General features: G+C 69.9%; 41 protein-coding genes and 3 pseudogenes (2 of these 44 only partly in view). 20 read left to right on the top strand and 24 right to left on the bottom strand.

Annotation, left to right across the window (positions count from 1 at the left end; translation table 11 throughout):
- The 4 genes in view from FE633_RS01045 to FE633_RS01060 are tightly spaced (at most 55 nt apart) and all read right to left on the bottom strand, a layout consistent with a single transcriptional unit that may run on beyond the window.
- Positions 1-482 carry the 5' portion of an SDR family NAD(P)-dependent oxidoreductase gene (locus tag FE633_RS01045; RefSeq protein ID WP_138043070.1) on the bottom strand. 289 nt of this gene lie to the left of the window's left edge, so only the first 482 of its 771 coding nucleotides appear in the window; it begins with the start codon at positions 480-482; its stop codon lies off the left edge, out of view.
- A 55-nt stretch (positions 483-537) separates the two neighbouring features.
- The gene (locus FE633_RS01050) at positions 538-1,542 is read right to left on the bottom strand and encodes a transketolase family protein (protein ID WP_138043071.1); all 1,005 of its coding nucleotides are present in this window, start codon (positions 1,540-1,542) and stop codon (positions 538-540) included.
- An 8-nt stretch (positions 1,543-1,550) separates the two neighbouring features.
- Positions 1,551-2,450 (bottom strand): transketolase, encoded by a 900-nt coding sequence (locus FE633_RS01055; protein ID WP_171059751.1) that lies wholly within the window; start codon positions 2,448-2,450, stop codon positions 1,551-1,553.
- Between the two features lie 22 nt (positions 2,451-2,472).
- On the bottom strand, positions 2,473-3,825 hold the full coding sequence (locus FE633_RS01060) for an MFS transporter (RefSeq protein ID WP_138043072.1): 1,353 nt from the start codon (positions 3,823-3,825) through the stop codon (positions 2,473-2,475).
- Positions 3,826-4,030: 205 nt separating this feature from the next.
- Here FE633_RS01060 and FE633_RS01065 point away from each other — a divergent pair, with 205 nt between their 5' ends.
- A complete protein-coding gene (locus FE633_RS01065) occupies positions 4,031-4,720 on the top strand; it encodes a GntR family transcriptional regulator (RefSeq protein WP_138043073.1) in 690 nt (229 codons plus the stop codon).
- 203 nt (positions 4,721-4,923) lie between these two features.
- Here the strand turns inward: FE633_RS01065 and FE633_RS01070 are convergent, their stop codons facing one another.
- The 4 genes from FE633_RS01070 to FE633_RS47685 form a co-directional block, all read right to left on the bottom strand.
- Positions 4,924-5,712 carry a cyclase family protein gene (locus FE633_RS01070; RefSeq protein WP_138043074.1) on the bottom strand — a complete coding sequence of 263 codons (789 nt, stop codon included), beginning with the start codon at positions 5,710-5,712 and terminating at the stop codon, positions 4,924-4,926.
- Positions 5,713-5,734: 22 nt separating this feature from the next.
- Positions 5,735-6,778, bottom strand: a complete 1,044-nt coding sequence (locus FE633_RS01075; protein WP_212747140.1) for a substrate-binding domain-containing protein — start codon at positions 6,776-6,778, stop codon at positions 5,735-5,737.
- Between the two features lie 80 nt (positions 6,779-6,858).
- Positions 6,859-7,884, bottom strand: coding sequence for an ABC transporter permease (locus FE633_RS01080; protein ID WP_212747141.1), 1,026 nt, complete (start codon positions 7,882-7,884; stop codon positions 6,859-6,861).
- A complete protein-coding gene (locus FE633_RS47685; RefSeq protein WP_138043076.1) occupies positions 7,881-9,407 on the bottom strand; it encodes an ATP-binding cassette domain-containing protein in 1,527 nt (508 codons plus the stop codon). Before FE633_RS47685 ends, FE633_RS01080 begins: the two co-directional genes overlap by 4 nt.
- Positions 9,408-9,687: 280 nt before the next feature.
- Between FE633_RS47685 and FE633_RS01090 the strand changes: the two genes are divergently transcribed.
- Positions 9,688-10,359, top strand: coding sequence for a GntR family transcriptional regulator (locus FE633_RS01090; RefSeq protein WP_171059752.1), 672 nt, complete (start codon positions 9,688-9,690; stop codon positions 10,357-10,359).
- 12 nt (positions 10,360-10,371) lie between these two features.
- Here the strand turns inward: FE633_RS01090 and FE633_RS01095 are convergent.
- A pseudogene (locus FE633_RS01095) lies at positions 10,372-10,707 on the bottom strand (FAD-dependent oxidoreductase); the annotation flags it as partial.
- A 271-nt stretch (positions 10,708-10,978) separates the two neighbouring features.
- Positions 10,979-11,425 (bottom strand): anthrone oxygenase family protein, encoded by a 447-nt coding sequence (locus tag FE633_RS01100; RefSeq protein WP_138043077.1) that lies wholly within the window; start codon positions 11,423-11,425, stop codon positions 10,979-10,981.
- A gap of 91 nt (positions 11,426-11,516) precedes the next feature.
- Here FE633_RS01100 and FE633_RS01105 point away from each other — a divergent pair, with 91 nt between their 5' ends.
- Positions 11,517-12,095 carry a TetR/AcrR family transcriptional regulator gene (locus FE633_RS01105; protein ID WP_138043078.1) on the top strand — a complete coding sequence of 193 codons (579 nt, stop codon included), beginning with the start codon at positions 11,517-11,519 and terminating at the stop codon, positions 12,093-12,095.
- Between the two features lie 662 nt (positions 12,096-12,757).
- On the opposite strand, the gene FE633_RS01115 is transcribed toward FE633_RS01105, so the two are convergent.
- A complete protein-coding gene (locus FE633_RS01115; protein WP_138043079.1) occupies positions 12,758-14,023 on the bottom strand; it encodes an alginate lyase family protein in 1,266 nt (421 codons plus the stop codon).
- Positions 14,024-14,384: 361 nt separating this feature from the next.
- Complete coding sequence (locus FE633_RS01120) at positions 14,385-15,332, bottom strand: methionyl-tRNA formyltransferase (protein WP_138043080.1); 948 nt, start codon at positions 15,330-15,332, stop codon at positions 14,385-14,387.
- Between the two features lie 178 nt (positions 15,333-15,510).
- On the opposite strand from FE633_RS01120, the gene FE633_RS01125 reads away from it, so the two are divergent.
- The 7 genes from FE633_RS01125 (at position 15,511) to FE633_RS01155 (ending at position 34,267) form a co-directional block, all read left to right on the top strand.
- Entirely contained in the window at positions 15,511-16,569 is a 1,059-nt protein-coding gene (locus FE633_RS01125; RefSeq protein WP_138043081.1) for a FecCD family ABC transporter permease, read from the top strand.
- Entirely contained in the window at positions 16,566-17,669 is a 1,104-nt protein-coding gene (locus FE633_RS01130) for a FecCD family ABC transporter permease (protein ID WP_138043082.1), read from the top strand. The genes FE633_RS01125 and FE633_RS01130 overlap by 4 nt, the downstream gene beginning before the upstream one ends.
- 38 nt (positions 17,670-17,707) lie before the next feature.
- On the top strand, positions 17,708-18,547 hold the full coding sequence (locus FE633_RS01135) for an ABC transporter ATP-binding protein (RefSeq protein WP_138043083.1): 840 nt from the start codon (positions 17,708-17,710) through the stop codon (positions 18,545-18,547).
- A gap of 112 nt (positions 18,548-18,659) precedes the next feature.
- Positions 18,660-19,715, top strand: a complete 1,056-nt coding sequence (locus FE633_RS01140) for an ABC transporter substrate-binding protein (protein ID WP_138043084.1) — start codon at positions 18,660-18,662, stop codon at positions 19,713-19,715.
- Positions 19,716-19,717: 2 nt separating this feature from the next.
- On the top strand, positions 19,718-21,505 hold the full coding sequence (locus FE633_RS01145) for an ABC transporter ATP-binding protein (protein ID WP_138043085.1): 1,788 nt from the start codon (positions 19,718-19,720) through the stop codon (positions 21,503-21,505).
- Positions 21,506-21,576: 71 nt separating this feature from the next.
- On the top strand, positions 21,577-32,580 hold the full coding sequence (locus FE633_RS01150; RefSeq protein WP_138043086.1) for a non-ribosomal peptide synthetase: 11,004 nt from the start codon (positions 21,577-21,579) through the stop codon (positions 32,578-32,580).
- Positions 32,567-34,267 carry an ABC transporter ATP-binding protein gene (locus tag FE633_RS01155; protein WP_138043087.1) on the top strand — a complete coding sequence of 567 codons (1,701 nt, stop codon included), beginning with the start codon at positions 32,567-32,569 and terminating at the stop codon, positions 34,265-34,267. The genes FE633_RS01150 and FE633_RS01155 overlap by 14 nt, the downstream gene beginning before the upstream one ends.
- A gap of 124 nt (positions 34,268-34,391) precedes the next feature.
- Here FE633_RS01155 and FE633_RS01160 read toward each other — a convergent pair whose 3' ends face one another.
- Positions 34,392-35,522 (bottom strand): alpha/beta hydrolase-fold protein, encoded by a 1,131-nt coding sequence (locus FE633_RS01160; RefSeq protein WP_138043088.1) that lies wholly within the window; start codon positions 35,520-35,522, stop codon positions 34,392-34,394.
- A gap of 209 nt (positions 35,523-35,731) precedes the next feature.
- On the opposite strand from FE633_RS01160, the gene FE633_RS01165 reads away from it, so the two are divergent.
- The 6 genes and pseudogenes from FE633_RS01165 to FE633_RS01190 all read left to right on the top strand — a co-directional run bounded on the left by FE633_RS01165 (position 35,732) and on the right by FE633_RS01190 (position 39,917).
- Positions 35,732-37,042, top strand: coding sequence for a lysine N(6)-hydroxylase/L-ornithine N(5)-oxygenase family protein (locus FE633_RS01165; protein ID WP_138043089.1), 1,311 nt, complete (start codon positions 35,732-35,734; stop codon positions 37,040-37,042).
- Positions 37,043-37,150: 108 nt separating this feature from the next.
- Complete coding sequence (locus tag FE633_RS01170) at positions 37,151-37,363, top strand: MbtH family protein (RefSeq protein ID WP_138043090.1); 213 nt, start codon at positions 37,151-37,153, stop codon at positions 37,361-37,363.
- A gap of 77 nt (positions 37,364-37,440) precedes the next feature.
- Positions 37,441-37,557, top strand: a pseudogene (locus FE633_RS01175) (ABC transporter ATP-binding protein); the annotation flags it as partial.
- A 34-nt stretch (positions 37,558-37,591) separates the two neighbouring features.
- Positions 37,592-39,169 (top strand): amidohydrolase, encoded by a 1,578-nt coding sequence (locus tag FE633_RS01180; protein WP_138043091.1) that lies wholly within the window; start codon positions 37,592-37,594, stop codon positions 39,167-39,169.
- Complete coding sequence (locus FE633_RS01185; protein WP_138043092.1) at positions 39,166-39,396, top strand: hypothetical protein; 231 nt, start codon at positions 39,166-39,168, stop codon at positions 39,394-39,396. The genes FE633_RS01180 and FE633_RS01185 overlap by 4 nt, the downstream gene beginning before the upstream one ends.
- Positions 39,387-39,917: a GNAT family N-acetyltransferase gene (locus FE633_RS01190; protein ID WP_138043093.1), complete on the top strand. Its 531-nt coding sequence runs from the start codon at positions 39,387-39,389 to the stop codon at positions 39,915-39,917. Before FE633_RS01185 ends, FE633_RS01190 begins: the two co-directional genes overlap by 10 nt.
- A 45-nt stretch (positions 39,918-39,962) precedes the next feature.
- Here FE633_RS01190 and argB read toward each other — a convergent pair whose 3' ends face one another.
- The 5 genes and pseudogenes from argB to FE633_RS01215 all read right to left on the bottom strand — a co-directional run bounded on the left by argB (position 39,963) and on the right by FE633_RS01215 (position 46,893).
- Positions 39,963-40,874, bottom strand: a complete 912-nt coding sequence (argB, locus tag FE633_RS01195; protein WP_425473129.1) for an acetylglutamate kinase — start codon at positions 40,872-40,874, stop codon at positions 39,963-39,965.
- Between the two features lie 8 nt (positions 40,875-40,882).
- Positions 40,883-41,005, bottom strand: a pseudogene (locus tag FE633_RS01200) (N-acetyl-gamma-glutamyl-phosphate reductase); the annotation flags it as partial.
- Between the two features lie 392 nt (positions 41,006-41,397).
- The gene (locus tag FE633_RS01205; RefSeq protein ID WP_138043094.1) at positions 41,398-43,224 is read right to left on the bottom strand and encodes an ABC transporter permease subunit; all 1,827 of its coding nucleotides are present in this window, start codon (positions 43,222-43,224) and stop codon (positions 41,398-41,400) included.
- A 6-nt stretch (positions 43,225-43,230) separates the two neighbouring features.
- Positions 43,231-44,754, bottom strand: a complete 1,524-nt coding sequence (locus FE633_RS01210) for an ABC transporter substrate-binding protein (protein ID WP_138043095.1) — start codon at positions 44,752-44,754, stop codon at positions 43,231-43,233.
- 189 nt (positions 44,755-44,943) lie between these two features.
- Positions 44,944-46,893 carry a right-handed parallel beta-helix repeat-containing protein gene (locus FE633_RS01215; protein WP_246113344.1) on the bottom strand — a complete coding sequence of 650 codons (1,950 nt, stop codon included), beginning with the start codon at positions 46,891-46,893 and terminating at the stop codon, positions 44,944-44,946.
- A gap of 195 nt (positions 46,894-47,088) precedes the next feature.
- Between FE633_RS01215 and FE633_RS46980 the strand changes: the two genes are divergently transcribed.
- The 3 genes from FE633_RS46980 to FE633_RS01225 are packed head-to-tail and all read left to right on the top strand — an operon-like array spanning position 47,089 to position 48,153.
- On the top strand, positions 47,089-47,250 hold the full coding sequence (locus tag FE633_RS46980) for a hypothetical protein (RefSeq protein WP_171059753.1): 162 nt from the start codon (positions 47,089-47,091) through the stop codon (positions 47,248-47,250).
- Positions 47,247-47,894, top strand: a complete 648-nt coding sequence (locus tag FE633_RS01220; RefSeq protein ID WP_138043096.1) for a response regulator — start codon at positions 47,247-47,249, stop codon at positions 47,892-47,894. Before FE633_RS46980 ends, FE633_RS01220 begins: the two co-directional genes overlap by 4 nt.
- A gap of 52 nt (positions 47,895-47,946) precedes the next feature.
- Complete coding sequence (locus FE633_RS01225; protein ID WP_138043097.1) at positions 47,947-48,153, top strand: hypothetical protein; 207 nt, start codon at positions 47,947-47,949, stop codon at positions 48,151-48,153.
- A 109-nt stretch (positions 48,154-48,262) separates the two neighbouring features.
- Here FE633_RS01225 and FE633_RS01230 read toward each other — a convergent pair whose 3' ends face one another.
- Positions 48,263-49,687: a cytochrome P450 gene (locus FE633_RS01230; protein WP_138043098.1), complete on the bottom strand. Its 1,425-nt coding sequence runs from the start codon at positions 49,685-49,687 to the stop codon at positions 48,263-48,265.
- A 366-nt stretch (positions 49,688-50,053) separates the two neighbouring features.
- Here FE633_RS01230 and FE633_RS01235 point away from each other — a divergent pair, with 366 nt between their 5' ends.
- Positions 50,054-51,853, top strand: a complete 1,800-nt coding sequence (locus FE633_RS01235) for a trypsin-like serine protease (protein WP_138043152.1) — start codon at positions 50,054-50,056, stop codon at positions 51,851-51,853.
- A 113-nt stretch (positions 51,854-51,966) separates the two neighbouring features.
- Here FE633_RS01235 and yjfF read toward each other — a convergent pair whose 3' ends face one another.
- From yjfF to FE633_RS01260, 5 genes are all read right to left on the bottom strand, one after another.
- Positions 51,967-52,989, bottom strand: a complete 1,023-nt coding sequence (gene yjfF, locus FE633_RS01240; protein ID WP_138043099.1) for a galactofuranose ABC transporter, permease protein YjfF — start codon at positions 52,987-52,989, stop codon at positions 51,967-51,969.
- Positions 52,989-54,098 carry an ABC transporter permease gene (locus FE633_RS01245; protein ID WP_138043100.1) on the bottom strand — a complete coding sequence of 370 codons (1,110 nt, stop codon included), beginning with the start codon at positions 54,096-54,098 and terminating at the stop codon, positions 52,989-52,991. Before FE633_RS01245 ends, yjfF begins: the two co-directional genes overlap by 1 nt.
- Positions 54,095-55,633 (bottom strand): sugar ABC transporter ATP-binding protein, encoded by a 1,539-nt coding sequence (locus FE633_RS01250; RefSeq protein WP_138043101.1) that lies wholly within the window; start codon positions 55,631-55,633, stop codon positions 54,095-54,097. Before FE633_RS01250 ends, FE633_RS01245 begins: the two co-directional genes overlap by 4 nt.
- A gap of 95 nt (positions 55,634-55,728) precedes the next feature.
- A complete protein-coding gene (locus tag FE633_RS01255; protein WP_138043102.1) occupies positions 55,729-56,736 on the bottom strand; it encodes an ABC transporter substrate-binding protein in 1,008 nt (335 codons plus the stop codon).
- 140 nt (positions 56,737-56,876) lie between these two features.
- On the bottom strand, positions 56,877-57,671 hold the 3' portion of the coding sequence (locus FE633_RS01260; protein ID WP_138043103.1) for a LacI family DNA-binding transcriptional regulator. It continues 252 nt past the right edge of the window; 795 of the gene's 1,047 nt are visible here — the last part of the coding sequence; the start codon falls outside the window, past its right edge — the gene reads right to left on this strand; the stop codon is at positions 56,877-56,879.

A 57,671-nucleotide genomic window follows, 5' to 3' on the forward strand; every position in this document is an offset into this window, starting at 1 on the left:
GCCACTCCCCCGAACACCCCGCCGCCACGCTCGGCGGAGACGGACGACAGGAAGACGATGCGGCCGAACCTCCGCTCGGCCATCCCGGCAGCCACGCGGTGGGTGACCAGGAAGCTCCCCCGGACGTTGACCTCGAAGATCCGGTCCCACTCCGTGGGCGAGACGTCGAGGAAGCGAGTCGGGGACGTGATCCCCGCGTTGTTCACGAGGGCGCCGATCGGCGGGAGTCCCGCTTCGACCTCCCCGATCGCGACGTCGACCGCGTCGGCGTCGGAGACGTCCGCCGCGAGGCCCAGGGCTTCCACTCCGTGCCGGGCGGCGACCTCCCGGGCGGCATCCTCGGCAGCCTCCTTGTCCACGTCGAGGACGGCTATGTGGTAGCCGGCGGCTGCCAGGGCGTGTGTGGTGGCGCGTCCGATGCCTCGCAGCGAGCCCGCGCCGGTGACGACGGCCGTGCGGGGGGTGTGTTGTTCGGTGACCATGCGGTTCTCCTGAGGAGTGGGAAAGGGGGGTGAGCCTGGGTGTCCTGCGCGGGGCTCAGAGTTCGCGGCGTACGCGCTCCTTGATCGCCGCGACGGAGAGGCCGTAACGATCGTGGAGCGTCGGCAGCGCCCCCGCGGCGAGGAACTCGTCCGGCAACCCGATCGGGACGATGCGTACCGCCTGCTGGGCGAAGGCCAGGCAGGACGCCACGGACTCGGCGAGACCTCCGACGACGCTGTGGTTCTCGAGCGTCACCACGAGGCGGCCCTTGGCGGTCTCCCTCAGCACCGTCTCGCGGTCGAACGGCTTGATCGTCGGCACATGGAGAACGGCGACGTCCACGTGGTCGTCTTCGAGTTCCTTGGCCGCGGTCAGGGCTCGTACCGTCATCAGGCCGGTGGAGATGAACAGGACGTCGCGTCCGCCGCGCAGTTCCGCGGCCTTTCCGAGTTCGAACCGGTAGTCGTACTCGTCCAGGACGGTGGGGACGGTTCCGCGCAGCAGCCGCATGTAGGTGGGGCCGGGGTGGGCGGCCAGTGCCGGGACGGCCTGTTCGATGTCGACCGAGTCTGCGGGGTCCACGATCGTCAGGCCGGGCATGCCGCGCAGGATGGCAAGGTCCTCGGTCGCCTGGTGGCTGGGGCCGTAGCCGGTGGTCAGACCGGGCAGCGCGCCGACGACGTTGACGCCCAGCTGCGGCTCGGCGATGTCGAGGCAGAGGAAGTCGTAGGCGCGGCGGGTGGCGAAGACGGAGTAGGTGGAGGCGAACGGGGTCAGGCCCACCTCGGCCAGTCCCGCGGCCGCGCCCAGCATCACCTGTTCCGCCATGCCCATCTGGAAGAAGCGGTCGGGGTGGGCCTCGCGGAAGACGTGCATGTCGGTGTACTTGGCCAGGTCCGCGGAGAGTCCGACCACGTCGGGGCGTTCGTCGGCGAGCCGGGCCAGTGCGTGTCCGAAGGGGGCCTTGGTGGTGCGCTGGCCCTCTTCGGCGATCGAGGCGATCATCGCGGAGGTGGTGAGCTTGCGCTTCGGGGCCTGGGTCGGCGCAGAGGTGTTCATCGAACGGGTCACTCTCCCTGGGTGAATGCGCGCGAGGATCCGGACCGCACCTGATGACGCTCCGTCAGCTGCTGGCGGGCGAGCTGCCATTCGTGCTCTTCGACGCGCATGAAGTGGGCCTTCTCCCGGGTCTCCAGCATCGGCACACCGCACCCGATCCGGGTGTCGCAGATGATCACGGCCGGTGATCCCCGGTGTTCTCGCAGCCTGTCGAATGCCCCGAGGAGCGCGTCGATGTCGTTGCCGTCCACGCGGATCGCGTTCCAGCCGAACGCCTCCCACTTGGCCGTGACCGGCTCGGTGCGCAGCACGCCCTTGGTCGGGCCGTCCGCCTGCAGGGCGTTGACGTCGACGATGGCTGTGACGTTGTCCAGACCGTGGTGAGCGCAAGCGAGCGCCGCCTCCCAGGTGGAGCCCTCGTCCAGTTCACCGTCCGAGAGCAGGTTGTACACGTGCGCGTCGCTGCCCTGGTGGCGCAGACCGAGCGCCATCCCGGCCGCGACGCCCAGGCCGTGTCCCAGGGAGCCGCCGGAGATCTCCATGCCGGGTGTGTAGGAGGCCATGCCCGACATGGGCAGACGCGAGTCGTCACTTCCGTAGGTGGCGAGTTCGGCGAGGTCCAGCACGCCGGCCTCGGCGAGCGCCGCGTACAGGGCGATGGCGTAGTGGCCGATCGACAGCAGGAACCTGTCGCGCTGCGGCCAGTCCGGCTCATTGGCACGGTGGTTGAGGACGTCCCTGTAGACGACGGCCAGGATGTCGGCCACGCCCAGCGCCTGTCCGATGTAGCCCTGGCCCTGGGTCTCCCCCATGTCCAGCGCGTGCATACGGATGCGGTAGGCGGAGTCCTTCAGGGCGCTGACGCGCTGGGTGGACGACACCACTGTTTCGGGCGCATGAGTGGGCATCACGTTGATCCTCATCTCTTGATCAGTGCGCGGTGGGCAGGGCGGGTTCGGCGGATGCGGTCACGGCTCGGTCCGCTTCCCGGCGCTCGTCCGGGCCCCACGTCTCGCGCGTCAACAGCGTTGCCACGAGGCCCAACAGCCCGTAGCAGGTGAAGAGAACCGCGGGCCCGGTCCAGCCGGTGGCGGAGTAGAGCGCGGTGGCGATCATGGGAGTGAATCCGGAGACCACCGCGGAGAGTTGGTAGGCCAGGGACGTTCCGGCGGTGCGGGTCTTGGTGGCGAACAGCTCGCAGAACCAGGCTCCCTGGACACCGGCCAGCGAGTTCTGGCAAACGGCATAGCTGATCACGAAGGCGATCAGGATGAGTGCCGCGGCTTCGGTGTTGACGAGCAGGAAGAGCGGGATGCCCCATGCGAGGCTCACCGCGCAGCCCAGCAGGTACACCGGGCGGCGACCGACCTGGTCCGACAGGCGTCCCCAGAGCGTGGTGGCGGCGATGCCGAGGGCCGCGGCGGTCACCAGGGCGGTGAGGCTGGTGGTGCCGGAGACGTCGGGGGCGTCGCCGTCGTCCAGGTAGGACAGGACGAAGGTCACCGAGACGGCGTACCCCGCGGTCTCCGTGATCCGCAGGCAGAAGGCCCGCAGGACGTTGCGCCAGTCGTCCCGGATCACCGCGAGCAGCGGGTTCTTGACCACCTCGCCGGACTCCTTGAGCGCCTCGAACTGCGGCGATTCGTCGATCTTGAGCCGGATGAAGATGCCCACGGCGATCAGCACGGCACTGAGCAGGAACGGAACACGCCAGGCCCAGGTGTCGTCCAGGGTGTGCCCGCTGACCAGGAAGGCGAGGTTGGCGAGCAGCAGACCGACCGGGAAGCCGGCCTGCGTGATGCCCGTGTACAGGCCGCGCCGTCGCCACGGGGCGTGCTCGAAGGTCATCAGGATGGCGCCGCCCCACTCGGCACCGAAGGCCAGCCCCTGGATCACGCGGACGACCACCAGCAGGATCGGCGCCCAGATCCCGACCATCTGATAGGTGGGCAGACAGCCGATCAGCACGGTCGCGACGCCCATCAGCAGCAGGGACCCGACCAGTACAGGTTTCCGGCCGACGCGGTCTCCGAGATGACCGGCGACGATGCCGCCCAGCGGCCGCGCCGCGAAGCCGATCCCGAGCGTCGCGAAGGACAGCAGGGTCGCCGACAGCGGATCGGAGTCGGGGAAGAACACGTCACCGAAGTAGAGGGCCGCGGCCGTGCCGAAGCCGATGAAGTCGTACGTCTCGATGGTCGCGCCGACGCCGCACCCGACGGCGACTCTCAGACGCTCCGGCGACCCGTGCGCCGCCTGCTCCGGCGCCTTGAACTCAGCCATGCCGATCCTCCTTGATCGTAGGCGGGCCAGCCGTCGGGGCTGCCTCTTGGCTGTCGACTGTTAACAGTCGAGAGTCGATGCTGAGCCCGGCGGTAAGACGTGTCAACCCGCACGACAGGGATCGGCGCAGAAAATGCCGACTGTCAACAGACGACCGCTGTTCGGGCTAATATGATCGCTCGTGGAGTCGAAGGAGGGTTCGACCTTGTCCGGTCAGGCGCTTTCCAGTCTCACCCGCTCGAAGACCCTCCGGGAGCGCGCGCTCGTGGCCCTGCGGACGGCCATCACCACCGGCCAGTACCGCCCCGGCGACCACCTCGGAGAAGTCGAAATCGCCGAGCACCTGTCGGTGAGCCGCGGCACGGTACGGGAAGCCCTGCGCCATCTCCAGCAGGAGGGGCTCGTCACCGCGGGAGCCCGCGGCATGCTGCGCGTATCCCACCTGACCCCGACCGAGGTGCGGGAACTCTTCCAGGTCCGGGAAGCACTGGAGGGGCTCGCAGTGGCGCAGATCATCGCGTCACCGCGCAGGCAGGAAGCGGCTGAAGCCCTGCGCCAGGCCTTGGAAAAGCTCCACGACGCCTTCGAATCGGACGCCGACCTGGCGGCGAAGGTCGAGGCTGATCTCGGCTTCCACCTCCTGCTGTGCGAGCTCTCCGGCAATTCGATACTCCTCAAGACCTGGCGGCAGCTCGAGGGACCGATGCGCGTGGTGATCATGAGCGCTGCCGGCGAACGCCGTGACGTAGCCATGTCCGCGACCTCCCACGCGCCCATCGCCGACGCGATCGCAAGCGGAGAGGCAGCGGCAGCCCAAGAGATCCTGCACGCACACATGGCCTCAGCCATCGAGCAGCTGGGCATCGAACACGAAGGCACCCGCGAAACCGCCTGACCTTCGACGACGACAGGACGTGGCAGTGCGGCTGTGCGTCCGGGGTCAGCCGTCGGCCCAGCACGCCCCGTCGGTCGGCGGCGGCTCCGGCGCGTGGACTTGCCTGCGGACGGGCGCCGCGACGTCGTCGATGTCCCGGCCGTGCGCAAGGTGGGCTCGGCGCACTCTTCCTTCGCTCGCTCCGGCCGGGTTGACATGGTCCGCTACCGGGCTGCAGGCAGCCAGCCGATCGCCCTGCCCGGGCCGCCGGACGACCGGGAGATTTTCAAGGGGAGGAACTGGAAGTAGGCGCCGGTGGCGGGGAGTTGGCCGAGATTGGCGAGCCCCTCGATGAACACGGCGCCACCGCCGAGGCCCTCGACGTGGACCGGGCCTCCGTCGTGCGCGGCTCCCATGCTGGGGGCGTCCGTACCGATGCAGCGCACCTCGCGGTCGAGCAGGTGGCGCATGCAGTCGACGTCCGGAGCCGGCCATCCGGGGGCTTGTTTCAGCACGGCGACGTCGTAGGCGTATCCGCGCCCGCCGTTGCGGCTGGTGTAGTGGCGGTCCCAGCCGGTGCGGAACAGGGCGATGTCGCCGGCTCGCAGCGTTCGGTGCTGCTTTTCCCAGGCCTCCACGTCATTTTTGGTGATGAAGGGGCTGGTGCCGGGTGCGGCGCCGCGATCTTCGACGGCCGTGACGTCGATGACTGCGGCGGCGCCGGAGAAGACCCTCACATCAACCATGTCACCGGTGATCGGGTCCGCTCCTGTGTGAGCGTGCTTCTGCAGGAAGTGGGCCGGGGCGTCGAAGTGGGTTCCGATGTGCTCGTCCAGCAGCAGAACCTCGGTGAAGTACGAGCCGCAGTGGCTGCGCAGCACGTGGTGACCCTCGTCCACGTCCTCGAACCAGTTCCAGATGTGCCGGAGAAAGGGAACGTGGGGCGGCCAGGTGGTGGGCAGTCGTTCGTCGAGGGTGAGGGTGAGGTCGACGAGATCGTGATCGGTGAACATGTCGGTCTCCGTATTCGGTTGGTCAGTTGTAAGGACCGGCCGACGGCGGGTAGGTCCGCCGCAACACCTTCTGGGCTTCGGGCGAGTTCAACGTCTCGGTGGTGACCAGGGGCTCGGCGAGCGGGACGTTCTTCTTCACCGGCTTGCCGAGCATGGCGTTGACGTTCTGGGTCACGGCCTGGATCCCCTGTCCGACGGCCTCCTGCAGGAACAGTCCCTGGATGGCGCCTTCTTTGAGCAGCGCGACGGTGGTGGGGCTGCCGTCGGCGGTCGCGAGGGCGATCTTGCCGACCGATCCGCGGGTCTTCAGCACCTTGGCCGCGCCCGTGCCGGCCGCGTCATACATGCCGTAGATGCCGGTGATGTCGGGGTGGGCGGTGAGCAGGTCGTTGGTCTGGGAGACCGCCTCGCTGACGGTCAGACTGTGGCTCTGCAGGATCTGTACCAGTTTGCAGCCGTCGCGGGCGAAGCTTTCCCGTGCTCCCCGCAGATATTTCTGAGCGTTCTCCCTGTCCTGTGGGAGCGACAGCATGCCGATCTTGTTGCCGCCGCGCTTCTTGGCCTGCTTGCAGATGAAGCCGCCCTCGTCGACGCCGGTGCGGTAGTTGTCCGCGGTGATCGCGGACGTGTAGTCGGTGGCGCCGGGCTGAGGGCCTATGCCGGCGAAGGAGATGGGCACCTTGGCGGCCTTGGCCGCCGCGAGGACCGGTGGGGTGCTGGTGGAGCTGACCGGACCGATGACGATCATGTCGGCTCCGGCGGCGATCGCGGTCTTGACGTTGGCCAGTTGCGCGCTGGGAGAGTTGTTGGCGTTGTACCGGGTGACCTTTATGCCGTGTTTGCGGGCCTCCTGCTGGACGCCGGAGTAGACCCATTGCCAGTAGGAGATGTCGAGTGAGGGTGCGAGGTAGGCGACCTTCATGCCCTTGACGGTCTTGGCCTGTCCAGGGGCGGCCGAGCTGCTGTCCTGGCAGCCCGCCACAGCCAGGGCCGTGGCCAGGACGGTTGCGGACAGGGCGGTCGATCTGCGGGCTCTCCGGTCTCTGCGGGAACGGGTTGAGCGCATGGGTTCGTCCTTTCTGAGGGTTTGCTGGTGGGGTGCTCGCCGATCCGCCGGTCTGCTGGTGGGGGCTTGCGACGGGCGGATCAGGCACCGCGGGTGCGGCTGCGGCGGGTGAGGCGCTCGGCGAGCACGGCGAGGAGGATGACCAGGCCGGTGATGGTGCCCTGGTAAAAGCTGTTGACCCCGAGCAGGTTCACCGCGTTCTGGATCACCACGACGAGTACTGCTCCAGTGAGGGCGCCGACCGCGGAGCCGACCCCGCCGAACAGGCTGGCGCCGCCGATGACGACGGCGGCGATGGCCTGGAGCTCCAGGCCGGTCCCGGCGGTGGATTCGGCGTTGGCCAGGTAGGAAACGGACAGGACGGCAGCGAACGCGGCCAGGAGCCCGGACGCGGTGTAGGCGGCCAGCTTGATGCTGCGCACTGGCACCCCGATGAGCCGTGCAGCGCGCTCGTTGCTGCCCACCGCGTACAGCCAGCGGCCCTGGGTGGTACCGGACAGCAGCAGTTGCAGGAGGACGACCAGCACGATCACGTACAGCAGGTAATTGGGTATCCCGAGGTAGTGGCCGGAGTTGAGGGAGCCGAAGCCGGCGGAGCTGACCGGCTGGGAGTTGCCGTTGGTGACCACGAAGGCGAGGCTGGCGGCCACCGAGTAGGTGACCAGGGTGACGATGAACGGAGCCAGTCCGAGCACGGCGACGCACACGCCGTTGAACAGGCCGAACAGGGCGCCGAGGCCGAGCGCCCCCAACACCGCGACGCCTGTGGGCGCGCCGTGGTTGAGCAGGGCGGCGGCGGCGATTCCGGTCAGGGAGAACACCGATCCGACGGACAGGTCGATCCCAGCGGTGGTGATGACCAGGAGTTGCCCCAGGGCGATGATGACCAGCGGGGCGGCGGTCTGGGCGATGTTGGTGATGTTGCCGCTGCTGATCGCGGCCGGTTGGACGGTGCTGAGCAGGAGTTCGACCAGGACACAGGCGGCGGCGATGACCAGCTCCACCCGGAACCGGGCGGCGGTCTGCAGCAGCCGTGGCCCGCCGTAGCGCAGAGACTGGCCCGGGCCGGGGCTGATGTCGTTCTTGTCGGTGTGGACGGTGGTCACTGAGGTCCTCCTTCTGCGGGGCCGGCGGGTCGAGGCCGCGCCCCGGCGGCCGGAGTGCTGCTCGCGTTCAGGGCGTCGACGATCCGCGTCTCGCTGAGCTGGGAGCCGGAGAGGGTCGCGGTGACACGGGCGCCTGCGAGCACATGCACCCGATGGCATCGGGCGGCCAACTCCTCGGGGTCGGAGGACCACCACAAGGCACCGCCACCGGCGGCGGCGACCTCGTCGACGGCCTGGAAGATGTCCACCTTGGCGTGGATGTCGACGCCCCGGGTGGGATCGTCGAGCAGCAGCAGCCGTACCCCCAGCGGGGCCCAGCGGGCGAACAGCACCTTCTGCTGGTTGCCGCCACTGAGTGCCCCGGGCGGGGCTGCGAGGTCGGACAGTTTGATGGCGAACTGGTCGACCAGCTGCCGGGCGGTGGCCACGTCCGGGCGGGCGATCAGGCGACGCCGGGCCACTCGCTGGGGGCCGAGGAGATGCTCGAGCACGCTGAGGTTGCCCAGCACACCGTCGCGGGCCCGATCGCCCGAGACGTAGCCGGCGCCCGCGCGCAACGCGCGCTGAGGCGACCAGCGGGCGGTGGACCGGCCCAGGACCCGCATCGTCTGCCCGGGCGGGTGAGGGCGGTCACCCCACGCCCGCAGCAGCAGGTCGCTGGCAGCACTGGGATCGAGAGAGGTGACACCGACGACTTCGCCGGGGTCGACCCGCAGTGGCGCTTCGGAGTCCAGCAACTCGAGAAGAGGCGGCTCACCGACCGCCGGGTCGGCCTTGGGCACCGGCCGGTCGAGTGCCCGGACGGCGTCCCCGACCATGGACGCCAGCAGGGCCCGGTCGTCGATGTCGGTCAACGGCACCCGATCCACCACGGTGCGTCCGTCGCGTAGCACGGTGGCCACGTCGGCCACCTCGCGGATCTCCCGAAAGCGGTGACTGACCAGCACCACTCCCACCCCACTGGCAGTCAGCCCGCGCAGCACGGTGAACAGTTGCTCCGCCTGCGGCCGGTTCAGCGAGGCAGTGGGCTCGTCCAGCAGCAGCAGTCGTGATCCCTGCGCCAGCCCGCGGGCGATCTCCACCAGCTGTTGGCGGTCCAGCGGAAGATCGCCGGTTCGGGCCTCCAGGTCGATGGCGGCATCCTGGCCCAGGGACGCCAGAGCAGCCCCGGCCGCGGCCCGCGCTCGGCGTCGGCGCCCCCGTCCCCGGCCGGCGAGCAGCAGTTCGTGTGTGGCGATGTTCTCCAGAACCGACAGGTGCGGCAGCAGCGACAGCTCCTGATGGACGATGGCCACCGGCGGGTGGTCACGGGAGTCCTCGACTGCCACGTTCAGTTCACCGGCGTCCGCGCTCTCGACGCCGGCCACGATGGCCAGGAGTGTCGATTTGCCGGCCCCGTTGGCGCCGAGCAGCGCGTGTACCTCGCCGGCCCCGACGGTCAGGTCGACACCGTCGAGCGCGCGGGTGGACCCGAAGGCTTTGGTGAGGCCGCGAACGGCCAGGAGCGGAGTGGCGGCGGTCATGGCTGTTACCTCGATTCGAGGCGTTTCGATGGCACGTCGCTGTGTGAGTCGCTGTTTCGCCGGTGGCCGCTTACCGACGGTGTACTCACGCGCCGCGTGACGCAGCGCGTGCGACGTGTGACCGAAAGACGACTGGCGGCTGGGCTGAAAATGCGTGTTTCAACTGCGTGACGGCCGTGTCGCAGGTCATAGTGGGCGAGTTGACTGCCGAGTGTCAACAGTCATCAGATGATTGTTGTCGGTTATCATGCCGGTGGACTGAGTAGGGGTGGTGACCGCCATGGCCGCAGAAGCCCTGTCCAGCTTGGATCGCAGTACCTTGCGGGAACGGGCCCTGCACGCCCTGCGGACCGCGATCCTCGCCGGGCAGTATCAGCCTGGTGAGCATCTGGGAGAAGTCGAGCTGGCCAGCCGGCTCGGCATCAGCCGGGGCACGGTCCGAGAGGCGCTGCGGCACCTGCAGCAGGAGGGGCTGCTGGTTCCCGCCGCCCGGGGCATGCTCCAGGTGCACCGGCTCTCGCCGACCGAGGTGCACGAGCTGTACGAGGTGCGGGCCGCCCTCGAGAGCCTGGCCGTCGCCGGTGTGATCGCCTCCGCCGGACGCCAGGCCGCGGTCGAGGAACTGCGGCGGGGGCTGATCCGGCTCGATCAGGCGGGCGACTTCACCGCCCAGGTGGAGGCCGATCTTGGCTTCCACCTTCTGCTGTGCGAGCTGTCCGGCAACTCCATACTGGTCAGGACGTGGCGACACCTGGAGGGCCCGATCCGGGTGACCGTGATGAGCGCTGGCAACGAGCAACGCCGCCTGCCCATGTCCGCCGCTCGGCACAAACCGATCGTCGACGCCATCGAACGCGGCGACGAAGCCGGCGCGCTGGATGTGCTGCGGGGGCACATGGCTCTCGCCAGCTCCCAGTTGGCCAGCCCCGACGACCGAACCTCAGCAAGCTGAAGCCCTGCGGTCGGCGACGTGGCTGCCGAGCGCGTAGACAAGCGTGCCGTAGCCGAGCTCGCCGTCGCCGCCGGCGTCGGCCACGGCGACGATCTGACGCTCGGGGTCGACGGCGGTGACACGGGCCAGGCGCAGCCGTATCCCCGTGCCCGCGAAGACGTCGGCGAGCTTGCGAGCCTCGATCTCCTGGCCGGCCGCGAGCTGGTGCAGTCGCAGCCGCTCGACGAAGTCCGGCTCAGCGTTGACCACGGTGATCTCGGTGTCCGCCGGGGACAGCCGGCGGGCCAGGTTCCCGGCCACGTAGACCCCGGCATAGCCGGCGCCGAGAACGACGATGCGGTGCTTCATGAGTTGCTCCTGTCGGTTCGCCTGCTCGGTGAGTTGAGCGGAACGGCGCCCCGATTGCTGACAGGAACCGACACCTGCGTATCCGCTGCCGATCAGACCTCACCCGAACCAGAGCCGAGAGCCGCGCAGGTGATCGAGGGGCGTAGCTTGTCGGGATCGCAGGTGTGGACTCTCAGCGGCAGTTGCATGCCCGGACGTCGGGATTTCGGTGGCCCGCTGCCGCCCGGGGAGTGGGGATTGTGCGTCACCGGCGCCGCGCCGGCCCGCGGGCTCAGGTGAGGGCGGCCGCCAGGCAGGTGAAGGCGGCGATGATGACGGCGACGCGGACGTAGTGCCAGCGGTCCCAGCGCTTCATCTGCTCCTTCCAGTCGGCCGGCCGGCTGCCGGCGGTCCACGTCTTGACCCGGTTGTTGATCGGGACGAGCACCAGGATCGACATGAGCACGCTGACGATCAGCAGCGCGGCGGCGGTCACGACGAGGCCGGTGCCATCGTCGTCCCATCCGGCGACGGCCCAGACCCCGACGAGGACGAGCGAGCCGATGTACCAGAACGGCATCACGGCGCCGCCCAGTCGGGCCCCGTGGACGCGGCCGCGCAGGCCGTTGTCGCCGGGGAGTGCGTTGAGGATCGGGTTGCTGAAGAAGGGGACGGAGGACTCTACCCCCACCATCACGCCGACGACCACGATGGTGACGACCTCGAGCGCATTGAGCATGATGACCTCTCCGGGAATCTAGCGTTGCTAGCTGATGATGCAACGCTATATCTGCTGACGCTCGATTGTCTAGCGGTGCTAGGATCGAATCATGTCGGTACAGGAACGCAAGCAGCGCGAACGGGTCAGCCGCGAGCGCCTCATCGTGGCCACGGCCCGCGAACTCGCCGAGCAGCAGGGCTGGGACGCGGTCACCACCCGGCGGCTCGCCGAACGCATCGAATACAGCCAGCCCGTCCTCTACAGCCACTTCCGCGGCAAGCGCGAGATCATCGGCGCCGTCGCTCTGCAGGGCGCTTCCGAGATGGCCGTGGCGATGCGGGCCGCGACCGCCGCCGCCGACGGCCCCCGCGCCCGGGTCGCCGCCCTCGCCCGTGCATACCTCGCCTTCGCCGAACGCCATCCGGCGGTCTACGACGCCCTGTTCCAGCTCGACGGCGGCCTGGCGTACGCGCAGGAGGACACCCCCGAACCGTTGAAGGACGGCTTCGCCGCGATGCTGGAGTGCCTCAGCGAGGTCGCCGGGGACGGCGTGCACCCGGGGCTGTTCACCGAGACGTTCTGGGCGTCCCTGCACGGACTGGCCACCCTGACCCGAGCGGGACGGCTCCCGCCGGAGGACACCGAGCGCAGGACGGAGCTGCTGGTGGACCGGCTCACCATGCTCTGACGCACCGTCCCGGATGGCACACAGCCGGGGTCCTCGGGCCCCGCTGCCTGCCTGCGGCATCGCTTCCGGTCACTCGCGCCCACACGGCGCAGCCGCAGATCGCCGGGCCCCGTACCCCCGACGGGGCACCCGCCCCGGAAGCTGCGGTACTCATTGATCACGACTCGGTACGCGCCCTCGTAGTTCGATGTTCTTGGACGCTGAGGAACGGCAGAGAAGCGCCGGCCAGCCGAGCAGCCGGGCGAAGACCAGGTAGAGCAGACGTAGCGACACAGTCCGAGATCCTTCACGGCGCGTGGTGCTCTATCCATCGCTGCTGGTCACCGGGCCAGGCCGAGTTCTGGAACCCGACAAGGGCTCGCCCAACGCGCAACGTCCGTCAACTGCCAATGACTGCTCCCTCCGGCGCGCAACGGCCGTCCAAGGCTTCAAACCGAGATCGACCGCATTGCTGGGGGTCAAGGGGTCGCAGCTTCCAATCCTGTCGTCCCGACTTGCGAAGCAGCAGGTCAGAGGTCATTTCGAGTTGATTCGAGGTGACCTCTTGATCGTTGTCGCGGGACTGTCTTCCGGTACGTCGGTCGCCCGGTGACGCCCGGTGATGCCCGGAGAGCACCGCCGCGCGACCGACGTACCCGTTCACCTGTCACCGACGCGGTCGCTCACCCCGCGATCGAGTCCAACTGCTCGGCCGCGGGCCTGAGCTCCCAGAGGTCACCGCCGGGCGGCGGCTCCAACCGGGCCGCCACCGCCCGCGCTTCGGGGTCCCCGGCGTCCGCCGCCGCGTGCACCACGTCGGTGGCTGCGTACCGGCGGAACTCCAGGTCCGGATGTGGCCACGGCGCGGCTCCGGAGGCGGCAGGCAGCAGGTAGTCGACTGCCTTGAACAGGCTCTGCCCGTTGGGCCCCTCGTAGGACCACAGGTTCACTCCCACATGCCGTCCGACGGCGGCCAAACGTGTGTACGCGACCAGGGCGAACGTCGAGTAGTGCCAGCTCCGCGTCCGGGTGAGCTCCTGCGGCTGGCTGCCGTCCGCGGCGATCTGCGGGTCGATGCGCTTGGCGCGGGCGTCGAGGACGACCCGGCGCGTCAGCGCCTTGTCACCGGTCGCATGGGCGAGGGCGGCGAGTTGCATGTCGTAGAAGGTGCCGTGGTTGTTCTTCGCGGCGCCTTCCTCCTTGCCGAAGGCGCTGTTCACCAGCCAGTCGCGGAAGTCGATGTTCCACGCGTGCATCGCGGAGCGGTCCTGACGGGTCCAGCCCGGGGCCCCCGTGTCGAGGATCGCGATCGCGTCGAGGACGCTGGTGAAGGACTGCGAGAAGTCGATGATGCCGATCGCCCGGCCGTCGTACTTGCAAGGGATGAACTGGGCGTGGTTCAGGTGGGGGTTCATCCGGGTGGCCGGGTCGAGGAACCAGGTGCGCAGCACCGATGCGGCCTTCTCCGCGTACTTCCGCTCGCCGGTGTAGTACCAGGCGAGGGAGAGGTCGTACGTGGAGTCGAAGACCTTCTCCACGTCCTGACGGTCGGTTCCGGTGTCCACCTCCGGATTGCGCTCGCCGTCGCGTTGGACGTACGGGCAGCCCCAGGGGTTGTCGGTGGTCCTGGGCTGCGAGGGCCACCAGTACGGGGCCTGGCTGAGGTAGTCGTGGACGTCACCGCCGGGCGCGGGCCGCGGCTTGTCGACGACCGTCCAGGGGCCCTTGTCGAGCCAGGTGTCGGCGCGTGTCGTCAACTGCTTGAGCGTACGTCGCAGTCGGTGATCGCCGCGGTCGAGCCGGAGCTTCGTCTGCTGGAGCCGCACGCCGTCGAGGACAGTGGTCTTCGGGACCCTCGGCACCGGGTGGGCCGAGGCGGTGGGGAGGACGACCGCCGTGAAGGTGGCCACCGCCACCAGCAGGGCGGCTAAACGAGGTCTTGCACTCATCGATCTCTCCAATCATCTATGTGAACGGAGTTCATGAGAAAGACCGCGTGAGCGTAGGGGGCAGCTGATTGACGTTGCAATGGACCTGACAGGATTCATGGACGCATTGCTTGGTCACATAGATGGCCGACCGGCGCACGGAGGCATGCAGTAGCGGCCGGCAAGCGACAGCACATCCGGTCGGCGTCCAGGAGCGCGCAGCGCGAGAAGGGGCGGGCCGCACGCGGGCACGAAGACGATCGCCGCCGCGCGGACCGGTGGTCCGTACGGCGGCGATGTCCTGTCGGCCCCCGGGACCGTACCGGGGCCTACAGGCATGGCGAGCACGCTCGGCGGCGAGCGCGGTGGTGGGGCCCGCGCGTCAGGGGCGGGTGGTCAGATAACCGCCCATGGAGGAGAAGTACTCCGTCGCGGCCAACTCCCGGCCGTCCTCGGTCCGTACGCGCGTGATGGCCAGGCCGTGGTTGCCGCCGGTGCGGGCGTCGGCTCCGGCGACGATCACCACGCCGTCGCCCTCGCGATAGAAGATGCGGCCGGGAGTGCCGCCGTACCGGCCCTGGGACACGACCGCCGCCAGGACTTCGAGGCGCTTGCCCTTGTGGAAGGTGTATGTGCTGGGGTACGGCTCGGACTGGGCGCGGACCAGGCGTTCGAGGTCCTCCGCCGGCCAGGCCCAGTCGATACGGCTGTCCTCGATGGACCGCTTGTGGAAGAAGCTCGCCTGCGACCGGTCCTGCTGGGTGAACTCCGTCTGCCCGGCGGCGATGAGGCCGAGCGCGCCGATCGTGACCGGGGCGATGAGGTCGACGGTCTTGTGGAAGAGGTCGGTGGCGGTGTCCGTCGGTCCGACCGGAACCGCCTCTTGCCGGACGATGTCGCCGGCGTCGAGTTCGTCGTTCATCATGTGCGCGGTGACGCCCACTTCGGGCTCCCCGTTGATCAAAGCCCAGATCAGCGGGGAGAAGCCGGCGTACTTCGGCAGCAGCGAGTCGTGGACGTTCAGCGTGCCGCGGCGCGGCAGGTCGAAGATGCGCGGGGGGATCCACGTCCGCCAGTTGTTCGCCACGATGATGTCCGGGTCGGCCTCCTTGAGACGCTCGAACAGCTCGTCGTCGTCAGGGCGGTTGCGGATCAGCACCGGGACGCCGTGCTCTTCGGCGAGGTCGGCGACGGAGTCGCTCCAGATCTTCTCGTACGCGTGGTCGCTCTTGGGGTGCGTCACGACCAGTGCCACGTCGTGTTCGGAGTCCAGGAGGGCTTGCAGGGTGCGGTGCCCCCAGGTCTGGTAACCGAACATGACGACCCGCATGGGGTTCCTCCTCAGGGCAGGGATTGACCGGGGAAAGTAAAGCAAGGCTTACCTTAGTTTGCAACGGGCGCATATGGTGCCCCAGTTGGCGGGTTCACCTGGCGCCTGCTGTCCAGTCGCCCTGTCGACAGCTTGTCGGGTTTAGCTTAGGCTCACCTAAGGGATAACGTACGTCGACATGGTCACGACTGCAGTTGAGCGCCCCGCGCCCAGGGGCACAACAGAGGCCCGTCGGCGGCGGGTTGTGGGTTTGGGCATGCTTGTGGCGGTCCTCGTGACCGCGGGGGCGCTGTCGTTGGCCGTCGGTGCGCGCGCGTTGAGTCCCGCCGAGGTGTGGCACGGGTTGTTCGCGGTGCCGGACTCCGACCAGCAACTCACCGAGATCCGGCTCATCGTGCAGACCGTGCGGGTGCCCCGGACGGTGCTCGCGATCGTGGCAGGCATCGCCCTCGGAGTCGGCGGGGCTCTGATCCAGGGGTACACGCGCAACCCGATCGCCGACACGGGCCTGCTGGGGGTGAACTCCGGCGCCTCGTTCGCCGTGGTGTCGGTGGTCGCCCTGTTCGGATTCTCCAACCCGTTCCAGTACGTCTGGTTCGCCTTCCTGGGGGCGGCGGTCGCCGGTGTCGTCGTGTTCGGGTTGGCGAGCATCGGCCGGGGAGCCGGCAACCCGTTGACACTCGCACTGGCCGGGCAGGGGATCACGGTGTTCCTCGCGGCGATGACCACGGCGGTCGCGCTGTCGGACAAGGCATCGCTGAACGCGCTGCGGTTCTGGAACGCGGGCTCCGTGGCCGGTGTCGGATTCGACGTCATCTGGCCGGTGGCCGCGTTCGTCGCGGCCGGGTTGGTGTTGGCACTGACCACGCTGCCCGCCATCAACCTGCTCAACCTGGGTGACGACGTGGCGCGGGGGCTGGGTGTGAACATCGCGCTGAGCCGGACCATCGGCATCGTCGCCATCACCCTGCTCGCGGGCGCGGCGACGGCGGCGTGCGGCCCCATCGCGTTTCTCGGGCTCATGGTGGCCCACGTGGCCCGGTATCTGACCGGGCCGGACTATCGCTGGCTCGTGCCGTACGCGGGTCTGCTCGGAGCCATCGTCCTGCTGGTCTGCGACGTGGTGGGGCGCTTGGTGGTGCGGCCGGGCGAGTTGGACGCGGGTGTCGTCGTCGCTCTCCTCGGCGCCCCGTTCTTCGCGGCTCTCGTGTGGCGCGGAAAGTTCAAGAACGCATGAACGGGACAGACGTGAATCCGAACCGGACAGACGTGAAGCCAAGCGGGACGGACGTGAAGCCATCGGTGGCGCCGGGCGTGCGGCTCGGCCACGTGTCGTTCGTATGGCGGCCCTGGATCGTCCTCGTCACGCTGCTGCTGGCGGCGGCGACCTTCCTGGTGTTCTGCGTGTCCATCGGCGTCGGGGACTTCCCCATCGGCCTGCCCCAGGTGGTCGCCACGATCCTCGGCCGGGGTGAGCAGGTCGACCAGTTCGTGATCATGGACTTGCGGATGCCGCGTGCTCTGGCCGGGCTCATCGTGGGGATCGCGCTGGGGGTGTCCGGGGCGATCACGCAGTCCATCGCGCGCAATCCGCTGGCCAGCCCGGACATTCTGGGGATCACCGGGGGTGCCGGCGCGGTCGCGGTGTTCCTGGTGACGGTGTCGGGCGGGACCGCCGCGGCGATCGTCGGCTCCGTGGGTCTGTCCGCGGCGGCGCTCGCGGGCGGTCTCGGCACCGGGCTGCTGGTGTACTTCCTGGCGTGGCGGCGCGGGATCGACGGCTTCCGGCTCATCCTCATCGGCATCTCGGTGAGCGCCGTGATGGAGGCGATCACGACCTGGCTGCTGGTCACGGCCGACATCAGGGACGTGGCCCAGGCCCAGGCGTGGTTGGTCGGCTCACTGGACGACCGCTCGTGGGACGAGGTCCGGGTGGCGCTCTGGGGCACGCTCGTCCTCATGGCCGTCGTGTCGTGCGTCGCGTTCCAGTTCAAACCGATGCACTTCGGCGACGAGGTCGCCGCGGGACTGGGCGTCCGGTACTCGATGGTGCGGGCGGTCATGCTGTTGTGCGCGGTGCTGCTGGCCGGTGTGGCGGTGAGCGCGGCGGGCCCGGTCCCGTTCGTCGCGCTGGTGGCGCCGCAGGTGGCGATGCGTCTGGCGAGGTGCCCGACGCCGCCGTTGGTGGCCTCCGGCATGGTGGGAGCGTTGCTGCTGATCGGCGCGGACCTGGTCGCGCGCACGGCACTGCCCATCAGTCTCCCGGTCGGCGTGGTCACCGCCGCGATCGGCGGCCCCTTCCTCGTCTATCTGCTGGTGCGGGCGAACCGCAGATAGCTGATACAAAGTCAGGCAGACCTAAACGAGGGGGCCTTGTGGTCGCTCAGTCCATCACCGAGATCGAGTCCGGGGTCGATGACGCCTCACGGCTGGCAGCCAGGGGCGTCACGGTCGGGTACGGCACCCGGACCGTCATCGACGATCTCGACGTGGCGATCCCACCAGGGGTGATCACCACGATCATCGGCCCCAACGGCTGCGGGAAGTCGACCCTGTTGCGGACCCTGTCGCGGCTGCTCAAACCGGCCAAGGGGACGGTCGTGCTGGACGGCGAGGACATTGCCAGGCTCAGGACCAGGGACGTGGCGAAGAAGCTCGGCCTGCTGCCGCAGGCGCCGGTCGCGCCGGAGGGGCTGACGGTGTCCGACCTGGTCGCCAGGGGCCGCCATCCGCACCAGAGTTGGCTGCGGCAGTGGTCGTCGGACGACGCCGCCGTCGTGGAGCGCGCGCTGGCCATGACCGGGGTGTCCGATCTGGCCGACCGTCCGGTCGACGCGCTGTCCGGCGGACAGCGTCAGCGCGTCTGGATCTCGATGACCCTGGCCCAGGGCACCGACCTGCTGCTCCTTGACGAGCCGACCACCTACCTGGACCTGGCGCATGCGATCGACGTGCTCGACCTGGTGGACGACCTGCACGAGTCGGGGTGCGCCGTGGTCATGGTGCTGCACGACCTCAATCTGGCCACGCGCTACAGCGACAACCTCATCGTGATGCGGGAGGGGTCGATCCTGGCGCAGGGGCACCCGCGTGACGTGATCACCGCCGAGTTGCTGCACGAGGCGTTCGGGCTGCGCGCCAAGGTGATCGACGACCCGGTGGGCCGCCGGCCGCTCATCGTGCCGATCGGCCGCACCCACGTCCAGCTCGGCTAGGTCCCGGCAAGAACAAGACCAACTTAGGCTAGGCTAACCTCACTTCTGCGGGGTAAGGTTTGCCTGCCCTTAGACAGGGGTGGCGGATCGGTGCGATAGCAAGGGACTTGGGATGCTCCTCCATAGAACGGCGCTCATGAAGCCTTGGCGGCGGTTGGCGGCGGTGTTGTCCGCCGCGACGCTCGGCGTCGGCCTCCTCGCTGGGTGTGGTTCCGACTCGGCGGACGAGGGGGACACGTCGAGCGACAACGCCCCGGCCGCCGCCGGCGCGTTCCCGGTCACCGTGGAGCACGCGTTCGGATCCACGAAGGTCACCGAGGCTCCCAAGCGGGTCGTCTCCGTCGGCTACACGGACGACCAGACCATCCTGGCGTTCGGCATCAAGCCGGTCGGCATGGTCGACCAGTACCCGAACCCCGCGGGCAAGACCCCCGACATCAACACCCAGTGGCCCTGGGTGAAGGACAAGTGGGGCGACACCAAGCCCGAGGTCGTCATGAAGAACGGCGACTCCGGCCCCAACTACGAGAAGATCGCCGCCCTGCGGCCGGACCTGATCGTCGCGGTCTACTCCGAGATCGACCAGGCCGCCTACGACAAGCTCTCCAAGATCGCCCCGACGGTGGGCCGCACCAAGGCCGAGAAGGAGCCGTTCAGCGCGCCCTGGCAGGACAACGCGCTCCACATCGCCAAGGCACTCGGCAAGGCCGAGGAGGGCGAGAAGATGGTGGAGGACATCCAGGGCAAGCTCGACGCGGCCAAGAAGGAACACCCCGCGTTCGCGGACCAGACGTCCGTCGTGTTGTCCTGGTACAAGGACTCCGTGGCGCCGTTCACCTCCACCGACGTGCGCGGACGGCTGGCGACCGGCATCGGCTTCAAGTACCAGACCGAGATCGACAAGATCGCGGACGGCGGCTTCTACACCCAACTCTCCCCCGAGCGCGTCGACCTGGTCGACGTCGACCGCATCTTCGTCATCAACGACAAGGCGGACACGGAGGCGCTGAAGAAGTTCAAGCTGTTCGCCAACCTGGACGCGGTCAAGAACGGCAAGGTGTCGTACCTGCTGGACAGTGAGGGCCCGGCGGTCGGCGCGGCCATCTCCCAGGGCACCCTGCTGTCCATGCCGTACGCGGTCGACGAGCTCGTCAAGTCGGCCGAGTAGGTGTGAGTACCACTGACACGCGTGTCGCCCCGGCGATGCTGCGCACGGCGACCGGACGCGAGGCCACCCGATGGGTCGGGGCGCACTGCCGCGAGGTGCCATGGCTGGCGGTCGCCACCGTGCTCACCACGGTCGCCGGGGCGGCGCTCCAGGTGGTCCCGGTGCTCCTGCTCGGCCGGGTGGTCGACGGGGTGGTCGAGGGCGAACCGCGCTCGATCCTGGTCACGATCGGGGTGTTGATGGTGGCCGCCGCGCTGCTCGGCGCGGCGGCCACCGCGGTGTCGACCTACCTGATCGGGCGGCTGGGCGCGGATCTGCTCGCGCAGCTGCGCGAGCAGGCCGTCCGGGCGGTGCTCGGCATGCCGAGCGCACGGATCGAACAGGTCGGCCGCGGGGACGTGCTCTCCCGGGTGGGTGACGATGTGGCCGTCATCTCCAAGGGCATCCGCACGGCCATCCCCACGGTGTTCTCGGCGGGAGTGCTGGTCGTCATCGCCACGGTCGGCATGTTCGGCCTCGACTGGCGGCTCGGCCTGGCGGGCGCCGGCGCGCTACCCGCGTACGCGCTGGCCCTGCGCTGGTATCTTCCCCGGTCCGCCCCGCTCTACCAGAAGCAGCGGGCGGCGCAGGCCGACCGTGCGCAGGCATTGATCAGCGGTCTGAACGGGATCGACACGGTCCGGGCGTACCGCCTCGAGGACGCCTTCCGCGAGAAGGTCACCACTGAGTCGTGGCGGGTGCGCGATCTCGGCATCGAGGTGTTCCGGTTCTTCGGCCGTTTCGTCGGCAGGGAGAACCGCGCCGAGTTCATCGGGCTGGTCCTGATCCTCGTGGTGGGGTACGCCCTGTTGGAGGCCGATGCCGCCACCCTGGGCGAGGTGTCGGCGGCCCCGCTGCTGTTCCACCGGCTGTTCACCCCGCTGGGCGCCATCATGTTCACCTTCGACGAGGCGCAGAAGTCGGGCGCGAGCCTGACCCGGCTGGTCGGGGTGCTGGGGGAGGCCGCGGAGGACCGGCTGGTGGGCGACGCGGCCGTCGCGTCGCCGGACGCCGCGCCGTACCCGGTGACGGTGGAGGGGCTGACGTTCCGTTATCCCGACACCGAGGAGCCGGTCCTGAGGGATGTCAACCTGACGATCCCGGCCGGTGGTTCGCTCGCGCTGGTGGGGGCGACGGGCGCGGGCAAGACGACCCTGGCCGCGCTGATCGCGGGCATCGGGACCCCGCAGGCCGGGTCGGTGCGCGTCGGGTCGACCGACCTCGCCGGTCTGGACGAGGCCGGGGCACGGGCCTTGGTGAGCATCCTGACGCAGGAGACGCATGTGTTCTCCGGTCCGCTCGCCGACGACCTGCGGCTGGCCGCGCCGGAAGCGACCGACGCCGAGCTGATGGACGCGTTGCGCACGGTCGGTGCCGACGAGTGGGTCGACGCGCTGCCCGACGGGCTGAACACCATGGTCGGCGAGGGCGGCGAGCGCCTGGACGTCACCAAGGTCGCCCAGGTCGCCCTGGCCCGGCTGGTGTTGGGCCGGTCGCCGGTGGTGGTGCTGGACGAGTCGACCGCGGAGGCGGGCAGCGAGGGCGCCGCCGAGCTGGAGCGGGCCGTGCTGGCCGCGTGCTCGGGCCGGACCACGTTGTTCGTGGCGCACCGGCTGACCCAGGCGATGGCGGCGGACCGGATCGCCGTGCTGGACGCGGGGCGCGTGGTGGAGCAGGGAACTCACGAGGAGTTGGTCGCTCTGGGCGGCCGGTACGCACGACTGTGGCGGGCCTGGCGAGAGGGTAGTTAGTAACCGTAGTTAGGTAACCCTAATTTAGGTTAGGCTAACTTTCATATCTTGGAAGGGACGCTGTGTCTTCGATGATGGAACCGAGCACTCGCCTCGTACTGCTTTCTCCCACGCGCCTGGCCGACGTACGCCGGCGAACCGGTGACTATTCCGACAGGACCATCGCCGAAGCATGCGCCATCGGACTGTCGTACTGGGCGACGGGCCGGAGTCCCGACGGCATCGACCTCACTCCCGGCACTCTGTTCGCCGATGTCCTCGGGTGGGTCGACAACGGCGGGGACGGGCCCGGCGGTTGGGAGGTCGGAGCTGACGGCGCGGACGGCCGGAGCATCTCCGTACCGGAAGGGGTCGAGCCGGCCGACGCGCAGCTCGCGCTGGACGACCTGGCCGACTTCCCGGACCGGCCCATCGGCACCATCGGCACGGCCGGCGTGGCGGCGAGGCTCGAAGCCCTTGCCGAGTGGAACGACACCGCGGCCGACCGGGTCCGCCCGACCATCGTGGAGATGTTCCGCGAGCAGGCGCGGACCAGACCGGACGCCATCGCCATCGTCGACGAGCACCGGTCGCTGACCTACCGTCAGGCAGCCGAGCTCTCCAGCCAGTTGGCCCACCATCTGATCGAACGCGGCCTCACCGCCGAACAGGTCGTCGGCATCTCACTGGGGCGCTCCGCCGAGATGGTGATCGGGCTGCTCGGCGTGCTCCAGGCGGGGTGCGCGTTCGTGCCGCTCGATCCGCAGTGGCCCGCCGCGCGCCGAGCGGTCGTCATCGAAGACGCCCGGGTCGTGGTGCAGCTCAACGACTCGGGCGAGCACGACCCGGCCGAACCGGAGGCCGTCGCCGTCGACCTCGGCGACTGGAGGTTCGGTTCCTACCCCACCGAGGGGACCGAGGTCACCGTCCTCGGCGACGCCCTGGCATACGTGATCTTCACGTCCGGTTCGACCGGGCGGCCCAAGGGCGCGATGATCCGGCACGAAGCCATCAGCGAGCGCCTGCTGTGGCAGGTCAACGAGATCCTCGGCTTCGGCCACGACGACGCGTCACTGTTCAAGGCGCCGTTGTCCTTCGACATCTCCCTCAACGAGATCTTCCTGCCATTGGTGTCCGGCGCCAGGCTGGTGGTCCTGCGGCCCGGCGGTGAACGCGACCCGCACCACCTGCTGAGCGTGATCGCCGAACAGCGCGTCACCTTCACGTACTTGGTGTCGTCCATGCTGGACGTGCTGCTGGAGATCGCGGGCGACTCCGGGCGCCTCGACAGCCTGCGGCACGTGTGGTGCGGCGGTGAGGTGCTGACTCCGGAGCTGTACGAGAGGTTCCGCACCCGGCTCGACATCCCCATGTACCACGGCTACGGCCCGGCCGAGACGACCATCGGCGTCTCGCACGTCATCTACCGGGGCGCGGCGGAACGCCTGTCGACGTCGATCGGCAAGGCCAACCCCAACACTCAGCTGTACGTCCTGGACGACGAACTGCGCCCCGTCCCGATCGGAGTCGGCGGCGAACTGTACGTGGGTGGACTCCTCCTGGGACGCGGGTACGTCAACGCGCCCGGTCTGACGGCGTCCCGGTTCGTGGCAAACCCGTTCGCCGCGGACGGGTCCCGGCTGTACCGGACCGGTGATCTCGCGCGGTTCGCCCCGGACGGGTCGCTGGACTTCCTCGGCCGGGCCGACAACCAGATCAAGATCCGCGGTATGCGGCTGGAGATCGAGGACGTCGAGGTCGGTCTCGCGGAGCACCCCGGGGTACGGCACACCTGCGTCGTCGCGAAGAAGAACGCGGCGGGCGGCACCTACCTCGTGGGGTACGTGATCCCGGCCGCCGGGAGCGAGGACCTGCGGGCGGACGAGGTCAAGGCGTGGGCCGCCGAGCACATGGTGGAGTACATGGTGCCCGCCCACATCGTCGTGATGACGGAGTTCCCGCTCACCGCGAACGGCAAGCTCGACCGGAACGCGCTGCCGGAGCCCACGATCGGGACGGGCTCGCTCATCCAGCCGATCACCGAGAACGAGCGCGCGGTGTGCGCGGCGGTCGCGGCGGTGCTGCGGCTCGAAGAGGTCGGTGTCGACCAGGACTTCTTCCAGCTCGGCGGAGACAGCATTCTGGCGATCTCGCTGCTGAGCGCGCTGCGCGACGCGGGGCTCTACGTCACGGCACGGCAGATCTTCACCCACAGCACTGTGGGGGCGCTGGCGGCGGTGGCGAGCCGTGAGGACGTCTCCACGGTGGACCGCCGCGATGTCGCGACCGGTTCCGTCGTGGGATCGCCCATCGTGCAGTGGCTCGGCGAGACCACGGACGCGATCGACGGCTTCGTACAGTCGGTCGTGCTGAACACCCCGGCGGACCTGACCGCCGAGGCCCTCGACGAGATCCTCGCCGCCGTGGTCGGGCGGCACGACATGCTGCGCGCCAAGCTGGTGCGCGGCGACCGCTGGAGCTTCGACATCCCCGAGGCGGACCAGGCCGCCGCGGGGTGGCTGGAGAGCGACAGGCCGCTCGACGAGTGCGTCGCGCTCGCCACCGAAGGGCTGGACCCGGCGGGCGGCGTGATGCTGCGTGCCGTCTGGCGCCGCGAGGCACGGCAGCTGGTCGTGGTCGCCCATCACGTGGTGATCGACGGCGTGTCCTGGCGGGTCCTGATGGAGGACCTGGCCACCGCCTGGCGGCAGTTCACCTCGGGCGCGCCGATCGAGCTGCCCCCGGTGGGCACGTCGTTCCGGCGCTGGACGCAGCTGCTGGAGCGCGCGGCGTTCGACGCGGACAGTGCCTACTACTGGCGTCCTTTGCCGGGAGTCGACCAACCGGTGGGCAGGCGCGCGCTGTCCGCAGCGGACACCGTCGCGGGGGAGCGACTGCGGACCGTCTCGGTCGGCCCCGAGGTCACGGCCGCGCTGCTGGGCGAGATCCCCGCGAAGTTCCACGCGGGCGTCAACGACGTCCTGCTGACCGCGCTCGCCGTCACCCTCGCCCGATGGCGCCGCGACCTCGGGCAGGACCAGACGTTCGCGCACATCGAACTCGAGGGCCACGGCCGCGAAGGACAGTTCGTGGCGGGCTCCGCCGGCTTCGAGCCCGAGCTGTCGCGGACCGTGGGCTGGTTCACCACCCTGTTCCCGGTGACCGTGGACCCCGGCGCGGCGGCCGATCCCACCGCACCCGAGTACCTGGCCGCCGCGCTCAAGGCGGTCAAGGAAGACCTCGCCCGGGTGCCGGACAACGGCGTCTCCTACGGTGCCCTCCGGTACCTGACCCACATCGAGTTCGACGCCCCCGCACCACAGGTGCTGTTCAACTACCTCGGCCGCTTCGACGCGGGCGCGTCCGGGGACTGGCAACTCGCGGGCACCACAGGCCAGTTGGGTGAGAGGCGCGACCCGAGGATGCGCCTGCCGCGCGCCCTGGAGTTCAACGCGATCGCCGAACCCGCCACCTCCACCGGCGAGTACGAACTGGTCACCACCATCTCCTGGCCCGAGGGGATGTTCACCGACGAGGACATCGCGACGCTCGGCGACTACTTCCGGGTGGCTCTTGCCGGACTGGCCGCGCTCGACCAGGGCGGCCACTCTCCCAGCGACTTCGGCCTGGTGCCTCTCACGCAGGCCGATGTCGACGTCCTGGACGGCCCGGCACTGCGGGACATCCTGCCGTTGACCCCGTTGCAGGAGGGCCTGTACTTCCACTCCGTCTTCGACGACGACTCGGCGGGCAGCTACGTCGAGCAGCAACTGCTCACGCTGGACGGCGAGGTGGACGCCGACCGGCTCGCGGCGGCGGCCACCCGGTTGCTCACGCTGTACCCGAACCTGGCCGCGCGGTTCGTGGCCCTCGCCGACGGCCGTGTGGTCTCCGTACTGGAGAGCGGTGTGGAGGCGCCCTTCACCACGCTGGACCGCCCCGGCATCACCGACGACGAGATCCGGGACCACGCCGAGCGGGACCGCCGCGCCGGGTTCGACCTGGCCACCGGCCCGCTGATGCGGTACACGCTCTTCCGCGCGGGCTCCGGCCGGAACGTCCTGGTGCAGACCGTGCACCACATCATCGCCGACGGCTGGTCGGTGCCGCCGATGCTCCGCGCGCTGCTGGCCGAGTACCACGCGCCGGGGACCGTGTACCCGCTCGGCGGCTTCCCCGACTACGTGAGCTGGCTCGCCGGACGCGACGACGACGAGAGCGACCGCGTCTGGCGCGATGAGCTCGCCGAGCTGCCCGGCCCCTCGCTGGTCGCCGAGGGGCACACCCCGTCCGACCGGTTCGCCGACACCGCCGTGGAGCCGGAGGACGACATCGACGCGGCCGTCCGCTCGGCCGGCGTGCCGCTGAGCGTGGCCGTGCACAGCGCCTGGGCGGTGACGCTGGGCTCCCTCCTGCACGGCAGGGACGTCGTGTTCGGTTCCACGGTGTCCGGGCGCGACGCGGAGGTGCCCGGCATCGAGGACATGGTGGGTCTGTTCATCAACACGATCCCTGTACGCGCCCGTTGGGCCGGTACCACCACGGCGCGGGACCTGCTCGCCGCGGTGCGGGAACATCAGAGCGCGGTGCTGCCGCACCAGCATGTATCGCTGGCGAGGATCGGCCGCCAGGCCGGCGCCGGGTCCCTGTTCGACACCCTGGTGGTGTTCGATGTCGCGACCGATGTCGACGGTCTGCGGGGACCTGACGATGAGCTGGTCATCACCGACATCGTCAACGAGGGCGCCCCGCATTACCCGTTGACGCTCGTGGTGGAGCGCGCACTCGACGGCCGTCCGCGCTTCAACCTGATCTATGACGGCGAACTGCTGCGGGAGGCGAGCGCCCAGACGATCCTGCGCACGTTCACCCAGACCCTCACCGGTCTGCTCACCCGGCCGGACGCCCTGGTCGACGACCTTGCGCGCGAGGACACCGGCGGCGCCCGGCGTCCCGCGCGGATCACCCCGACGACCCTGGGCGCACTGTTCGACGCCGCCGCGACTCGCGGCCCGGCCGCCACCGCCGTCACCCAGTGCGGTCTCGACGGCGGTAGCAGGTCACTGACCTACGGCGAACTGGCAGACACCAAGAACGAGTTGGCCTCGGCTCTGCGCGCGGCCGGTGTCGGGCCGGGCAAGCGGGTCGCCGTCGCCGTCCCGCGCTCCCTTGAGCAGGTCGTCGCCCTGGTCGCGATCGTCAGCGCGGGCGGCGCGTACGTACCGCTGGACCTGGCGTACCCGGACGAACGGCTGGAGTACATCCTCGCCGACGCCGCTCCGCAGGTCGTCCTCGTGGACCGCGAGCAGCGGGACCGCTTCACCGAACTGCTGGCCCGGGCAGGTGTGTCGGCCCGCGTGCTCGTCCAGGGAGACGAGCTGCCGCCGGCCACTACTGAGCCCGAGCCCGAGGTCAACTGGCACAACCCCGCGTACGTGATCTACACGTCCGGATCGACCGGCAGACCCAAGGGTGTCGTCGTCCCGCATTCCAGCGTGGTGACGCTGCTCGCCAACACCCAGCCCGACATGGACTTCGGCCCGGACGACGTGTGGGTCCAGTTCCACTCCTTCTCCTTCGACTTCGCCGTCTGGGAGCTGTGGGGCGCGTTGGCGTACGGCGGTGAGCTGCTGGTGCCGGAGTACGGGCTGACCCGCTCCCCGGTCGACTTCCACCGGCTGGTCCGCGAGCGCGGAGTGACCGTGCTCAACCAGACCCCTTCGGCGTTCTACCAGTTCATCGAGGCCGACCGGCACGCCGACGAGCCGGTCACCGCACTGCGCCGGATCATCTTCGGAGGCGAGGCGCTGGACCTCGGGCGGCTGCGCGGCTGGGTCGAGCGGCACGGCACCGGTTCGCCCGAGCTGGTCAACATGTACGGCATCACCGAGACCACCGTCCACGTCACCCACCGGGTGCTGACCGACGAGGACTTCGACCTCGGCGACGACGTCAGCCCGATCGGCGGTCCGATTCCCGGCCTGGTCACCTATCTGCTCGACGACCGGCTCCGGCCGGTGCCACCGGGCCGGGTGGGCGCCATCTACGTCGCCGGCGAACAGGTTTCGCTCGGCTACCTGGGCAGGCCGGGGCTCACCGCGGGCCGGTTCGTGGCGAACCCGTTCGCGGGCGACGGCTCCCGCATGTACCACACGGGCGACCTCGCCCGCCGTACGCTCGACGGCGAGCTGGAGTTCACCGGCCGGGCCGACGACCAGGTCCAACTCAAGGGCTTCCGGATCGAGTTGGGCGAAGTTGAGTCCGCGCTCAGGGAACTCGACGGCGTGGTCGACGTGGCCGTCACCGTTGCGGACAGTGGCGACCACCTGATCGCGCACGTCGTGGGCCGGGTGCCTGGTGACTTCGTCGAGCTGCTGTCCGCGAAGTTGCCCGTGCACATGGTGCCGGGCCGGGTGCTGTCGGTCGACGCGCTGCCGTTGACGGTCAATGGCAAGCTGGACCGGAAGGCGCTGGTCGAGCGCGCCCGAAGGGGCGCGGGGAACTGCGCGACCAGCCACGACGCACTCGCGGACGAAGACGGTGCTGTGGCCGCACTGCCTGCGCTCGTCGACATCTTCACCGAAACCTTGCCCGGCTCCGCCGTGGACCCCGACACCGACTTCTTCCGCGCCGGAGGCGACAGCATCGTCGCCATCACCGTGATCAACCGGGCCAGGGCGCTCGGTCTGCCGATCGCGCCACGGGACGTGTTCCTGTTCAGGACACCGCGCGCGCTCGCCGAGCACCTGGGTGCGCGCGCACCGCAGGCCGCGGCCGGGTCCGCACCCGCCCGCCGCGAGGACGGCCCGCTGACACCGACGCCGATCATCCTGCGCCGGCGCGAACTGGGTGGATCGCTCGCCCGGTTCGCCCAGGCCAGGACGCTGGTGGCCCCCGAGGGCACCGGGTTCGCCCATGTCGAGCGCGCCGCGAACGCCGTCGTGGCCGCGCACCCGGCCCTCCGGCTGCGGCTGCGCGCCGAGCACGGAGTGTGGGTACTGCGCACCGAACCCGCCCGCGAGATCACCGTCGTACGGGAGGACGCGACCCACACGACCCACGCGACCGACGCGACCGACGCGACGACCGCGGCCAACGAAGCCGCCGGACGGCTCGACCCCGAGTCCGGGAACGTCATCGCGTTCTCGTGGCTGGAGGCGACCCGGACCCTGGTGGTCACTGTGCACCACCTCGCCGTCGACTCGGTGTCCTGGCTGGTCCTGCTGGACGACCTCGCCACCGCCCTGCGCGGGGAGACCCTGGCGCCGCCGACCACGTCGTACGCCGAGTACGCCGAAGCACTGACGCTCCAGTCCGCCCAGGCCATCGACGACCTCGAACACTGGGTCACCACGCTCCAGGCCCCCGCGCTGCTGCCCGCGGTCGACGGGCTGCCTTCGCTCAAGGGGCAGCGCGAGACCACGGTCGTGCTCGCGCCCGAGGTGAGCGACCGCGTGACGCGTACCGCGCCCGCCGCACTCGGCATCGGTCTCACCGAGTTGCTGTGCGGCGCGCTGCGCACCGCGCTGACCCGCATCCAGCCGTCGCCCACCGATCTCGCGATCGAGCTGGAGCGGCACGGCCGGGTCCCGGTCCTCGAACACCACGACTACACCCGTACGGTCGGCTGGTTCACCTCCATCGCGCCCGTACGGCTCACGGCGCACACAGACCCCGTCGCCGCGGCGCGCGAGATCGCCGAACGCCAGCCGGACGAGCGCGCGCACGTCGCCTACGGGCAGCTCAGATACCTCAACCCGCAGACGGCCCCGCTGCTGAACGCCCGCCCGCAGGTGCTGTTCAACTACCTCGGCAGGGGCAGCGAGTCCCAGGCGGTGCACATCACCGGCGGCGATCAGGGCAGCCCGTACGCCGTCGAGGTCAACGCGTGGATCGACGAGGCCACCGGAAGTCTGCACGCGGCGTTCACCCTCGCCGAGGGCATCCCCGACGAGATCACCGAGCACTGGCGGACCGCACTGGAACGTGTCGCGGACGCGTCCGCGACGGCTGAGCGCACCGCACCGGTCACCCCGCTCCAACGAGGCCTGTTCTTCCAGGCCCAGATGGCGGGCTCGGCCGGGCACTATGTCGCGCAGAACTACTTCACCTTCGACCGGCGCCTGGACACCGACGCGCTGGCCGAGGCGATGGCGTACGTGATCGCGCGGCACCCGGTCGTGGGCGCCGGCTTCACCACCGACGACGACGGAAACCCGGTCCAGGTCCTCAAGGCGGGTCGGCGGGTCGATGTCCGCACGGTTCAGCTGTCGACGGACGCGGAGGTCGACGCCCTGCGCGCCCGGGACCGCGACACCGGATTCGCCCCAGGTGAGCCGCCGCTGATCCGGATGACCGTGGTGCGTCTGCCCGACGACCGCGACGGCCTGCTGCTGAGCTACCACCTGCTGCTGTGGGACGGCTGGTCCCGCGAGATCATGCTGCGGGACCTGTTCGACGCCTACCAGGCCGCTCTCGCGGGCGCGCCGCTCGACGCGGTCCCGGCCCCGCCGAGCTTCGAGGACTACGCCCGGGCGCTCGACGCCAAGGACTCCGCCGTATCGGAACGCTTCTGGGCGGAGCACCTGGCCGGCCTCCCCGGCCCGACGCTGCTCGCCGGACCGGCGCCGTCCTTCTCGGACGACCTGCCACGCGCGCTCGTGCACACGCTGTCCGCCGCACAGTCGGAGCTGCTGCGGGACGCGGCCAGGAGGCACGGCGTCACGTTGAACTCGGTGCTGACCGGCGCGTTCGGCCTCCTCCTCGGCGCCCACACGGGCCGGAGTGACGCCGTGTTCGGTGTGACCGTCTCCGGCCGGGAGGGCGAGGGGCTGTCCGACATCGTCGGCGTGCTGCTCAACACCGTGCCCATATGGACGCGGGCACGGCCGGACGACACGGTCCGCGACTACCTGTCGGCCGTGCAGGCGGCCAGGGTCGAGGCGATGGAGCACGAGCACCTGGGGCTCGGCGAGATCCAGCGGGCCAGTGGGCACGACACCCTGTTCGACAACCTGTTCGTGCTCCAGAACTTCCTGGACATGGACGCGTTCGCCGAGATGAACTCCAGGCACGGCATCACCTCGGTGAAGGCCGACGACTCCACCCACTATCCGTTCACGTGGGTCGTCACGCCCGGCGACCGGCTCACGATCAAGCTGGAGCACCGCGACGGCGACACCGGGAACGCCCGTCGTCTCCTCGACGACTACCTGAGCGTGCTTGAGGACCTGGCCCGGTCGACCGGGCCGGTCGGCGCGCTGCGGGGCCTGGGGGCGGAGCCCGAACACGCCGAACGCACGGACGTCGGCACGGACACCGTCGTCGACCGGTTCGACCAGGCGGCGGACCGTGACCCGCAGCGGGCCGCGCTCGTCGCCCATGGCTCGACCATGACCTTCGCCCAACTCCGGGACCGCAGCCGCGCGGTGGCGGGTGTGCTCGCCGGGCGCGGCATCGGCCCCGAGACGACCGTGGGGCTCGCGATCCCGCGCTCCCTCGACTCGATCGTGGCGCTGTTCGCCGTACTGCGCGTCGGCGCGGCGTACGTGCCGCTGGAACTGGACCACCCGGACGAGCGGATCGCCGCGATCGTCGCCGACGCCCGCCCGGACGTGATCCTCACCGTGAGCGCCGTGTCGCCCCGGCTGACCGGGGACCTCATCGACCTGAATGACCTGATCGAGCTGGACCGCCCGCTGCCCGAGGCCGAGCCGTATCTGACGTTCACGCCGGACGACCCGAACCGCCTGCGGCACCCCGCGTACACGATCTACACCTCCGGGTCGACCGGAAAGCCCAAGGGCGTGGTGACCGAGTACGCCGGGCTCACCAACATGCTGATCAACCATCAGCGCCGGATCTTCGAGCCGGTGCTGGCGGAGCACGGCCACCGGGTCTTCCGCATCGCGCACACCGTGTCGTTCGCGTTCGACATGTCGTGGGAGGAACTGCTGTGGCTCGCCGACGGCCACGAGGTGCACATCTGCGACGAGGAACTGCGCCGCGACGCGCCCCGGTTGGTCGAGTACTGCCTCGAGCACGGGATCGACGTCATCAACGTGACCCCGACCTACGCGCAACAGCTGGTCGCCGAGGGGCTGTTGGACAACCCGGCACGGCGGCCGGCGCTGGTGCTGCTGGGCGGCGAGGCCGTCACCCCGACGCTCTGGCAGCGGCTCGCGGAGACCGAGGGGACGGTCGGCTACAACCTGTACGGACCCACCGAGTACACCATCAACACCCTCGGCGTCGGCACCTTCGAGTGCGAGGATCCGGTGGTGGGCGTGGCGATCGACAACACCGACGTGTACGTGCTCGACCCGTGGCTGCGGCCCCTGCCGGACGGAGTCCCCGGTGAGCTGTACGTGTCGGGCATCGGCATCGCGCGCGGCTATCTCGGGCAGCCCGCCCAGACCGCGCACCGCTTCGTCGCCTGCCCGTTCGGCGAACCCGGCGAGCGCATGTACCGCACCGGGGATCTGGTGGTCCGGCGGCCCGACGGCAACCTGATGTACCTGGGCCGCACCGACCAGCAGGTCAAGATCAGGGGGCACCGCGTCGAACTCGGCGAGGTCGAGGCCGCGTTCGCGGCGCACGCGGCGGTGCGGTTCGTCGCCGCGGTCGCCCAGCCCGACCCGCAGGTCGACGGCGCCTACCGGCTGGCCGCCTACCTCGTGCTGGACGGCTCCGACCTGGCGGCGGTCGCCGCCGAAGTGGGCGCCGGACTGCCGGACTTCCTGCGCCCGACGCACTACTGCCAGGTCGACAGCATCCCGCTGACGGTGAACGGGAAGGCTGACACCAAGGCGTTGCCGGAGGCCAAGCCGCTGGGCGCGCTGACCACGGCGGGGGAGCGCGGCCCGGAGACCGAGACCGAGACCGTGGTGTGTGAGTTCTTCGCCGAGGCACTCGACCTGGACGATGACGAGGTGAGCGCGGTGAGCGACTTCGTGTCCCTCGGAGGGCACTCCATGCTGGCGGTGCGGCTGATCGGGCTGCTCCGTCGCGAGTACGGTCCTGTGATCACGATCCGCGATCTGTTCACCCTGCGAACCCCGGAAGCGATTGCCCGCCACCTCGATGACAACTCCTGACACGCAGCGGCCCCGCCCGGGGTCCGACATCCTCCGGACCGCACTGCGCCGCAACATCGGCGCCATGGCCTGGGGCACCGTCCTCATGGGCCTGTACCAGGCGGGTGAGACGGCCTTCCCGATCGCACTCGGCCTGATCGTCGAACACACGATGCGGGACCGGAGCCTCGGCGCGCTCGGCCTGTCGATCGCCGCGCTGGCCGTGATCATCACGACCGTGTCGCTGTCGTGGCGGTTCGGGATGCGGATCCTGCAGAAGGCCAACACGACCGAGGCACACCGCTGGCGGGTGAAGGTCGCGGCCTGCGGACTCCAGCCGGTGGCGAGGGACGTCGACCTCAAGTCCGGCGAGGTGCTGACCATCGCCACCGAGGACGCCGACCAGACCGCCGACATCATCGAGGTGGTGCCGCTGCTGATCAGCTCGCTGGTCGCGGTGCTGGTCGCGGCGGTCGCGCTGGGCCTGGCCGACATCCGGCTCGGCCTGCTGGTGATCGTGGGAACCGTCGCGATCCTGTCGATCCTGAGCGTGATGTCCAGGCGGATCGGCTCAAGTACCCAGGAACAGCAGGCCAGGGTGGCTCGGGCGGGTGCGAAGGTCGCCGACCTGATCATCGGCCTGCGCCCGCTGCACGGCTTCGGCGGCAACCACGCGGCGTTCCGGTCCTATCGGAAGGTCAGCACGGAGGCGAAGCACCAGGCGATCACCGTCGCCAAGGTGAACGGCGTGTACGCGGGTACCGCGCTGGCCCTCAACGCGATCCTCGCCGCCGCTGTGACGCTGACGGCGGGCTGGCTGGCGTTCAACGGCCGGATCACCATCGGGGATCTCGTCATGGCGGTGGGGCTGGCGCAGTTCATCATGGAACCGCTCAAGCTGTTCTCGGAGATGCCGAAGTACGTGATGATCGCGCGCGCTTCGGCCGAGCGGATGGCGCTGGTGCTGACCGCGCCGCCGGTGACGGCCCCGGGGCCGGAGCGCCCGGCCGCGGGCGGAGACCTCGAGATCGACTGCGTCCGGTACGGATCCCTGCGCGAGCTCAAGTTCCATGTGTCCGCCGGCGAGTTCGTGGCGATCGCCGTCTACCAGCCGCGCGCTGCGGCCGACCTCGCGTCGGTCCTGGCCGTGAACGTCCCGCCCGACGCGTATGACGGAGTGGTGCGGGTCAGCGGGCAGGAGCTCGCGGACCTGTCGATCGAGGCGGTCCGTGAGCACATACTGGTGAACCCGTACGACGGGGAGATCTTCGCGGGCAGCCTCCGCACGAACATCGACCCCTCGGGCACCAGCCGGACGGTCCCCGAGGCCGTCGAGGCGTCCATGCTGACCGATGTTGTCGCCCTCCACCGCGAAGGACTCGACTACGCCGTCCGCGACCGCGGCGCGAACCTCTCCGGGGGACAGCGCCAACGGCTGTCCCTGGCCCGCGCCTTGGCCGCCGACACCGACGTCCTCGTCCTGCACGACCCGACGACGGCCGTCGACGCGGTCACGGAACAGCTCATCGCGCGCAACGTGGCGAAGCTGCGCCGGGGCCGCACCACCGTCGTGATCACCAGCAGCCCGGCCCTCCTGGACGCCGCCGACCGTGTCCTCGTCCTGGACGACGGCGTCATCACCGCCGAGGACACCCACCGGAACCTACTCGCCACCGACGAGAACTACTGCCTGGCGGTGGCCCGGTGACGGTGACCTGCCGAGCGTTCTTGGCGAAGGCCGGTGGGGGCCGCGCCCCCTAACGGGCGCGGGGCTGTGTCGATTTGCGGCTCCGCCGCGTGGGCGCGACCAGCCCCCGCCGGCCCGCAGGTAATTACCGTGCTCCCGGCGGAGCGCCAAGCGCCCAGGCGACATCTCTGAGCAGGGCGTGCCGCCAGCCCGCTCGGTCGTGGTCCGACGCCGACCGCGAGACCCGTACGGTCGCACCGGCCTGTTCGGTCAGGGCCTCGGCCAGTTCGCAGTGGGGCAGCATCCGTGTCTCGTGTTCTCCCACGTCGAACGCGACCCGTAGACCGGACAGGTCGGGGCGCTCCCGCAGGCGCGCGCCGATGGTGCCGCCGACCGGGCCGCCAAAGGGATCCGGCAGGTCCATGGCGTCGGGCGTCCACCAGAACGACCCCGACTGGCAGGCGACACGGGACACCAGGTCCGGGAACGCCAGTGCCGCGTACATCGCGCTCAGCCCGCCGAGGCTCTGCCCGGCGACCACCAGCCGGTCCCGGTCGGCGCGTACGCCGGTCTCCGCCACCAGCGGCAGCAGTTCGTCCCGGATCGCCTCCCACAGTTCGGGCCCGCACGCGAACTCGGCCTTCCTGTCCTTGGCCGGAAGGAAGACGAGGGTGACGGGGGGCAACTCGCCACTGGCGACGGCCGAGTCGAACGCGGTCATGGCCGGGTGCAGGTACAGCCAGTCGTCCCCGTCGAGCAGCAGGACCACCGGTCCGCCGCCGCCCGCCGGGTGGACTCGCACGGTACGCCGCCCGCCGAGCCGTTGGCTCGCCCAGCGGATCCGGGTGCGGGGGAGGGGCAGGACGTCGGCCGCGTCGATGACGGGCCAGTGCGGCTGGGCCGGGGCGTCCGGGGTCGCGGCGATGGACCGGTCACCGCCCGCACCGACCGGGTTGAACGGGTCGGCGTACGCTTCGTCGCCCGCGAGGAACTGGTAGGTCACCCGCAGCCGCGCGGGCATGCGCACCTCGGCGTACCAGCAGTCCGTGTCGCCCCATCGGCGCAGGGGTACCGGCTCCGACCAGCTCTCGAAGCCGATGCTCGCCGGAGAGCCGCGCCACAGGAACAAGGTCACCCAACCGCCGTCGTCGGCAGGTACCGACGCGGGAGTCCCCGCCGCCGCCCAGAACTCGTCGGTGCCGGGTTTGCCGGGCAGTCCGAACTCGACGAAGGCGTTCTCCATGTCGGCCGCGCGGCCGGATACGGGATCGATCATGGCCGACTCGCGAGGCAGCCGTCCATGGTCCGGATCAACTCGGCGGTCGGCACCGGGGAGTTGGGCACCTGGTGACGGAACATCACCACCCGCATGAACGTCTCCTTGTGAGAGGGAAGGGGAAAGGTTAGGCTCATCTTAATTAGGCCAGCCTAACCTAATCGCGGCATCGTCTTCCATGCCCGATCCAGCTCCTGAAAGGGCCCTTCATGTCCTCTGCCGAGCACCACGTCCACGATCTCGTCGGCATCGGTTTCGGACCCTCCAACCTCGCCCTCGCGATCGCCTTGCGTGAGCACCACACGCGGACCGGTGACCGGATCGACGCCGTGTTCCTCGAGAAGCAGCCGGCCTTCGGCTGGCACCGGGGGATGCTGCTCGAAGGCACGACCATGCAGGTGTCCTTCCTCAAGGACCTGGTCACCATGCGCAACCCGGTGAGCGAGTTCAGCTTCCTCAGCTACCTGCACGACAAGGGGCGGATGGTCGACTTCATCAACCACAAGACGATGTTCCCCTCGCGCCTGGAGTTCCACGACTACCTCGAGTGGGCGGCGGCCCGATTCACCGACGAGGTGGAGTACGGCTCGGAGGTCGTCGCGGTCACCCCGGTGGTGGTGGAAGGTGCCGTGGAGTTCCTCGACGTCGTCGTCCGGCAGAGTGACGGAACGGATGAACTGACCACCCGCCGTACCCGAAACCTCGTCATCGCCGCCGGCCTGGAGCCGGTGCTTCCGGAGGGGATGGTGAGCGACGAGCGGATCTGGCACAGCGAGGAGCTGCTGGACAAGCTGCCCGGGCTCGATGAGCCGCGCCGGGTCGTGGTCGTCGGCGCCGGGCAGAGCGCCGCCGAGGTGACGGACCATCTGCACAGCACGTTCCCCGGCGCCGAGGTGTGCGCCGTCTTCGCCAAGTACGGGTACACACCCGCGGACGACAGCTCCTTCGCCAACCGCATCTTCGACCCGGCGGCGGTCGACCACTACTTCGAGGCGCCGGACGGGGTCAAGGAGAGGCTGGACGGCTACCACGCCTCCACCAACTACTCCGTCGTGGACCTGGAGGTCATCGACGAGCTCTACCGGCGGCACTACCAGGAGAAGGTGCAGGGCCGCGAACGGTTGCGCATCTTCAACGCCTCCCGGCTCGTCGAAGTCGCCAAGGACGAGACCGGCATGCGCGCCATGGTGGAGTTCCTGCCCACCGGGAAGACCACGGCGCTGGACACCGACGTGATCGTCTACGCGACCGGATACCGGCCCGGAGACCCGCTCACCCTGCTCGGATCCACCGGCGAATACTGCGACCGGCTGCCGAGCGGCAAGGTACGGGTCGACCGCAACTACCAGATCGCGACGTCCCAGGCGATGCGCTGCGGCATCTACGTCCAGGGCGCGACCGAGCACACGCACGGCCTCACCTCGACGCTGCTGTCCAACACGGCGGTCCGCGCCGGTGAGATCGTCAACGCGGTGGCGGGACGGCTGCGGAACCGCGAGTCCTACGCGTTCTCCAGCTGACCGGCTCGGTCCTTCGGGTGCTGCTCACCCGCCACGGCGAACGACGACCTGATCCACATCCTCGACGGGGCCGTCACCGGCCCCGTCGGCCCCGAGGAGGCACTGAACATGAGCACCAACCCCTTCGACGACACCGAAGGCCGTTTCCTGGTCCTGGTGAACGACGAGGGCCAGCACTCGCTCTGGCCGTCCTTCGCCGAGGTGCCCGGGGGGTGGACGATCGTCCTCGACGAGAACACCCGAGAGGCATGCCTGGACTTCATCGAGGCCCACTGGACCGATCTGCGCCCCCGATCCCTCGCGGCGTCCATGGAAGCGTGACCCTGCAGAGCGAACCCCCGCCGCCACGCCACCCCCACCAGCGGCTGCTGAAGCGGTGGTCGGCAGAGGACGAGGCCGAGGACGTCTTCGGCCCGCCCTGCCGGATCATTGACGACCCGGAGACCGGTACGCCACTGATGGTGCCCGCCGCCCCCAACGGCCCGCGCCCGAGGTCGCGGCCGATCCGTCCGTGACCGTGCCGGCCGACACCCCGAGAGGACACCGCTGATGCTCTGCGCCAGACTGACGAACGCGCGCTTCCTCACCATGGACCCGGAGCACCCCGTTGCCCACGACCTGGGCATCTGGCGGGGCCGGATCGTCGGCCTGGACGAGGCCGTGACCTCCCTGCCCGCACGCGAGGTGATCGACCTGCAGGGCGCCACCGTGCTGCCCGGGTTCATCGACGCCCATGTGCACCTGGCCTGGACCGGGTTCAAGGAGAACACCCCGAGCATCGCGGGCCGCACGCGGATCGACGACGTGCTCGCCGTCGTGGAGGAAGCCGTCACCCGGAAGGGCTCGCCCGGCGCCTGGGTGAGTATCGCCGGCTACGACCAGCGGGCCCTGGGCCGTCACCTGACCGCCGCCGAACTGGACCAGGTCAGCCACGGGCACAAGGTGTTCATGCTGCACGACTCCGGGCACGGCTGCGTCGTCAACACCGCCGTTCTCGACCTGCTCCCCGCGGACATCCCGCACGACAGCGGCTTTCTCGCCGAGGGGGCCATGGGAGCCGCCCGCGCGCTGCGCCTGCCGTACTCCCAGGAGGAGTTGGCCGAGGCGATCGGGCGCGCCGCCCGGACCTGCCTGGCGGAGGGCATCACCGCCTGCGCCGAGGCGGGCATCGGCGGCACCCTCTTCGGCCACAGCCCCGTCGAGCTGGGTGCCTATCAACTCGCCCACGAGGAGGGCCTGTTGCCGCTGCGTGTGCAGCTGATGGTGTCCGCGGACCGGCTGCGCCAGGTGGCCGCGCACGAGGCCGACGGCATTCCCCGGGCCCTCGATCTCGGCCTGCGCACCGGGTTCGGCGACGACCGGCTCTCCGTGGGGGCGCTGAAGATCTACACAGACGGCGGCATGATGGCCCGGACCGCCGCGCTCAGCAGTCCGTACGAACAGCTGGACCACATGGGTCAGTTGCAGGAAGACCCGGAGGTGCTCGCGGACACGATCGTGGACGGCCACCTCGTCGGATGGCAGCTCGCCGTCCACGCGATCGGCGACCGCGCGGCCGACGTCGCCCTGGACGCCCTGGAACGGGCCCAGCGCCTCCGGCCGCGCCCCGGTGCCCGGCACCGCATCGAACACGCCGGCCTGATCCGCCCCGACCAGCTCCCGCGCTTCGCGCGACTGGGCATCAGCGCGGTCGTCCAGCCCAACTTCCTGCGCTACTTCGGCGACGACTACGCGGCGATCATGGGCGAGGAACGGGCCCCGTGGCTCTACCGCGGCAGGGGGTTCCTGGACCACGGCATCACGCTGGTGGGCAGCTCCGACCGTCCCGTCACGGACGGATCCCCGCTGCGGGCGGTCCAGTTCATGGTCGTGCGCACCTCCGAATCCGGCCAGGTGATCGGCCCGGACGAGGGCATCACCGTCGACGAGGCCCTGCGCGCCTACACCGTCGCCGGCGCATTCGCCTGCCACTGGGAGGACAGCCTGGGAAGCCTCACCCCGGGCAAGCTCGCCGACCTGGTCGTGCTCGGCGACGACCCCCGGCGCGTCGACGCGTCGCGCATCGGAGACATCGAGGTGGTGGCGACGTACGTCGACGGCCGCGAGACCGGGAAGTCGGCGTCGTGAGCAGGAAGACGGCGGTTGTGGAGAGCTACGCGCATCGCTGGGAGGACGACGTGTTCCGGCATCGCTGGGTCATCTGGAACCCGGCGGGGGAGACCTTGGTCTTCGACAGGGAGGCCAACTGCCCCGTGGACATCGGCGACGCGACGGTCCTGCCCGAGGTTCTGCGCAGGATGCGCGAGGCGGGCGTACCCGAGACCGACGACTACCCGGGCCGCCCGTGCGCGTAGGCAACACGGCTACGCCGCGCCCTGCCCCGCTGCCGCATGCGCTCCTCGCGCCGACGTCCTCCGTGCGCACCGCCCGCCGGGAGGACGCTGCCGCACTCGCCGACTTGTCCCAGCCCTTCGTGCGCTCGGGGGCACTGCGCGAGCGGCCTGCCTCGCTCTACGCCACCCACGCGGCCGACTTCCTCCTGACGGAGGCCCCCGACGGCACCCTCGAAGGCTGCGTGGGACTGCGCGTGCACCCGGCCGGCCCGGAGGAGGGTCGCCGACCCGCAGGCGTCGTGTACAACTTCTGCGTGGCCGGGCACAGGCAGGGAAGCGGAGTGGGAGCCACGCTCCTGCGCGCCGTGCTGGCCAGGGCGCGCGCCCGGTCGCTCGGTGCCCTGTTCACGGCGACGACCGGCGGTGGCGGCTTGTTCCTCCGGTACGGGTTCGCGCCCACGACCGCGCGCCTGGCGCCTCCGTCCTGGGCGCAGTCCCTGGACCCCCGGCGCAACGCGCGGATCCTCACAAGGATCCTTTGACCGTCGGCTTGTCCCACACCGTGCTGCCCTCGCCCTGGATGCGCGTCAGGGCTGGGGTGCGCGGTAGTGGTCCGGGCTGTTGTCGGGAACCACGGTGGTGCCGGGGCCGGTCGCGCCGAGGACACCTCGCAGCACCGCGTGCGGCACGCGGCCGTCGACCACGTGTGCCCTGCGCACGCCGCCGCGGACGGCACGCAGACAGCCCTCCATCTTCGGCAGCATCCCGCTCGCCAGCTCCGGCAGCAGTGCGTCCAGTGCGTCGGCCGTCAAGCGCTCGATCACCTCGGTGCTGTGGGGCCAGTTGGCGTACAGCCCCTCCACATCGGTGAGCATCACCAGCCGCTCGGCGTCGAGGGCCACGGCCAGGGCCGACGCCGCGAGATCGGCGTTGACGTTGTAGACCTGCCCGTCCTCACCGCGTGCCACGGGGGAGACCACCGGGATGTGCCCCTGCTCCAGGAGCGTGCGCACCATGCCGGGGTTCACGTCCACGATGTCGCCTACGAGACCGATGTCCACCGGCCGGCCGTCCACCAAGGCCGGCCGCCGCACGGCGGTCATCGTGTGCGCGTCCTCGCCCGTCATGCCCACGGCGAAGGGCCCGTGGGCGTTGATGTGGCCGACCAGCTCCCGCTGGACCCGGCCGGTGAGCACCATGCGCACCACCTCCATGGTCTCCGGCGTGGTCACCCGCAGGCCCGCCTCGAAGCGGGTCTCCAGGCCGAGGCGGTCGAGCATCGCGCTGATCTGGGGCCCGCCACCGTGTACGACGACCGGACGCAGGCCCGCGTGCCACAGCTCCACGATGTCCTGGGCGAACGTCCGCTGCAGGCTCGCGTCCACCATGGCGTTGCCGCCGTACTTGACGACGACCGCGCTGCCCCGCAGTTCTTCCGGCCAGAGAAGTGACCCGGTGGACGGATCGGTGTCCGCGCGCTCGGTGACGATGGGTCTCATGTCTGCTCCCGCCCCGCGCTGTTGAGCGCGGTCGCCGCGCCGATCTGCACCTCCGGATGCGACAGCGGCAGGCGGAGGATCTCCCCGCCGGCACAGCCCCTGGCTCCGGCCACCGCGGCCCGTACGGTCATGTTCTCCGTCTCTCGTCGTATTCGCGTGTCGGCGGTGGCGCACGTTCGCCAGCAGATGCTCGCCGGGGCGAGGTGTGAGGGGTGCGACGATCGCGGCGGCATCCGGCTCGTCGCCGATGCCCGGACCCCACATGTCGGCGACGAGCCCGCGCCGCCCCGGCGGCGGTCCGGCCGGCCGATTTCCCTCCCCTGATGACGCACACACCGCTGGGTTCAAGCTGCCAAGATTTTCTTAGCTTAGCCTAACCTAAATAATGGCAATGCTGGTGTGTGTCGGCCCGTCTCGTGGGGCTTGCGCAAAGGCCAACTGTGCGCCGAGCGCAGGCAGTTGTCGACGAGGGGCGGCGCCACCTTCCGGGTGACGAATTGACCTTGTGAACCGCGGACCGGGCTCAGCTCGACGTGGGGGAGCGCCGGCTGCCAGAAAGTGAGAGTGACTCAGAAGTCGTTCTCCCGGCCGTGCGTCGGCGTGGTGCCGGTGCCGGTGGTGTGGTGGACACGGCGAGAACGGAGAGCAACACGAGGGCGCAGGCGGGGCCGAGGACGGTCCACGGGGCCAGTTCCACGTACGGCTGGTTTTCCGACAGCAGGCGGCCCCACTCCGGAGTGGGCGGTTGTTCGCCCAGACCGAGGAAGCCGACGGAGGCCAGCACGAGGACCGTGATGGGCAGCCGTAGAAGGGCGTTGCGCAGCACGGCGGGCAGGACGGCCGGCGCGTAGTGGTGACGCAGCAGATAGGACGGGCCCGCGCCGAAGGAGAGCGACGCGAGCATGTACCCGCTGGCCCGTTCCTGGGCGACCAGCGCGGCGGTCTGGGCGGCGTAAGGGGTCCAGCCGACCGCGCACACCGCACACGCCGCGCCCCAGACCGATGGGCCGGTGACCGCGGTCGTCAGCAACCCGGCGAGCACGGCCGGGAGAGTCGAGACCACTTCGGTCAGGCCCGTGCCCACCCGACCGGCCATGCCGAGCAGCAGCCCGGCGAGGGTACTGACCGCCGTCACCGCGAGGGCCACGCCGGTGGTGCGCAGGGCGCCGTGGCCGAGGCGGGCCAGCAGGTCGCGGCCGAGCGAGTCCGTGCCCAAGGGATGACCGGGGGAGGGCGGGAGCAGTCGGGCTGCCGGGTCCACCAGTGAGGGGTCACGCAGCAGCCCTGCGATGACGAGGGTGAGCAGCAAGGCGGCGCAGCAGCCGGTGATCCAGTGGCGGAAACGCGGTTGCGGGAGGGCCGGCCGGGGCAGAGCGGGCAGGGCGCCGTCGCGCAGGGCGGGGCCGAGCAGTGCGCGGCACAGGGCTTGGATGAGAAGGCCCGCGGTGACGCCGAGCAGGACTAGGAGCAGCGTCACGGCCTGCAGCGGCGGCAGGTCCTGGGCCATGGCGGCGTCCAGGGCGAGCCGGCCGAGCCCCGGGATGTTGAAGATCTTTTCCACGGCGACCGCGCCGCCGACCAGGCCCACGACGGTCGGCAGGAGTTGGGGGAGCACGCCGGGCAGCGCACGGCGCAGCGCGGTACGGGCGATGAAGCCGGGCGAGAATCCGAAGGCGTGGGCGGTGCGCGCCCACGGCTCGCCGAAGGCGGCGGGCAACGACTGTTCGATCAGGCCGCCGATCATCGCTCCGGACGGCACGCCGAGGGCGAGTGCGGGGAGCACCATCGACGGCGGTCCCTCCCAGCCACTGGAAGGAAACCAGTCCAGCCACACGCCGCACACCGTTGCGAGCAGGGAGGCAAGCAGGAACTTCGGCAGCGCGGCGGGCACGGCGGCCCCGACACCCGTCGCCGTTCGCCGCAGCCGCCGCCGGGATCCGAGGTACAGGGTGCGGCCGCAGACCAGCGCCGTCACCGCGACGGTGACCAAGAGCGCGCCGAGCATCATCGTGACCGAGACCGCGAAAGCGGTCGTCACCTGCGGCAGGACCGGTTCACCCGACACCCACGAGGTGCCCGCGTCTCCTCGCGCCAGTCCGCTCAGCCATTGCACGAGATGAACGAAGGGTCCTTCGTCCAGGCCCAGTTGCTCGCGTACGGAGGACAGCTGAGCGGGCGTCGGGTCCTGATCGGCGGAGCGAGCTCTGAGGACCGTCAGCGCGGGGTCGGTCCCGGACAGCCAGGGGAGCATGGCGACGGCGGTCAGGAGCGCGGCCGCGGCGACGACGCGGCCGGCCCCGGTTCGCCAGTGCGACGGGCGGGTTCCGGCTCCCGCCGACGTGACGCTCATACGGCGCTACTTCAGGTGCGTGTCGACGTCGACAAGAGAGCGCTCGCGGGGGTCGAGGAGTACGCCCTCGACATCGGTGGCGATGCCCTGCACGACCTTCTCGTGGACGAGCGGCACGACGGCGTCGGTGCGCAGGATCGCCGCCTCGGCCCGCATGATCTTCTGCTGCCGTGCTGCGGTGTCGTCTTCCTCGGCGGCGGCCTTGATGGCCTGGTCGACCTTGGCGTCCTTCAGGCCCGCGATGTTGTAGACCCCGTCGCTGGTGTAGTCGCTGGCGAGGTAGGCGACCGCGTCGCCGGTGTCCAGAAGGGTCACCCGGGAGAAGATGAGCGCGTCGTACTTGCCCGCGATGAGGTCGGCCTCCATCTGCGTGTACTCGCGCACGTCCTGCTTCACCGTGAACCCGGCCTTCTCCAGCTGCTGCTGCAGCACGGTCGCGGCCTCGGGCAGTTCGGCGCGATTGGTGTAGGTGGCGAGGCGCAGGGTCTTGGCCTTGGCCTTGGACTTCACCTGTGCGGTGGTCGCCGCTGTGGCGCGGCCGGTCACCTCGACACGCCTGTCGGCCGTCCAGGGGACAGCGGGCCCGAGCAGGCCCTGCGCGGGGTCGGCGTACCCGCCGAAGACCGAGTCGACGAGGGCGGAGCCGTCCACGGCCTCGCGGGCGGCGGCGCGCAGCGCGGCGTCGGTGAAGAGGCCGCTCCTGGTGTTGAGGACGAGGCTGTCGGTCCGTACGGAGGGCACGTCGTGACGGGTGTTGGCATCCAGCAGCTTCGCCTGGGCGGTGGGTATCCACTCGGCGATGTCGACGTCGCCGCCGCGCAGGGCGTTGGCGCGGGCGGTGCCGTCGGCGATCCAGGTCGCGTCGACGCCGGACGCCTTGGCCTTGCCGCCCCAGTGGTCGTCGAAGCGGTCGAGTCTGGCTTTGGTCTTCCCGGTGAGCTTCGTGATCTCAAAGGGACCGGTTCCGGTACCGACCGGACTGACGGTGCCGTCCTTCGCGTACGCCTTCGCCGAGAGGATGCCGAGCGCGGGGCTGGCGAGCCGCAGTGGGAGGACCGGGTCGGCGGTCTTGGTGGTGATGGTGACGGTGTCAGCGTCGTCGGCCTTCGCGGTCAGCGTCATGTCACTGAGGACACGGGGCTTGGGCTTGGCCGCACCCGCGTGGCCGAGCGCGTTGACGACGGACTCGGCGGTGACCGGGGTGCCGTCCTGGAAGGTGGCCTTGCGCAGCTCGAAGGTCCAGGTGGTGGGGTTCTTCTGCGTCCAGGACTTCGCCAGCGTGGGCGCGGCGTTCCCCTTCTCGTTCAGCGCCGTGAGGCCCTCGGCCACGGAGAGCTTGCTCAGCACGGTGGCGTCATTGCTGTACGGGGACAGGGACTGCACCGGCGGCACCGCGAGGGCGACCCGCAAACGGCCGCCCGACCCCGCCTTGGAATCCTTGCCGGAATCAGCCTCGCCCGACACGAAACAGCCGGCCAGCAGCGGAGTGAGAGCGAGCGCCGCGAAGAGGCCGCGGGAGGTCGTGCGCATGGGGGTCCTGTCGTACGGGGAAGGAACAATCGAACCCCCGCAGCGGATACGGCGACGAGGACCGCATCAGCTTATAAGGTAAGCCTTGCCAACCTATCGCCCGGGTCGCCCGTAGGGCTCCTCCTCCTGCAAGGACGTTGTCGGCAGCGGCATGGCCGGAAGGGTGCCGGTACACAGCGTGCCGCTCCGTCATGGCATGCCCAGGTGCCGGCGGTACGACGGGAGGGGCCCGGAGTTCGCCAGGACGGCGGCGCAGGCGGGGGCGCCGGCGCAGGCGTGGCCGGGGTGTGTGGAAGGCAGCAGGGAGTTGCCGGTGAATTCGAGACGGTGGGGGTCTCCGCAGCCGTCCTCCTCGTTCTCCTTGTCGGCCGGGGGCCAGGCGCCGGGATAGTCCCGGGGCTCCAGCCAGTCGGGGACCGCGTCGTCCCAGAAGTTCCCCCGATAGCGCACGTTCTGGACGGGGCGGTTGCCCCATTCCTCGCTGCACCCGCCGACGGCGGCGACGTAGTCATAGACCGTGTTGCCGTCCACGGTGACCCAGTTGGTGCTGTCGTCGGTGTAGATCCCGATGTTCCAGTCGCCGTACTTGCTGTCGGTGACCGCGTTGCCGCTGATGACGGCCCCGTCGGCGAAGGAGCTGCCCTGTTCGCCGCGCAGGTAGATGCCGCCTCCATCGGCCAGGAGCCGATTGGTCGCGAAGACACGGTTGTTGAGGATGCGGTTGCGGTGCATGATGCCGCGCAGGTCGTCGCTGGGTCCGGACAGGATGCCGCTGTAGGGCACGTCGTTGATCTGGTTGTGCGCGAGGGTGGTCTCCTGGGTCGCGGTGTCCCAGATACCGGAGGCCGCGTGGTACTCCCTGCCGATGTGGTGGATCCAGTTGTTGGTGATCCGGTTGCCGCGGTTGGTCCCCTTCTGGTGGGGCGGGACCACGCCCATCAGGATGCCGCCGTCGGAGACGTCGCTGATGACGTTGCCGTCGACCGTGTTGTAAGAGCTGTTCTCGGACAACTCCAGTGCCTGGGCGCCGAGGTGGGTGAACCTGTTGTCCTCCAAGGTGATCCGCTCGGCGGTGCGGAAGGCGACCGTGCCCGGCACCGTCAGCAGCCTCGCGTCTTCGCCCTTCCCGGGCCGCAGGTACATGCTCCACGCGGCGGGGAACCCTGCGGGTTCGCTGGGAGCCAGCCAGGTGGCGTACGCGAATGTCAGGCCGCGGAAGCCGATGTCGTGGAGGGGACGGCTCGGACTGCCGGTGCCGGTGACCAGGGTCTCCAGGACCGGGGCGACCACCCGGGCCCGGCGCATGTCCTCCCCGGGCCGCGGGAAGTAGAGCAGCTCGTGGTGGCCGGGCCGGGAGCGGTCGAGGTACCAGCTGCCGGGCTTGAGTGTGAAGCTGGGGGAGTTCTCCACACTGGCCGGCGCTTCGAGCAACTCCGGGCCCTCGTACAACGCTTGGGCCAGATCCCAGCACGGCTGGTCCATGGTGATGGTGGTCCGGCGGGCGCTACCGGATACCCCCGCGACTCCGCAGCGGCCCTCGACATAACCGGATCGGTAGACGAACTCGATGTCACCGGGGTTGCGCCAGGTCCGGGGAACGGCGCTGGTGGTGACATAGCCGGTCCTGGTCGCCTTCAGCGTGCCGTCGAAACCTGTGCCCTCGCGGGCGAGCCGCGCGGCTCGCCGGCCGTCGACGTAGAGCTGCCGGGTTTCGAGCCCGCCCACGTCCGCGCGCCAGAACCCCCTCAGCCGTTGGTCGGACCGCCACCCGGAGACCTGTCGGCCGCCACTGAGGGTCACCCGCTCCTGTCGTGGCGTCCCGTAGCCGTACGCCTGGTAGATCACCCGGTGGCCGTTGCGGCCGGAGTCGCCCGCGGCCTCCGACAGGCGTAGCGGCGCCCTCAGGGTGTACGTCCCGCCGCGCAGGTTCACCACCAGGTCCGACGCCATCCGCGGCGCCCGCTCGCGTACGGCCTGCTGCGCGCGTCCCGGTGTGGCGAAGGGCCGGCCCAGGGTGCCCGGCCACGAGTCCCTCCCCCACGGAGCGACGTACAACTGGGTCGGAGCCGCCGCCGGGGACGGCACGGCCGACGCCGGAGACGGTACGGTCAGCACCGACATCCCGATTGCCAACGCCACCCCTGTCACCGCGCCTGTCCTGGTTCGCGTACGCAAGAACGCCATGCTGCCTCCTCGATGCGCTTCGTCCCCACCCTCGGGCAGCCGGAGGCGGCGGTCATCGGCCGATCGGTGATCCGGGCAGTCGCCTCAAGTAGCAGCACAGTCGACCAAAGTCGGATTGGCCGGGCCTTCCGACCGGCCTAGGCTCGCGGTGTGGACTGCACCGAGACCGAGGCGGGGCCGTCACGGGACCGCATCCCGGGGCGCTCTTGCCGACGCACCCAGCCCCGGGTCACCCTGCGCTGCCGACCCACTCACCTGGAGCCGACCGTGGACAACGAGGCCCGCATCCCCGCCGCCCGGGAGCCCGCGTGATCCGCGTGCTGATCGCCGACGGCGAACCCCCGGTCCGCTGCCGCCTGCGCCGGATCGTGGAGTCCGACGGCCTGATCAGCGTGGTCGCCGAAGCCGGCAACGGGGCCGACGCCATCGCCACGACCGCCCGCTGCCGCCCCGAGGTGGTGTTGATGGACGTGCACATGCCCGGTGTGGAAGGCCTCACCGCGGCCGCCCGGATCGCCGCCGCACCGGCCGCCCCGAAGGTGGTCATGCTGACCACCTTCGACCTCGACGAGCACGTCCACCAGGCGCTGCGCGCCGGCGTCGTGGGATTCCTGCTCAAGGACACCCCACCCCGCGAACTCACAGCCGCCATCCACGCCGTCTCCGCCGGCCACGCCATGCTCACTCCCCGCGTCACCAGAAGACTGATCGACCACTTCACCGAGCACGGCCCCGCCCGGTCCGTCACCGCCCGGGAACAGTTGGCCGCGCTCACCCACCGCGAGCTCCAGGTGGTCCGCGCGGTGGCCCAGGGGCTGTCCAACATGGAGATCGGTCGCCACCTCACCATGACCGAGGCGACGGTCAAGACGTACGTGAGTCGAGCGCTGTCCAAGCTCGGGCTCACGAACCGCGTCCAAGCCGCCCTCCTCGCTCGCGACGCCGGCCTGGTCTGACGGCGTCACGCCCAGGACCTGTCCGGTCACTCAACCGCCGGAGTCGTCGTCCATGCGGAGCGGCAGGGGCGTGCCGTCGCGGTGGGAGGGACGCCTCGCCATCAACTGGCTGCTGTCCAAGCTCGCCGAGTACGCCGAACGCCGCAACGGCCGAGTCGGCCGCAGGCGCCGTTCGGCTTCCCCGACCGAGGACGTGGGGAGTCCTTCCGCCGCCCGAACTGCCGCCGCGGAGAGAGCCGCGGACAAGGTCGCACCCTGATGACCGCTTCCCGAAGCGCCCGGTCAGGACGCAGACCTACGGTCTGATCGGACCGCGGCGGTGAACGCACGGGTGGCCCGGTCGATGTCCGCCCGTCAAAAAACGTCGGTCAGCGGCCCGCGCGGATCAGGCCCGTCAGATAGCGCCACAGCGATGAGCGCTGCCGGGCGGAGGGATCCGGCACCACCGTGCCGGCCGACTGCGGCTCAGAGAGGCCGGCCACCGGCTGTTCGGGTGCCGAGGCGAGTTCGTACCGCACGGGCAGCGAGCGCAGTCCGCGCATGAACGGGGAGGAGCGCCAGGGCAGTTGGTCGGCCGGGAGCGCGAGGTCCAGATGGGAGAACCGCTCGAACAGCCGGCCCACACCCACCGCCGCGACCGTCGAAGCGAGTTCGCGCGCCGGGCACTGACGGCGGCCCGCACCCCAGGACAGGTGCGCTCGGGTGCTGATCGTGGTGCTCTCCGCCACGCGGTCGGCGAAGAGCGGGTCGGCGTGTGCGGCAGCGGAGGACACCCACACCGGGTCGCCCGCGTGGATCGTGTAGTTCCCGAGCGGAGTGTCCCGGGCCGCGAAGCGCGGCACGAAGTTCACCAGGGGCGGCTTGCGCATGACCACCCGGTTCATGGTCTCCCTGACCATCCCGGCGGAGAGGCTGGCACGCACGGCGCCCTCGCCCGAGATGACCTCGACCACGGTGTTGGAGATGAGGATGCCGACATGGTCGGAGGTCATGCCGAGCAGCATGAACAGCTCGCGGGCCAGCTCGTCGAGCGAGAGATCCGGGTGCGCTGCCAGCAGGTAGGAGGGAAAGTCGTCCCCCGGATCGGCCGACTTCACCGCCGCCAGTTCCGCCAGCGTCGCCAGCAGCCGCTCCAGGGCGGCTCCCGCGTCCGGACCCGCGTCCAGCACCCGCCACATGTCCATCAGCGCGTCGTCGCCCTGAGAGCCGGGGAAGCCGAGCAGGTGACTGGCCACCATCAGCGGCAACGGCCGGGAGAACTGCGCGGACAGGTCGGCCACGCCGGTGCCGCCGCCCTGCCCCACCAGCGTGATCAGCTCGTCGGCGTAGGCGGTGACGGCCGTCTTCAGTCGCTTGGCCTGGGGGTGGCGCGGGTCCTGGAACGGTTTGAGGGCCGCATCCCACGCGGCCCGCAACGGCCCGTATCCGGAACCGCCCTGGATCAGTACATGGTTGACCTCCAGGGACGGCCCGAGCGGCCAGTCGGCGGGCACCCTGCCCTCCGAGCGGGCCCGCCAGTTCTCCAGCCCCTTCGGCCACCCGTCGTCGTCCTGGAGCACCTGGAGAGCCTCGCGGTAGCCCAGCACCAACCAGGCGGGTACGCCGAGCAGGTCGACCGGTGCGACCGGGCCGTAACGCTGCCTCAGCCGCTCGTACACGAGCGAGGGCCGCGTCTCGTAGTCCCGGGTCAGCAGCGGATCCGGAGTCATCGCCTCCAAGCCGATGTCGTCCCCAGCGCCGTCCCCCACGCGGTCCAGGTTCACGGACCCGCCGTCGCCCAGGTGGGATTCCATCGTCTTGTCCCCCTCCGACACTCCCTGCACCGGCTCACTACCGGCCGGTAGTTACGAATCCGTGGGGGACCCTACCTCAGGCCGCGATCATGGACGGACCGGGGGCGCCCAGTGGCCAAGGGCTGAGGCCGGGCGGCCCAGGGCGGTTCCGAGTCGGCACCGGGTCGGTTCCAGGACGGCTCCGGTTCGCGGCCGAGGTGACGGACAGAAGTGACGGGGGTGTCGTAATGGGGTGTTCGGGGACGGGTGTACGATCACGCCCTCACTCTTCGGCCGAAAACAGTCTTGAATTCTGCGCCCGCAGCCTTTTCAAGAGATCTTCGGCTCGGAACTCTGTCTCTCAGGGGGACTTCCGTGGATACACCCATGGCCAAGGGCGGCCGTCACAGACGCAGGATCCGTATCGCGCTGCCCCTCGCCGCCGCCGCGCTCGCCGCCGGTGTGGCCGGAGCACTGCTGATGTCGTCCGCGGACGCCGCCACCCCGCTGCCGACGCCGACCGTCAAGCCGGCCGCCGGCTCGCCCACGCTCGCCGAGTTGGAGCAGCGGATCGCCGGCGCCCTCGCCGGTGACGACAGCGCGGGCGAGACGACGTCCAAGTCGAGCTTCGCCGCGGACACCACGGGATCCACCGTCGACGCGAAGATCATCGGCGGCACGGAGACCACGCTCACCTCGGCCCCGTGGATGGCCCAGCTCTGGTACCACGACGACGAGGGCACCACGGACGAGAGCGACGACCTCGGCTTCTTCTGCGGCGGCGCCGTGGTCTCGCCGACGAAGATCCTCACCGCCGCACACTGCGTCAAGGGTTACGACTGGCACGCCAACGGCGCCGTCCTCACTGGTACTTCGCAGCTGCCGACCACCGACGACGCGGGCAACACCGATCTGCACGGCGGCACCGTCTCCGGCGTCTGGCGGCAGTGGAACCACTCCTCGTTCAACACGACGACCGTCGACAACGACATCGCCGTCCTGACCCTGCCGAATCCGATCACGGCCCAGCCGATCCGGATGACGACGTCGAACGACACGGCCTCGTACGCGGCCGGCACCAGTGCCACGGTCTACGGCTGGGGCCGCACCAGCTCCACCAGCCAGAACATCTCCCAGACGCTGAAGACGGCCACGCTGCCGATCCAGTCCGACACCACGTGCGCCGCCGCGTTCGGCACGGACTTCATCAAGGGGCACATGGTCTGCGCGGGCAACCCCGCGGGCGGCACCGACGACACCACCGTCTCGCCGTGCAACGGCGACTCCGGCGGCCCGCTCGTCGTGAACAACCGCATCGTGGGCATCGTCTCCTGGGGCGTCCGCGACTGCGTGGCGCAGGGCTCGTACAGCGTCTACTCCAAGGTCAGCAGCTACGTCGGCGCCGCGTACCCACGCATCGACGACACCAACCTGAGCGGTGACCACAGGGCCGACCTGTTCCTGCGCCGCGACTCCGACAACACGGGCTTCGAACTCGACTCCAGGGGCACCACGTTCGCCTCGCGCATCTCCTGGGGCAACTGGGCCGGGGTCGACCTGATCCTGCAGACCGACCTCAACCGGGACGGCTACCAGGACTTCGTGGTGCGCAGGAGCGCCGACGGCGCCGTCTTCTGGACGCACTACGTCACCCCCACCGGGCAGTGGGCCACGCAGCAGATCTTCGACAACTGGAAGACCCGCACGCGCACCGTGGCGCCGGGCGACGTCACCGGTGACGCCCTGCCCGACCTGCTGTCCGTCGACTCAAGCGGCTACCTGTGGATCTACCCGGGCAAGGGCAACGGCTCCTTCTCGACCCGCGTCAAGGTCGGTTCGGGCTGGAACCAGTACAACTCCGTACGCGGACACGGCGACTTCACCGGTGATGGCAAGGCCGACCTGATCGCACGCGGCAAGAGCACCTCGTACGTCTATCTGTACAAGGGCACCGGCAAGGCGGGCACCGGAGCCTTCTCCAGCCGCATCAAGGTGCGCACCTGGAGCGGCTACAACGCCTTCGACGCCCCCGGCGACGTGACCGGCGACGGCAAGGCGGACTTCATCGCCCGCACCCCCGGCGGCACGCTCTACCTGTACCCGGGCACCGGAAAGGCCACCAGCGAGCTCTTCGCCACTCGCGTGACGATCGGCACGGGCTACCAGCAGTACGACATCTTCGCCTGACACGGCGGACGTGGACAGGCCAACGCCCGCCTCCTCGCGGACGTGGACAGACCGGCGGCCCCCCACCCCACTCGCGGAGGCGGGCCGCCGGCGCCAGGGGGCCACCTGGCGGGTCAGGCTTTCTTCCGTGCCGTCATGGCGCGCTGGATCAGGATGAAGGCGCACAGCAGCACGCCGGTGGCGATCTTCGTCCACCAGGAGCTGAGCGTGCCCTCGAACTGGATGATGCTCTTGATCAGGCCGAGCACCAGCACACCGAACAGGGTGCCCAGCACATAGCCGGAGCCGCCGGTCAGCAGCGTGCCGCCGATGACGACCGCGGCGATCGCGTCGAGTTCCATGCCGGTGGCGTGCAGCGGGTCACCTGACTGGATGTACAGGGTGAACAACAGGCCCGCCAGCGCCGAGCAGAAACCGCTCATGGTGTACACGGCGATCTTCGTGCCGCCCTGCGGAAGGCCCATCAGCAGGGCCGACTGCTCGTTGCCGCCGATGGCGTACACCCGGCGTCCGAAGCGGGTGTAGTGCAGGATGTAGAACGCCGCCGCGAGGACGACCAGCGCGACTATGGCTCCCACCGACAAAAACGCCCCGCCCAGGGACACCTGAGCCTGCGCCATGCTGCTCACCGAGGCGTCGCCGATGGAGATCGACTCCTTGCTGATGACCAGGCACAGGCCCCGGAAGAGGAAGAGACCGGCGAGGGTCACGATGAAGGGCTGGATCTCGAAGTTGTGGATCACATAGCCCATCAGGAAGCCGCCGAAGGCACCCACTGCCAGCGCCATGGGGATCACGACCAGGATCGGCAGGCCCTGACGCTCCACCAGCCAGGCCGTGAACATGGTGGTGAAGCCGATCACGGAGCCCACGGACAGATCGATGCCGCCCGACAGGATGACGAAGGTGGCACCGACGGCGGCGACCAGCAGATAGCCGTTGTCGATGAACAGGTTCATGAACACCTGTGCTTCGGCGAACCCGTAGTTCTGATACCGGCTCAGGCCCGCGATGTACATCGCGAGGAAGAGCAGGGCCGTCACCAGGACGGGCAGGCGCCGGTCGCCGAGCAGGCGCGCGGCCTTGGACGGGGTACGGCTGTCCGGCGCCGTGGGGCTTTGGGTGGTCGTGCTCATCACGACACCTCCATCTTGGGAGCGGCCTCGGTCGCGGCGGCGGGCTCCGCCGGGGCCGCGGCCGGCTTACCGCCACCCTTCGCACCGAACTTGGCGCCGAACTTGGTGCCGAAGACCTTGGCGCGGAACTTCGGGGACTGCAGCAGGCAGACGACGATGACGACGACGGCCTTGAAGACCAGGTTGGTCTGGGTGGGCACACCAATGGTGTAGATCGTGGTGGTGAGGGTCTGGATGACCAGGGCGCCGACCACCGTGCCGCCAACGGAGAACCGGCCGCCCAGGAGCGAGGTGCCACCGATCACCACGGCGAGGATCGCGTCGAGTTCGATCCACAGCCCCGCGTTGTTGCCGTCCGCGGCCGAGGTGTTGGAGCTGATCATCAGGCCCGCGATGCCCGCGCACAGCGCGCAGAACACATACACCATGATCTTGATGCGCAGGGACCGGATGCCCACGAGCCGGCTGGCCTCGGCGTTGCCGCCGACCGACTCGACCAGCAGGCCGAGCGCGGTACGGCGGGTCAATACCACGGTGACGGCGACGACGGCGGCCACCACGAAGATGGAGAAGGGCAGCGTCAGCCAGTAACCGCCGCCGATCAGCTTGTAGGGCTCACTGTTGACGGTGATGATCTGGCCGTCGGTGATCAGCTGGGCGACACCGCGGCCGGCGACCATGATGATCAGCGTGGCGATGATCGGCTGGATGCCCATCCTGGCGACCAGGAAGCCGTTCCACAGGCCGCAGACGACCGCGGCCAGCAGTCCGATGCCCATGGCGAGCAGCACCGCCGACAGGGCGCTCTGGTCGGCCTGGTCGCTGATGTACGAACAGGCCAGGGCTCCGGTGATGGCGACCACGGCACCGACGGACAGGTCGATGCCGCCGGTGGCGATGACCAGGGTCATGCCGACCGCCACCAGGATGAGCGGCGAGCCGAACAGCACGATCGAGACGAGACTGCCGTGGAGGTGGCCGTTCGTCATCCCGACCGAGAAGAAGTCAGGGGTGAAGGGAACGTTGACGAGCAGCAGGACGACCAGGACCGCTACCGGCCAGAAGAGGTTGTGGTGCGTCAGCGCTCGCCATCGGGAAGAGGTGGTCACTGGTGCTCTCCGCTCGCGATGGTCTCCAGGATCCGGCTGGGAGTGATCTCGGGCCCGTTGGCGATCTGCGCGACCAGCCGGCGGTCGCGCAGCACTCCGATGGTGTGACTGAGCCGGAGTACCTCCTCCAGCTCGGCCGCGATGTACAGCACGGACATGCCGTCCTCGGAGAGGGAGACCACGAGCTTCTGGATCTCGGCCTTCGCACCGACGTCGATGCCGCGCGTGGGCTCGTCCAGGATCAGCAGCTTCGGCTGGGTGATCAGCCAGCGGGCGAGCAGTACCTTCTGCTGGTTGCCGCCGCTGAGCTGGCCGACACGGGCCTCCGGGTTGGCGGGACGGATGTCCAGCGCCTTGATGTACTTCGCGACGAGTTCGTCGCGCTGGGCGACCGGGATGGGCCGGGTCCAGCCGCGCGCCGCCTGCAGGGCGAGGATGATGTTCTCCCGCACCGTCAGATCGGGGACCAGGCCCTCGGTCTTGCGGTTCTCCGAGCAGAACGCGACACCGGCGTCGATCGCGTCGTTCGGGGCGCTCATCGAGACCTGCTTGCCGCCGATGGTCACCTTGCCGCTGTCCGGCTGGTCTGCGCCGAAGAGCAGCCGGGCGAGTTCGGTACGGCCGGAGCCGAGCAGGCCGGCCAGTCCGACGACCTCGCCCTTCTTGATCTCCAGATCGAAGGGGGCGATGCCACCCGTCCTGCCGAGGCCGTCCGCCTGGACCAGGGTCTCGCCGACGTCGGAGTGCAACTGGTGCTCGTGGAGCCCCTCGAGCTGGTCCAGGGCCTTGCCGATCATGAGCTGGATCAGTCCGACCTGGTCGAGCTCGCTCACCATGTGCTCGCCGACGAGGGCGCCGTTGCGCAGGACGGTCATCCGGTCGCAGATCTCGTAGATCTGGTCGAGGAAGTGGGAGACGAACAGGATCGCGACTCCCTCGTCCCTCAACTGCCGCATCAGGCGGAACAGTTCGAGGACCTCGTCGCGGTCGAGGCTGGACGTCGGCTCGTCCAGGACCAGCACCTTGGTGCCCGATCCCTCGCCGTCGCTGTCGCCGGTGCCCACCGACCGTACGATCGCGACCAGTTGCTGCACGGCCAGCGGGTACGACGACAGGGGTGCGGTGACGTCGATGTCGAGGCCGAGCCGGTCGACCAGCTCGGCCGCCTCCTTGCGCATCCGCTTCCACTGGATGCGGCCCGCGCGCGTGGGTTCACGTCCGATGAAGATGTTCTCCGCCACCGACAGGTTGGGGCAGAGATTGACCTCCTGGTAGACCGTGCTGATGCCGGCCTGCTGCGCCTGCAGCGGGCTGCCGATCCGCACGGACTTCCCGTCGAGGGTGATTGTGCCGCCGTCCAGGGAGTAGACCCCCGTCAGCACCTTGATGAGGGTGGACTTCCCCGCACCGTTCTCGCCCATCAGGGCGTGGATCTCGCCGGGGAAGAGCCGGAAGTCGACGCCCGACAGAGCCCGTACCCCCGGAAACTCTTTGACTATGCCCGCCATCTCCAGGACGGGCCGCGGCTCTGCCATGGCAGTGCTCCTCATGCAGTTGGTTCAGGCCCGCAGGGAGCCCCGGGACCGGGGGGCCGGTCGGCCGAGGGCTCCCTGCCGGTGGGTGCCGTCGGTCAGTACTTGCGGGTCGGGAGCGCTTCCTTGGCCTGGTCCTGCATGAAGTCGCTCTCCTTGGTCTTGATCCAACGCTCGACCGTCTCGCCGTCCTTGACCTTCTTCACGACCTCCATCAGCTGGGGGCCGAGCAGCGGGTTGCACTCGACGATGGCGTTGATCTTGCCCTCGGACATGGCGACGAAGCCGTCCTTCACGCCGTCGACCGTGACGATCAGGATGTCCTTGCCGGGCTTCTTGCCGGCGGCCTCGATGGCCTGGATGGCGCCGATGCCCATGTCGTCGTTGTGCGCGAACAGCACGTCGATGTCCGGGTGGGACTGCAGGAAGGCCGCCATGACCTGCTTGCCGCCGGCGCGGGTGAAGTCACCGGTCTGGCTGACGACGATCTTCCAGTCGTCCTTGTGGTCCGCGTCCATGACCTCCTTGAAGCCCTTGGCACGCTCGATCGCGGGAGCGGCGCCGGTGGTGCCCTCCAGCTGCGCGATCTTCACGGCTCCCTTGTGGCCGGCCTTCTCGAGGACCTTCTCCAGCATCTTGGCCGCGCGACGGCCCTCGTCCGTGAAGTCGGAGCCGACCAGGGTCACGTACAGGGACTCGTCGGAGGTCTCGACGGAGCGGTCGGTGAGGACGACGGGGATCTTCTTGGCCTTGGCCTCCTTGAGCACCGCGTCCCAGCCGGTGACGACCACCGGCGAGAAGGCTATGACGTCCACCTTCTGGGCGATGAAGCTGCGGATCGCGGAGATCTGGTTCTCCTGCTTCTGCTGCGCGTCGGAGAACTTGAGGGTGTAACCCGCCTCCTTGGCCGATGCCTTCACCGAGTCGGTGTTGGCGGAACGCCAGCCGCTCTCCGAGCCGACCTGGGAGAAGCCCAGGGTGATCGCCTTGCTGCCGCCTCCGGAGGAGGAGCTGGAGGAGCTGTCGTCCTCCTTGGCGCAGGCCGCCAGGCCGCCCGCAGCCGCAACGCCGACCGCCGCAGTGAGGAAGTTCCGTCTGTTGAGCATGTTTCTTCTCCTTTGAAGAGCCGGCCCGGGGATGGACCCGCTGGTACTCGTTGGGACCGGCCGCACTACGTCCAGCCTGTCGATCATTGTTCGAAATGTCGGTCGCAAGGGTGCAGGGCATGCGACCGGTTGATGCCGCGTCAGCCGGGAGAGCCCCCCGGTTGAGGGGTGTACGGAAACGTACTGGCGCGGACGACCAGTTGGGGTTCGATGGCGATCCGGGGTGTCCCGGAGGGGGCCCGACCCTCGATGAGATCCAGCAACTGGGCGATGCTCCGCTGGCCCACCGCCGAGAAGTCCTGCCGGACGGTGGTGAGTGGCGGAGCGAAGAACTCCGACTCCGGGATGTCGTCGAACCCGACCACCGCGACGTCCTGGGGAGTTCTGACGCCCGCTTCACGCAGGGCCCGCAACACCCCCAGTGCCATCTGGTCGTTGGCGACGAAGACCGCGGTCAGCCCCCGGCCCACCCAGCCGGCCAGTTCCTGGCCCGCCCGATAGCCCGACAGAGGACTCCAGTCCCCCCGCAGCGGCAACGGCGGCTGGATGTCCGCCGCTTCGAGCGTGGCCCGCCAGCCGGCCTCCCGGTCCGCCGCCTCCTGCCAGTCCTCGGGCCCGGCGAGATGCCAGACCTGGCGGTGGCCGGCGGCCAGCAGATGGCCGGTTGCCAGCCGCGCGCCCAGGTGTTGGTCCACAGCGACGCTGGGGATCTCCACACCGGACCCGCTGCCGACGGTCACCACCGGGAACGGATGGCGGAGTTCGGCGAGGGCCTCGACCGCCGACCGCTGCGGAGCGATGGCGAGCACTCCCTCCACCCCGCCCTCGCTGAGGTGGTCCAGGGCCTCGGAGAGCTTCTCGACGGTCAGTTTGCGCAGGCTGACCGTGGAGACGAGGTACCCCTCGGCGCGTGCCGCCTCCTCCAGCGCGAACAG

The organism is Streptomyces montanus (assembly GCF_005786655.1).
GTDB classification, from domain to species: domain Bacteria; phylum Actinomycetota; class Actinomycetes; order Streptomycetales; family Streptomycetaceae; genus Streptomyces; species Streptomyces sporangiiformans.

Bases quoted from the DNA above. Each gene is read 5' to 3' on its own strand.
- FE633_RS01050 (WP_138043071.1), bottom strand. From the start codon at position 1,542: ATGAACACCTCTGCGCCGACCCAGGCCCCGAAGCGCAAGCTCACCACC.
- FE633_RS01055 (WP_171059751.1), bottom strand. From the start codon at position 2,450: ATGCCCACTCATGCGCCCGAAACAGTGGTGTCGTCCACCCAGCGCGTC.
- FE633_RS01060 (WP_138043072.1), bottom strand. From the start codon at position 3,825: ATGGCTGAGTTCAAGGCGCCGGAGCAGGCGGCGCACGGGTCGCCGGAG.
- FE633_RS01070 (WP_138043074.1), bottom strand. From the start codon at position 5,712: ATGTTCACCGATCACGATCTCGTCGACCTCACCCTCACCCTCGACGAA.
- FE633_RS01075 (WP_212747140.1), bottom strand. From the start codon at position 6,778: ATGCGCTCAACCCGTTCCCGCAGAGACCGGAGAGCCCGCAGATCGACC.
- FE633_RS47685 (WP_138043076.1), bottom strand. From the start codon at position 9,407: ATGACCGCCGCCACTCCGCTCCTGGCCGTTCGCGGCCTCACCAAAGCC.
- FE633_RS01090 (WP_171059752.1), top strand. From the start codon at position 9,688: ATGGCCGCAGAAGCCCTGTCCAGCTTGGATCGCAGTACCTTGCGGGAA.
- FE633_RS01100 (WP_138043077.1), bottom strand. From the start codon at position 11,425: ATGCTCAATGCGCTCGAGGTCGTCACCATCGTGGTCGTCGGCGTGATG.
- FE633_RS01105 (WP_138043078.1), top strand. From the start codon at position 11,517: ATGTCGGTACAGGAACGCAAGCAGCGCGAACGGGTCAGCCGCGAGCGC.
- FE633_RS01115 (WP_138043079.1), bottom strand. From the start codon at position 14,023: ATGAGTGCAAGACCTCGTTTAGCCGCCCTGCTGGTGGCGGTGGCCACC.
- FE633_RS01120 (WP_138043080.1), bottom strand. From the start codon at position 15,332: ATGCGGGTCGTCATGTTCGGTTACCAGACCTGGGGGCACCGCACCCTG.
- FE633_RS01125 (WP_138043081.1), top strand. From the start codon at position 15,511: ATGGTCACGACTGCAGTTGAGCGCCCCGCGCCCAGGGGCACAACAGAG.
- FE633_RS01130 (WP_138043082.1), top strand. From the start codon at position 16,566: ATGAACGGGACAGACGTGAATCCGAACCGGACAGACGTGAAGCCAAGC.
- FE633_RS01140 (WP_138043084.1), top strand. From the start codon at position 18,660: ATGCTCCTCCATAGAACGGCGCTCATGAAGCCTTGGCGGCGGTTGGCG.
- FE633_RS01150 (WP_138043086.1), top strand. From the start codon at position 21,577: ATGATGGAACCGAGCACTCGCCTCGTACTGCTTTCTCCCACGCGCCTG.
- FE633_RS01155 (WP_138043087.1), top strand. From the start codon at position 32,567: ATGACAACTCCTGACACGCAGCGGCCCCGCCCGGGGTCCGACATCCTC.
- FE633_RS01160 (WP_138043088.1), bottom strand. From the start codon at position 35,522: ATGATCGATCCCGTATCCGGCCGCGCGGCCGACATGGAGAACGCCTTC.
- FE633_RS01165 (WP_138043089.1), top strand. From the start codon at position 35,732: ATGTCCTCTGCCGAGCACCACGTCCACGATCTCGTCGGCATCGGTTTC.
- FE633_RS01170 (WP_138043090.1), top strand. From the start codon at position 37,151: ATGAGCACCAACCCCTTCGACGACACCGAAGGCCGTTTCCTGGTCCTG.
- FE633_RS01180 (WP_138043091.1), top strand. From the start codon at position 37,592: ATGCTCTGCGCCAGACTGACGAACGCGCGCTTCCTCACCATGGACCCG.
- argB (WP_425473129.1), bottom strand. From the start codon at position 40,874: ATGAGACCCATCGTCACCGAGCGCGCGGACACCGATCCGTCCACCGGG.
- FE633_RS01205 (WP_138043094.1), bottom strand. From the start codon at position 43,224: ATGAGCGTCACGTCGGCGGGAGCCGGAACCCGCCCGTCGCACTGGCGA.
- FE633_RS01210 (WP_138043095.1), bottom strand. From the start codon at position 44,754: ATGCGCACGACCTCCCGCGGCCTCTTCGCGGCGCTCGCTCTCACTCCG.
- FE633_RS01225 (WP_138043097.1), top strand. From the start codon at position 47,947: ATGCGGAGCGGCAGGGGCGTGCCGTCGCGGTGGGAGGGACGCCTCGCC.
- FE633_RS01230 (WP_138043098.1), bottom strand. From the start codon at position 49,687: ATGGAATCCCACCTGGGCGACGGCGGGTCCGTGAACCTGGACCGCGTG.
- FE633_RS01235 (WP_138043152.1), top strand. From the start codon at position 50,054: ATGGCCAAGGGCGGCCGTCACAGACGCAGGATCCGTATCGCGCTGCCC.
- yjfF (WP_138043099.1), bottom strand. From the start codon at position 52,989: ATGAGCACGACCACCCAAAGCCCCACGGCGCCGGACAGCCGTACCCCG.
- FE633_RS01250 (WP_138043101.1), bottom strand. From the start codon at position 55,633: ATGGCAGAGCCGCGGCCCGTCCTGGAGATGGCGGGCATAGTCAAAGAG.
- FE633_RS01255 (WP_138043102.1), bottom strand. From the start codon at position 56,736: ATGCTCAACAGACGGAACTTCCTCACTGCGGCGGTCGGCGTTGCGGCT.